Origin of the sequence: Gordonia caeni, assembly GCF_039537105.1 — a bacterium.
In the GTDB taxonomy this organism is placed as follows: Bacteria; Actinomycetota; Actinomycetes; order Mycobacteriales; family Mycobacteriaceae; genus Gordonia; species Gordonia caeni.
On the sequence record NZ_BAAAZW010000002.1, the window covers coordinates 289,568 to 344,582 of the forward strand.

Here is a 55,015-nt window from a genome sequence, read left to right on the forward strand (position 1 = left end):
GGTACGGCTTCGCCCACGACGGCGTGTGGTGGCTGATCGATGCGGGGGCGCCGCCGCGCCTTCCGCGAGGTCTCGGCTGGCTCGCGCGCTTCGCTGCCGAAGACCACTTCCCCCAGCCGGGGACACCGGGGGAGACCCTGCGCAGCCGGCTCGAGGAGTCGCTGCGCGCAGCCGGAGAGCCGGTTCCGGGCGGCCGCGTGACCGCCCTGCTGGCCCCGCGGGTCGCCGGCTACGTCTTCAACCCGCTCAGCGTCTTCTGGTGCCACGCCCCGGACGGCTCCCTCGGCTGCGTGGTCGCCGAGGTGCACAACACCTACGGCGGCCGGCACTGCTATGTGCTCCATCCCGACCCGGCGGGCCGGGCGACGGCGGCCAAAGAGTTCTACGTGTCGCCGTTCCACGACGTCATCGGCGACTACCGGTTGCGCGTGCCCGAGCCCGGTCCGGACGGCCGCGTGGCGATCGCCGTGACCCTCGACCGCCCCGGCGCCGAGCCGTTCACCGCGACGCTGGTCGGCCGCAGCCGGCCCGCGACGTTGCCCGCCGTACTGCGGGCGCAGGTCCGTGCCCCGCTGGCCCCCTGGCTCGTCGCCCTGCGGATCCGCCTGCACGGCATCGGCCTCTGGGCCCGCGGCCTGCCCGTGGTTCCCCGCCCCGCCACTCGTCCCGCCACTCACCCCCGAAAGGCCGACCGATGACCCTCGACACCACCGAACTCGACACCACCGACCTCGACACCGCCGAACCCCAGACCCGCGCGGGCGTGGACCCCCAGCGCTGGCCCGATGTGGCCGCGGTGCCGTCGTCGTCGGCGGCACGCCTGCGGGGCGCGGTGGCGCATGCCCTCTTCCGGCGCGCCACGGCGGACCTGCCGATCGCGATTCACCGGCCCGGTCGCGGCACGGCCGCCGCCGGCGGCGACGGCGAGCGCCCGCGCATGATCATCACCGACCCGACGGCCCTCGCGCGCCGGATCGGGACGTCCGGACTGATCGGCTTCGGCGAGTCGTACATGGCGGGCGAGTGGCACGCCGACGATCTGGTCGGAGTGCTCGAGCCCTTCGCCGCCCGGATCGCCCGGCTGGTCCCGCCGTCGCTGCAGCGCCTGCGGGCACTGGTGCTGCCCGGCCATCCCGACGACGAGGAGAACTCGGTCGGCAACACCCGGTCCAACATCGCGCGGCACTACGACCTCTCCAACGACCTGTTCGCCGTGTTCCTCGACGAGACCCTCACCTACTCGAGCGGCCTGTTCGCCTCCGACCGGCACGCGGCGCAGGCGAGCTTCGCCGACCTGGCCGATGCGCAGCGGGTCAAGATCGACCGGCTGCTGGACCAGGCGGGGGTGGGGCCGGGGACCCGGCTGCTGGAGATCGGCACCGGATGGGGCGAACTCTGCCTGCGCGCCGCCGCACGAGGCGCACAGGTCCACTCGATCACGCTGTCGAGTGAGCAGCGCGAGCTGGCGTGGCGGCGCGTGTGCGCCGCCGGACTCGGGGAGCGGGTGCGGATCGATCTCCTGGACTACCGCGAGGTGCGCGGGCGGTACGACGCCGTCGTCTCGGTCGAGATGATCGAGGCCGTCGGGCGCGAGTACTGGGAGACCTACTTCCAGACGATCGACCGTCTTTTGGTGCCGGGCGGACGGGCGGCGATCCAGGCGATCACCATGCCGCACGAGCGCATGCTGGCCTCGGCGGGCACCTACACCTGGGTGCACAAGTACATCTTCCCCGGCGGTCAGCTGCCGTCGGTCCAGGCGCTGCGGGCCGCGGCGCAGCGCGACACCGGCCTGCGGGTGCACGACGAGCTCTCCTTCGGCCGGCACTACGCCGCCACGCTCGCGCTGTGGCGGCAGCGGTTCGCCGCGAATCGGCGGCGGGTGGCCGACCTCGGCTTCGACGGGACCTTCATGCGGATGTGGGACCTGTACCTGGCCTACTCGGAGGCGGGGTTCCGGTCCGGGTACCTGGACGTGCGGCAGCTGACGTTCGGTAAGCAGGTGCGACCATGACCGGCGTGAGCGGGGTCGTGCTGATCGCGGCCGCCGCGACGCTGTGGATCGTCGTGCTGCAGGGGGTCGCCTTCGCCGTCGGCCACCGGATCGGGCGCTACAACGTCGTCGACGTCTCGTGGGGCCTCGGGCTGGCCGGGATCGCGGTACTCGCCCTGGTGCTCGGCGGCGGAGATCCGGTCCGGCGGGTGGTCCTCGCACTGGTCGTCGGCGTGTGGGGTCTCCGGCTCAGCTGGCACATGGCCGGTAAGACGCGCGGCCGCGGCGAGGATCCCCGCTACCGGGACTATCTCGGCCCGCAGCCGGGACTGCTCACCGTGGGCGGCAAGGTCTTCGGGCTCCAGGGGCTGTCGCAGCTGTGGGTCGGGCTGCCGCTGATCGTCGCCGCCGTGGAAGGCGGTCCGTCCGGATGGACGTGGGCGGTGTTCGCGCTGGGACTGGCCGGTTGTCTGACCGGAATGGTCTTCGAGGCGGTCGGCGACGCACAACTGCGGTCCTATCGGCGTGACCCCGGGCGCGGGCCGGTCCTCGACACCGGCCTGTGGGCGTGGACGCGGCATCCGAACTACTTCGGCGACGCCTGCGTCTGGTGGGGCGTGTGGCTGATGGCCGCCACGGGCGGTTACGCGGCGCTGACCGTGCTGTCCCCGATCGCGATGACCTATTTCCTGGTGTACGCGACGGGGGCGCGCCGGCTCGAGCGAATGATGGCGCAGCGCCCGGGCTACCGCGAGTACCAACGCCGGACCTCCTACTTCGTCCCGCGCCCGCCCCGGCGCGCCTGAGCGGCGACCGAGGAGGCCAGACCGGTGCCCGGAGCTTTGCGGACGCGCCGGCGTCCGCCGATTACGCTGGAGATCGATGCGATCGAGAATCCGGCGCTGATGCCGACACGCGACACCGAGCCGGCGGAGCTGGCTGCGCTGCTCGAACGAATCGCGCGCTCGGACGCCGCCGCGTACGCCGAGTTCTACGACCGGACCGGCGCGCGGGTCTTCGGCATGGTGCTGCGGGTGCTCCGCGATCGCGGCTACAGCGAGGAGACGACGCAGGAGGTGTACCTCCAGGTCTGGCGCGAGGCCGCCGCCTACCGGCGCACGGAGGGATCGCCGATCGCCTGGCTGATCGCCATCGCGCACCGGCGGGCCGTCGACCGGGTGCGCGCGGAGACCGCGGCCACCCGGCGAGACCTCACCTACGGCGCCCGACAGGTCACCGCGCTGATCGACGAGGTGGGCGAGGAGGTCGCCGACCGCGAGGCCGCCGGACTGGTGCGCCGGTGCCTCGGCAGGCTCACCGAACGGCAGGCCGAGGCCGTCGGGCTGGCGTACTACGAAGGTCTCACCTACAGCGAGGTCGCCGACCGGCTCGCGGTGGCGCTGCCCACGGTGAAGAGCCGTATCCGGGACGGATTGAAGCGGTTGAGGGGGTGTTTGGACGGTGGCTGACGATATCGACGGCGCCGGCGAGGCCGCCGACCTGCTCGCGATGGCGCCCCTGATGGCGATCGACGCCCTGCCCGAGGTCGATCGGCGGCGCGTGCTGCGGTTGCTCGCGGCGACCGACGACCACACCCGCGACGAGTTCGCCGCCGAGGTCGCCGCGGCGCGCGAATCCATGGCGCAGCTCAGCGACCTCACGGCGACCCCGCCGCCGGCCGGACTGCGGGACACGGTCCTCCGGCACGCCGAGCAGGACGACGCGCAGGGCGCCGCCCGGGACGGCGGATCGACGGGGCGGTCACGCTGGCGCTGGGCCGCCGCGGCGGCCGCGGTCGCCGTCGTGGTGGGGATCGGCGGCGGGCTGGTCGGCTACGCCGTCTCGGACCGGCCGGGCGAACCGGGGCAGAGCACCTCGGACAAGGTCTTCGCCGCACCCGACGTGCGCACGGTCAGCGGCCCGGTCGCCACCGGGCAGGCCTCGGTGACCTATTCGTCCACCGAACGGGCCGGGGTGCTGGTGATGAACGACGTCCCGCCGCCCGAGCAGGGGACCGTGTATCAGCTGTGGCTGGTCGGCCCCGACGGTCCACGGCTGGGTGGAGTGATGACGCCGAACGACGTGGGAACGTCCACCACGGCGGTCGTCGACGACCTCGGCGACGCCACGAGTGTCGCGTTCACCGTCGGTGACGCGGACGAGCCGGAGCGGATGATCTCCGAGCCGATCGCCGAGCTGCCGCTCCGGCCGTGAATCGGCCCACCGGACCGGGCCGGCGCCGACCTGGATTTCGGCCTTGTCAAGCATTTTGACCTGTCGAAATCAGGGCTGTAGAGTGGGTCGTCGGTGTCCAGCCTGCTGGGTGCCGCCCGCCCAAAATCGGACGCAGTCTGCGGGTGGGGGAGAAGTCGTCACCGTGTCGTACCTGCTACGACACGCCCGACCTCGGGTGAACGATAACCCACTGACCAGGATGAATGTTCTGGTGGGGCGAGTTGCGGAAGTTGCTCGACACCGCCGTGTGCGGAAACGAGTGGCCTGCCCGGAGCACAAACCGCGACAGACAACAAGATCGGCGAGCGCCGGTCATGAGGAGAAAGAACTCAGTGCCAACTATTAATCAGCTGGTCCGCAAGGGCCGCAAGAACAAGGCTTCGATCAAGAAGACCGCAGCCCTGAAGGGCAGCCCGCAGCGCCGCGGCGTGTGCACCCGCGTGTACACCACCACCCCGAAGAAGCCGAACTCTGCCCTGCGGAAGGTCGCCCGTGTGCGCCTGACCAGTGGCATCGAGGTCACCGCTTACATCCCGGGTGAGGGCCACAACCTGCAGGAGCACTCGATGGTGCTCGTGCGCGGCGGCCGTGTGAAGGACCTTCCCGGTGTCCGCTACCGCATCATCCGCGGCTCCCTCGACACCCAGGGTGTCAAGGACCGCAAGCAGGCTCGCAGCCGTTACGGCGCCAAGAAGGGGAACTAAGTCATGCCACGTAAAGGACCCGCTCCCAAGCGCCCGCTGATCCAGGACCCGGTCTACGGTTCCACCCTGGTCACCCAGCTGGTGAACAAGATTCTGCTGGACGGCAAGAAGTCGACCGCCGAGCGCATCGTCTACCAGGCCCTCGAGAACACCCGTGAGAAGACCGGTACCGATCCGGTGATCACGCTCAAGCGTGCCCTGGACAACGTCAAGCCCACCCTCGAGGTGAAGAGCCGTCGCGTCGGTGGCGCCACCTACCAGGTGCCGATCGAGGTCAAGCCCGGCCGCGCCAACACTCTGGCGCTGCGCTGGCTGGTCACCTTCAGCCGGCAGCGCCGCGAGAAGACCATGGTCGAGCGGCTGGCCAACGAGGTGCTCGACGCCTCCAACGGCCTCGGTGCTTCGGTGAAGCGCCGCGAGGACACCCACAAGATGGCCGAAGCCAACCGGGCGTTCGCGCACTACCGCTGGTGACCGCCCTGCGCGGGGCTGATCGGCCGATCGGCCCCGCGCAGCGGTCCACCGGCCGGCGACGGGGACCCCGCCGACCGGCTCCACAGTCTTGAATCCGCAGACTTTTGAATCCGCAGACTCCCCGAAGGGAATCACATGGCACAGGAAGTGCTGAACGACCTCACGAAGGTCCGCAACATCGGCATCATGGCGCACATCGATGCCGGTAAGACCACCACCACCGAGCGCATCCTCTACTACACGGGTGTGAACTACAAGATCGGTGAGACCCACGACGGTGCATCGACCACCGACTGGATGGAGCAGGAGAAGGAGCGTGGTATCACCATCACCTCCGCCGCCGTGACCTGCTTCTGGGACGACAACCAGATCAACGTCATCGACACCCCCGGTCACGTCGACTTCACCGTGGAGGTCGAGCGCGCCCTCCGCGTGCTCGACGGCGCGGTCGCCGTCTTCGACGGCAAGGAAGGCGTCGAGCCCCAGTCCGAGCAGGTCTGGCGCCAGGCCACCAAGTACGACGTCCCCCGCATCTGCTTCGTCAACAAGATGGACAAGATGGGCGCGGACTTCTACTACACCGTGCAGACGATCATCGACCGTCTCGGTGCCAAGCCGCTGGTGATGCAGCTCCCGATCGGTGCCGAGGATGCCTTCGACGGCGTCGTCGACCTGGTCGAGATGCGGGCCCTGCTGTGGCCGGGCGTCGTCGACATCGGTGCCGAGCCGCAGATCACCGAGATCCCGGCCGACCTGCAGGAGCGCGCCGCGGAGTACCGCGAGAAGCTGCTGGAGACGGTCGCCGAGTCGGACGAGGCCCTCATGGAGAAGTACTTCTCCGGCGAGGAGCTCACGATCGAGGAGATCAAGGGTGCGATTCGCAAGATGACCATCAACTCCGAGATCTACCCGGTGCTGTGCGGCACGGCGTTCAAGAACAAGGGCATCCAGCCCATGCTCGACGCCGTGATCGACTACCTGCCGAACCCGCTGGACATCGGTGAGATCGAGGGCCACGCCCCGAACAACGAGGAAGAGGTCCTCACCCGCAAGCCGAGCAAGGACGAGCCGTTCTCGGCGCTGGCGTTCAAGATCGCGGCGCACCCGTTCTTCGGCAAGCTGACCTTCGTCCGCGTCTACTCGGGCAAGGTCGATCCGGGCACCCAGGTCCTCAATGCGACCAAGGGCAAGAAGGAGCGCATCGGCAAGCTCTTCCAGATGCACGCCAACAAGGAGAACCCGGTCGACAACGCGGTGGCCGGCCACATCTACGCGATGATCGGCCTCAAGGACACCACGACCGGCGACACCCTCTGTGACTCGCAGAACCCGATCGTCCTGGAGTCGATGAGCTTCCCGGCCCCGGTCATCGAGGTCTCCATCGAGCCGAAGACCAAGTCGGACCAGGAGAAGCTGGGCACCGCGATCCAGAAGCTCGCCGAAGAGGATCCGACGTTCTCGGTGAACCTCGACGACGAGACCGGCCAGACCGTCATCGGCGGCATGGGCGAGCTCCACCTCGACATCCTGGTCGATCGCATGAAGCGTGAGTTCAAGGTCGAGGCGAACGTGGGCAAGCCGCAGGTGGCTTACCGCGAGACGATCCGCAAGACCGTCGAGAAGCACGAGTTCACCCACAAGAAGCAGACGGGTGGCTCGGGCCAGTTCGCCAAGGTCATCATCAAGCTTGAGCCGCTGGTCGACCCCGAAGAAGAGGGCGCGACCTACGAGTTCAAAAACGCCGTCACCGGCGGTCGTGTCCCGCGCGAGTACATCCCCTCGGTGGATGCCGGTGCGCAGGACGCGATGCAGTACGGCGTCTTGGCCGGCTACCCGCTGGTCAACCTGAAGGTCACTCTGCTCGACGGTCAGTACCACGACGTCGACTCCTCGGAGATGGCCTTCAAGATCGCTGGTTCGCAGGCTCTGAAGGAGTCTGCGCGCATGGCCAGCCCGGTCATTCTGGAGCCGATCATGGCCGTCGAGGTCACGACTCCGGAGGACTACATGGGTGACGTCATCGGCGACCTGAACTCCCGCCGTGGCCAGATCCAGGCCATGGAGGAGCGCAGCGGTGCACGCGTCGTGAAGGCCGCGGTGCCGCTGTCGGAGATGTTCGGCTACATCGGAGACCTTCGGTCGAAGACTCAGGGCCGGGCAAACTACTCCATGGTTTTCGACTCGTACGCTGAGGTTCCGGCGAACGTGGCGAAGGAGATCATCGCTAAGGCGACGGGCGAGTAGACCACTACTCCCCGCCCGCCTGTGCGGCACGCGCTCCGGCGCAATAAACTGTAAATCCACCTCTGCCGGGAACGCCCCGGCAGACCTGAGTCCAGGAGGACACAAGTGGCGAAGGCGAAGTTCGAGCGGACCAAGCCGCACGTGAACATCGGCACCATCGGTCACGTCGACCACGGCAAGACCACCACGACGGCGGCCATTACCAAGGTGCTGGCTGACCAGTACCCCGACCTGAACGAGAGCTTCGCTTTCGATCAGATCGACAAGGCGCCGGAGGAGAAGGCTCGTGGTATCACGATCAACATCTCCCACGTCGAGTACCAGACCGAGAAGCGTCACTACGCCCACGTCGACGCTCCTGGTCACGCTGACTACATCAAGAACATGATCACCGGTGCCGCCCAGATGGACGGCGCGATCCTGGTGGTTGCTGCTACCGATGGCCCGATGCCGCAGACCCGCGAGCACGTGCTGCTGGCTCGCCAGGTCGGTGTGCCTTACATCCTGGTCGCACTCAACAAGGCCGACATGGTCGACGATGAGGAGATCATGGAGCTCGTCGAGATGGAGGTCCGCGAACTGCTGGCCGCCCAGGAGTTCGACGAGGACGCCCCGGTCGTGCCGATCTCGGCTCTGAAGGCGCTCGAGGGCGACCCGAAGTGGGTCGAGTCGGTGCAGAAGCTGATGGCTGCTGTCGACGAGTCGGTGCCGGACCCGGTCCGCGAGACCGACAAGCCGTTCCTGATGCCCGTCGAGGACGTCTTCACGATCACCGGCCGCGGCACCGTGGTCACCGGTCGTGTGGAGCGTGGCGAGATCAACGTCAACGCCGAGGTCGAGATCGTCGGTATCCGCGAGGGGTCGACCAAGACCATCGTCACCGGCATCGAGATGTTCCACAAGCTGCTCGATTCGGCTCAGGCCGGCGACAACGCCGGTCTGCTGCTGCGCGGCCTCAAGCGTGAGGACGTGGAGCGCGGCCAGGTCGTGGTGAAGCCGGGTACCACCACCCCGCACACCGAGTTCGAGGGCCAGGCGTACATCCTGTCGAAGGACGAGGGTGGCCGTCACACCCCGTTCTTCAACAACTACCGTCCGCAGTTCTACTTCCGCACCACGGACGTGACCGGCGTCGTGACCCTCCCCGAGGGCACCGAGATGGTCATGCCGGGCGACAACACGGAGATGACCGTCAAGCTCATCCAGCCGGTCGCCATGGACGAGGGCCTGCGCTTCGCTATCCGCGAGGGTGGCCGCACCGTTGGTGCCGGCCGCGTCACCAAGATCATCAAGTGATCTGTTTCGACTAGCTCCTTGAGTGGCACCGCTGCTCCTTGAGTTCGTCGAAAGTCAGAAGGCCCGCTCCGGTCCGCCGGGGCGGGCCTTCTGCATCGCTCTGTGCGTCCCGCGGCGATTAGAGTGGTGCGCGTGAAAGTGATCCGGCGCGGGCGAGAGCACCCAGACCTGGCGGTGACAGCGGTCAACATCGTGCGCACGTCCGACGTTCCGCCGGTGCTGCTGGTCCACGGAATGGGCGGCGACCACACGTCGTGGAAGCGCGTGATCCGCACGCTCGGCGGCGCGGGACGGTCGGTGATCGCCGTCGACCTGCGCGGGCACGGCCGCAGTCAGCACGCCGAGCGATACGCTCTCGACGATTTCGCCGGAGATCTGTCCGCGGTACTCGACGAGCTCGCCGTGCCGCGGGTGGACGTGGTCGCGCATTCGCTCGGGGCGCACTCGGCGCTGCGAATGGCGATGGCGCAGCCCGAGCGGGTGCGCCGGATGGTCCTGGAGGAGCCGCCGCCGATGCCGGAGAACGACGACGATCTGGCCGAGCGGATCGTGCCGGCGTTCACCGGCCTGGGTGACCGCTTCCGTGGCATCCGCGCGCTGGTGACCAACCCGCTACCGTACGTCCGGTACGACCGCGCGCTGCCCGACGAGGTGGCAGGCCAGTTCGATCGCACGGAGTGCGAGTGGTGGACTCGGCTCTCCGGGCTGACCGCCCCGGCCGTCGTCGTCTCCGGTGGGGACCGTAGCTTCCTGCCGCCGCGGCACCTGCGGCGCGTGGCGCAGGCGCTGCCGAACGGGGAGTTCGTCACCATCGACTCGAGTCACAGCGTGCACCGCGACCGGCCCACTGAGTTCGACCAGGTGCTGCACCGCCACCTGAACAGCTGACCGCACGGAGCGGATCGGCGCGCGGTGACCGGCCGACAGGTCTAGGTTCTGTAGCCATGAGCGAGTTCCCCGCGCAGGCCTACGGCGTCCACTCCGAAGTGGGACGGCTGCGGAAGGTCCTGGTCTGCTCGCCCGGCCTGGCACACGAACGACTCACCCCGTCGAACGCGGCGAATCTGCTGTTCGACGACGTGCTGTGGGTGCGCAGCGCCCGGCGTGATCATGCCGACTTCGTCGCGAAGCTGACGGCGTTCGGGGTCGAGGTGGTGGAACTGCATGAGCTGCTGGCAGAGACGATGGCGCTGCCGGAGGCTCGCGCCTGGTTGCTCGATCGCAAGATCGTCGCCAATGAGGTGGGGGTCGGTCTGGTCCCGGCGACCCGGGACTATCTGGATCAGCTGGTCCCGGACGAGCTGGCCGAACTGTTGATCGGCGGCATGTCGGCACGCGACCTGCCGACGGAGCTGCGGCCCGGCTATCTGGCGCTGGCGCAAGACTCCTGGGGCGGCAACGAGTACCTGATGCCGCCGCTGCCGAACACGCTCTACACCCGCGACACCACCTGCTGGATCTACGGTGGGGTGACGCTGAATCCGCTGTACTGGCCGGCCCGGCACGACGAGACGCTGCTGATGAAGGCCGTCTACTCGTTTCATCCCGACTTCGTGGGGTCGCGCGTGTGGTGGGGCGATCCGGAACGGCAGTGGGGGTCGGCCACTCTCGAGGGCGGCGACGTCCTGGTTGCCGGGAACGGCGTGGTCCTGATCGGGATGAGCGAGCGGACCTCCCGGCAGGCCATCACCCAGGTGGCGCTGAGGTTGTTCGAATCCGGTCAGGCCCGCCGCGTGATCGTCGCCGGACTGCCCAAGCTGCGGTCGGCGATGCACTTGGACACCGTGTTCACCTTCGCCGACCGCGACCTGGTGACCGTGTATCCGAAGATCGTCGACCAGATCCGCCCGTTCACCCTGCTGCCCTCGGAGGCGGCTCCCGGGCTGGTGGTGATCGAGGAACCGGGCCACTTCGTCGACGTGGTGCGCGCGGCGCTGGGCCTGGACCGGCTGCGCGTGGTGGAGGCCGGCGGCAGCGAGTACGCCTCGGAGCGTCAGCAATGGGACAGCGGCAACAATCTGGTCGCCGTATCCCCGGGGGTCGTGTTCGCCTACGACCGCAACACCCACACCAATGCGCTGCTGCGTGAGCAGGGCGTCGAGGTGATCGAGATCGTAGGCGCCGAACTGGGCCGCGGACGCGGCGGCGGACACTGCATGACCTGCCCGATCAGCAGGGACCCGCTGCCGGACTGACGAGCGATCCGACTCCGGCACACCCACTTCGGATGTGCGCATACTGCCGAATGTGCATATCCGAAGTCGGTGCGCTGCCGGCCGAAGTCGGTGTGCGGAATCGGGGTCAGGCCGGACGGTTGTAGAGCTTTCGCGGATCGCCGCCGGTGCGGACCCACCCCTCGAAGGCCCACGGCACGTACAGCACCCGCAGCGGAAGCCGGTTGACCAGTGGGTTGACCGTCCGCATGAAGCCTGCGAACCGGTCGAAGCGACGCTGCTTCTTCGGGGTCCAGTCGAGGTCGCACACTTCGCGCATCTCGGGTGGCAGGGTGCCGATGACTACGGTGCGCAGCGCGGCGTTCAAGGGCGCCGACAGCACGCGCCACAGCGGTTGCGGTATCTGTCGGGGGCCGGGCAGCCCCTTCCGCAGGTAGCCGGTGGCGTAGAGGATGGTCCGGGTCGGGACGAACTTGTCGCACATCGACTGCCAGTACTCGCAGAACTCGTCGTAGGTCTGCGGTTGGCTGCGGGCGCTGACGCCGTAGAGCTGGTACCAGATCTTGCTCTCCTCGAAGATCTGGACCTTCTCGTCGTACGACAGTCGCCGGATGAACGTGTCGGTGATGTACAGGACCTGGTCGACGAAGGTGGCGTGCGCCCAGTAGAAGAGCTCCGGGTTGAGAGCGTGATAGCGCGAGCCGTCGGAGATGGTGCCTTTGATGTCGCGGTGGAAGTCGCGCACCCGGTGTCCCCAGGCGTACGGGTCGTCGGAGTAGATCGTGCGCATCACCGGGGGACCGGTGCGGCGGGCGCGGCCCAAGAAGTCGGTGAAGATGATCGAATGGTCTTCGACGCCCTGCGCCAGCTGCTCGATGCAGTTCTCGGTGCCGGCCAGGCGCTGGAACCCCAGGACCATGCGGCTGTCGCCGGCGAACTTCCAGAGCAGCGAGTCGGTGCCGAGCCGCAACTCGAGCGCGTCGATGTCGATCTCGTCGACGATGCTCGGTTCGGCTTCGCGCACACCGGTGGAGAAGTCGGTCGTCATGGGCACAGAGTAGCGCGTAGTTGGAACAAAGTGAAACATTTGTGTCAAAGCGGATCGTCGTCTTGGTCCGCTCGCGTTGCTCCGGCGCGGTGAACCGGACTCGGTAGGCTCGGTGCATGGTCTACCAGCCCGGCGCCAACAATCCCTTCGCGATCCCCAGCAAGCACGGCGAGATGCCGACCTTCGTGGTCCGGTCGAGCAAACCGCAGTTGCCGCCGGTCGATGTGATCCTGGAACACGCACAGGTGGTCGCGCTGCCGATGCGCACCCGCTTCCGTGGAATCACGATCCGCGAGGCGATGATCTTCCGCGGTCTCAAGGGCTGGGGCGAGTTCGCGCCGTTCGTCGAGTACGACGACGTCGAAGCCGCCAACTGGCTCGCCGCCGGAGTGGAGGCCGCCTGGCAGGGGCCGCCGCCGGCGGTGCGCGACACCGTCCCGGTCAACGCGACCGTCCCCGCCGTGCCGGCCGATCAGGTCGGCGAGATCCTCGCCCGCTTCCCGGGGGCCACCACCGCCAAGGTGAAGGTGGCCGAGCCGGGGCAGAGTCTGGACGACGACGTCCAGCGCGTCGCCGCCGTGCGCGAGGTGATCCCGACCGTGCGGATCGACGCCAACGGCGCCTGGGACGTGCCGACCGCCATCGAGGCGATCGCCGCGATCGGTGACGTGGAATACGTGGAGCAGCCGTGCGCCACCATCAAGGAGCTCGCGGCCGTGCGCCGCGTGGTCGGCGTCCCGATCGCCGCCGACGAGTCCATCCGAAAGGCCGAGGACCCGCTGCTGGTGGCACAGGCCGACGCTGCCGACATCGCGGTCCTGAAGGTGGCGCCGCTCGGCGGCATGCGCAAGGTCCTCGCCCTCAACACCGCACTCAAGCTCGACGTCGTGATCTCCAGTGCCCTCGACACCGCGGTGGGGATGGCCGCGTCGGTATCGGCGGCCGCGGCCCTGCCGATGCTCGACCACGCCTGCGGCCTGGGCACCGGCGTCCTCTTCGAGCGCGACGTGGCCCCGTCGTTCGTGCCTCGTCACGGCAGCGTGCGTCCGCGGCTGATTCAGCCCGACGACGAACTGCCGCTGGCCTCGCCCGAGCGCACCGCCTGGTGGGAGGACCGGCTGCGCCGCTGCCACGCCATCTTGATGACGCGCTGAGACTCGTTCACTTCGAAGGCGGTCCGTCATGAACGCGGTCGACGACATCACGGCCAACGACGTCCTGGCGTTCCTGGTGGAACTGCTGGTCTTCGTCTCGCTCGGCGTCTGGGCGTGGCGGCAGGGCGAATCGGCCCTCGGCCGCTGCGCCTGGGTGGTGCTGGCGGTCGGCGTCGCGGCCCTGCTGTGGGGGCTGTTCGTGGCGCCGAACGCTCCGGTGCACGTCCTGGCTCTGGAAGTGATCCTGCGCTTGGCGATTCTGACGGCGGGGGTGGCGGCGTTCGCCACGCTGGTGCGGCCGGCGATCTGGATACCGGTCGCGGCGATCGTCGTGGTCAACACGGTCCTGCTCTACGTCGGCCCCTTTCATCGCTGATCCGCTGTCGCGCAGGGACTAGAAACAAAAGGATAAATCTGTTCCAATGGTGGTGAGCCGCTTCACACGCGGTCTACCGACCTCAGGAGTAGTCATGGCCACGCCCGTGTTCGCGCAGCCGGAATCCGGCAGTGATCTGCGCGCAGTCCCCGTCAGCCAGCGCAACGGAGTGCTCGAAGTGCTGTCGATGCGCCGTGACCCGTTCGAGTTCGCCGACCGCCGCCGCGAACAGTACGGGGAGATCTTCGCGATGAACGCCCTCGGCGCGCGGATGGTGACCGCGCGCGGCGCCGCCGCGGCGAGCGAGATCCTGATGAACAAGGATCGCGCCTTCGCGAATGCGCCGGCGTGGAGCTACTTCATCGGCCCCTTCTTCAATCGCGGCATCATGCTGCTCGACTTCGACGAGCACCGCCACCACCGGCACATCATGCAGCAGGCCTTCGCGCCCAAGAAGTTGCACGGCTACTTCGAAGAGATGCAGCCGGTCATCATCGACCGGGTCGCGAAGTTCCCCACCGGACAGGTGAAGCTGTTCGAGCAGTTCAAGGAACTGACGCTCGACGTCGCTCTCGAGATCTTCCTCGGCATGGAACTGTCGAAGGACGAGGCCGACCGGCTCAACAAGGCCTTCATCGAAACCGTGCGTGCGGGCGTGGCCCTGGTACGCAAGCCTGTGCCCGGCGGCCGATGGTGGAAGGGAATCCGCTCGCGCAAGATCCTCGAGGAGTTCTTCTACGAGCACATCGACGCCAAGCGTGCCACGGAGACCCCGGACCTGTTCTCGGTGCTGTGCCACGCCGAAAGCGACGACGGTGACACCTTCACCGACGAGGACGTGGTCAACCACATGATCTTCGTGCTGATGGCCGCGCACGACACCTCCACCATCACCATGACGCAGATGGCCTACCGCATGGCCGAGCACCCCAAGTGGCAGGCGGCCGCGCGAGCCCAGTCTATGGATCTGGGGCCCACCCTGACCTACGACGACCTCGGGGAGATGACGGTCCTGGACTCGGTGATGAAGGAATCGCTGCGCATGTGCCCGCCGGTGCCGGCGCAGCCGCGCATGGCCATCAAGGACACGCAGGTCCTGGGGCACTACATCCCCGAAGGCACCATGGTGGTGATCCCGCAGATGGCCAACCACCGCGATCCGGCCTACTTCACCGATCCGGACACCTTCGACCCCGACCGGTTCTCGCCCGAACGCGCCGAGGACAAGGGGCACCGGATGGCCTGGATGCCGTTCGGGGGAGGCGTGCACAAGTGCATCGGCCTGTACTTCGGGCAGATGGAGATCAAGACGATCATGCACAACCTGCTCCGCGACTACGAATGGTTCGTGCCCGCGGGCTACCGTCTTCCCATGGACTACAGTGCACTTCCGGTACCCAAGGACAAGCTGCCGGTGACCTTGGTGCGACGCTGATGGCGGGTATGCGCAAGACCCGCGTCACCACGTCACCGGAGCAGCAGGAGACGGCGATCCTCGACGCCGCGGCGATCGAATTCACCGATGTCGGTGTGCGCCAAGCGAACATGGATGCCATCGCGCGGGCCGCGGGCGTCAGCCGTTCGACGCTGTACCGGCGGTTCCCCAGCAAGGAGAACCTGCTGATCGCACTGGCCAACGAGGCCTTCGAGCGTGGGATGACCGAACTGGAAGGGGCGGTGGCGGGTCTGGAGCCCGCTGCCGCGGTGGTCGAGGCCTTCGCACACGGCGCCGCCATGATCGACGCCGACCCGCTGTTGCACCGCATGGTGATCGACGACGCCGAGATCCGGACGCTCACCGCCTCGATGAGCGCCATGTTCATCGACATGGTCACCGATCGCGTCGCCGGTTCGCTGCGGACCGCGGGGGCGACGATGCCCGACGAAGAGTTGCGCCGCGCCGTGGAGATCCATGTGCGCCTGGTGATCTCCTACCTGGAGCTGCCGAGCTCGGATGAAGCTCAGCGCACCCCCGAGGCGGTGCGCTCTCTGGCCGCCACCTTCCTGGCGCCGATGGTCTACTGACGCCGTTCTGTTCTGCTCGTTCCTGGTCCACTGAGGAGTCCACCCATGCAGTCGTCCGTCACCGCGCTGGCGCGCCGCCGCGCCGACCGCCGTCTGGTGCAGATCCGAGCGGCGCTGACCGGCAAGGTGGTCGCGATCACCGGCGGTGCCCGCGGCATCGGATTCGAGACCGCGACCCAGCTGCTGGCCGCGGGCGCCCGCGTGGCGATCGGCGACATCGACGCCGAGGCGGTCGGCAAGGCCGCCGCCGATCTGGGTGTGGAAGGCATCGAGCTCGACGTCACCGACACGGCATCGTTCGAGGCCTTCCTGGACGAGGTGGAACGGCGCATCGGTCCGGTCGACGTGCTGATCAACAACGCCGGCATCATGCCGGTGGGGCCGTTCCTGGACTACAGCGAGGCGCTGATCCGGCGGACGGTCGGCATCGACCTGGTGGGCGTCATGCTCGGCAGCCAGGCCGCGGCCCGCCGGATGGTCGGCGGCCGCGGCGGCCAGATCGTCAACATCGCCTCGGTGGCCGGGCGGCTGCCCAATCCCGGGCTGACCGTCTACAACGGCGCCAAAGCGGGCGTCATCGAATTCTCCGAAGCCCTCGACGCCGAACTGGCCCCGCACGGGATCCGGGTCTCCACGGTGCTGCCGACCTTCACCGAGACCGGACTGGTCGACGGGCTGCAGACCAATGCGCTGGTCTCCACCGTGCAACCGGAGCAGGTGGCCGCCGAGGTGGTGGGGGTGATCGCCCGCCCGCGGGTGCGGGTGGCCGCCCCGCGCTCGATGGGCTGGGTCGCCGTCAACACCGTTCTGCCGCACCGGCTCAAACAGAGGTTGCGGCACCTGACCAAGACCGACACCATCTTCTTGAACCCCGACTCGGCGGCCCGCGCCGACTACGACGCCCGGATCGGGCGCTGACGAAGACGCCCGGCGGCGGCCCGCGAGAGTTTTCCCGCCCGGGCCACTAGGGTCTACTCGTGGCCAGCAGAGCGGATCAGGCGGTGCGGCGGTGGCGCATCGCCCGTGCCGCCCGCGATCGGGCCCGCGACGACCTGACCGACGCCGAGGTGAGCGCCGGTGTGACCCAGCGGCTTTCCATCAGCGCGCGGACGGTCCTCGCGGTGACGGCCGTCCTGGTCCTGGTCGGTGCGGGGGTGGTGGTGTGGCAGGCGGTCGAGCGCACCCCGGCCTACTCCGATCAGCAGCTGGTCGATGCCGCGAGCGAGCGAGTGGAGCTGCTGCTGACCGCTGATGCGGGTGACGACGGTCGTGCCCGCGCGATCCTGGCCGGAGCGACCGGGGAGTTCTATGACTCCTTCGCCCAGTCTGCGGAGGCCTACACCCGGTTCGTCGAGGAGCAGGGCAGCACCGGCGACGCCCGGATCGACGGTGCGGCACTGGCCAGCCGCGACGGCGACCGTGGAGTGGTCCTGATCGCGGCGCGGATGTCGGTGAACGCCGGCGCCGTCGAAGGCCGGAACCGGCAGCTGCGGCTGCGGGTGGTCACCGAACCCGAAGACGGCGTCCTGAAACTGTCGGGGGTGACCTTCCTGCCATGACCCAGACCACCAAGAGCTCTGCGCCCACCCGCCGACGGCGCCTCGCCCGCCGCCTGGAACGTCCGATGAGTCCGCGCGGTGCGACGGCCCGACTCATCGGGACTGCCGCGCTGGTGGCGGTGGCACTGACCTGCCTGGCGCTCGCCCAGGCGTGGCGTGCACCGATCACCGCCCGCGTGGCCACCGCCGCACAGCTGGAGGCCGACGCGGGCCGGATGATCGCCGAAGTATTCTCCGCCGAGGCCGCCACGTGGCAGGCCGACCGCGAGCACGCGCGCTCCCTGGTGACCGGGTCCCTCGCGTCGTCGGCGGCCACCGGCCTGTCCGCACCGGCGCCGGCGGGGGTGCGGGCGGTGCGCTGGGAACCGGTGTCCGTCGGAGTGACCGCCGCCCAAGAGGATTCCGGAACCGCGCTGGTGGTGGCGAACGTCGTCGTCACGCACGAGGACCGCGAACCCGACGCCGACACCAAGACCGTCACCGCCGACTTCGTGCGCGAGGACGGACGCTGGCTGCTGAGCACCCTGGACGAGCTGCAATGACCTCACCCGACCAGGAGCAGAAGCGGCTGACCGCGGCCCGCGAGCGGTATCGGGCCGCCGTCCGCGAGGAGCGTCTGGCCCGGATCGACGCGGCGCCGGGGCTGCGGAAGCAGGCCCGCCGCCGGCGTGCGGGCGTGCGCCTGGCAGTGGTGGCGGCCGTGCTGGTCGCCGCGATCGTGGCTGGTCTCGCGGCATGGTCGTTGGCCGCCCGAGCGGCCGACCAGCGGGCGATCGACGACGACGAGGCGGCCCGCACGGGGGCGGCCGCCGCCGTCACCAGCATGCTGTCGGCCGACCCCGCCGACCCGGGCGCCTACCTGGACCGGGTGCTGGCGCTCAGCACGGGCGCCCAGCGGGACCGGCTGTCCGCGGCGCGCGCGGAGCTGCGCACGGCGGTCGCCGGATTCGGTGCACCCAGCACCGGGCAGGTGATCTCGGCGGGTACCCAGCCGCGCGAAGGCGAGGCGATCCCGGTGCTGGTGGTGGCGCAGGCCAGTGCCCCCGAGCTGGTCGGCGGTGCGCCCGGTACCGACCGAGTCACGGTGCGGGTGCTGATGATCCCCTCCGGGGAGCGCTGGCTGGTGCAGGACACGGAGCGGGTCTCGTGACCGGCTCGCGCCGGCGGCTCCGGGTGCCCGCGGACCGGCGTTTCGTCCGGGGGTGGGCGGTGCTCGTGGCGATCGCGGTGGTGGTCGCCGTGGTCGCCGGAACCTTCGCGCTGCGGGGAGGGGGCCAGCAACGCGAGAGCGACCGGATCGCGGTGGAGGAGGCGACTGCGGCGGCGGTAGGCGAGTTGATGACCTTCGCGCCGACCGACGAGGCCGCCGATCGTGCCGCCGTGGCCGAACGGCTCTCCGGTGCGCTGGCCGCCGACTATCTGGGCCGCGGACCGGACGTGGTCTTCACGGGAGCGACGGCCTCGAAGATCACCATGACCGGGACCGTGCTCGACGTGGGCGTGGCCGAGATGACCGACGGCCGGGCCCGGACCCTGGTCTTCGTCGACCAACTGATCTCGGTCGGCGACCAGGGCGGCGCCCCCGAGCGGGTCGGCGTCTCCCGCTGGGCGACGATGACGAAGGTCGACGGCCGGTGGCTGCTGGCGCACCTGGAGCCCGTGTCGCCTCAGTGAGCTCGCGGCCGTGGGTCGTAGGATCGTGGGATGACGGTAGATCGCATCGCGAAGGCCCTGTCCGGACTCCTGCTGACGATGGGTGTGCTGCATTTCGTGGCACCCAAGCCGTTCGATGCACTCATTCCGGAGGAGCTTCCCGGTGACCCCCGGCAGCTGACCTACGCCTCCGGGGTGGCCGAGCTCGGCATCGGCGCCGCCCTGCTTCCGGCGAAGACGCGTCGTCCCGCGGCGGCGCTGGCCGCCGCACTGTTCGTCGCGGTGTTCCCGGCCAACGTCAACGCCATCCGCGTCTGGGCGGACAAGAGCGATCTGCTCAAGACGGTCGCCTGGGCGCGGCTGCCGCTGCAGATCCCGCTGATCGTGGCCGCGGTGATCGTGTACCGCAAGAGCCCTCGCCCGGGGAGTTGCTGCGACGACTGATCGGTCGCCGGCTGGAGTGGCCGGTCAGACGTCGTCGCTGGCGACGGGGCCGCCTTCGCTCTCCCAGTTCTCGATCATGCGGACGCCGGTGCGGCTGAACTTGCGGCGCACGCCGACTCCGCCGAGCGGGTCCTCGGTGATGAAGACGGCGCCGTAGTGCACCAGTGAATCGGCGACCCGCTGGATCTGGTCGCGATCGAGGGTGTCGCCACCCTTCTCGTACTGCCGGAGATCCTGGGTCTCGACGCCCGCGTGCCGGGCGACGGTGCGCGCCGACACCTTGATCAGGTGTCGTGCGGCTCGTGCCAGGGATCCGTCCATGTGTAGTTCGATGTCGGCCATGCCGGAATCCTCTCATGGTCCCCGGAGGCTGTCACAGGGAGCGGTAGTGGGCGCGCTCGGCAGCAGTCAGATGTTCGGCGGCATAGCTCAGCGCGGTGCGCCCCATGTCGCCGGCGTGGGAATCCAGATAGTCGAGCAGCAGCGCGCGGTCCACGCGTTGGCCCTGTTCCCGCAGCATCCAGCCGAAGGCCTTCTGGATCAGGTCGCGCCGGTCGGCGATCACCAGCGGCGCCACGTCCAGGAGCGCCTGCGGCAGACCGGCTTTGATGAAGGCGAAGGTGCCGACGATGCCGATGCGGCGCTGCCACAGGTCGTCGGCGGCCGCCCAGTCGAGCAGCTCCCGGTGGTCGCCGGCCGCCACCAGCCAGACGCCGAGGATCGGGTCGGCCGAGACGTCCACCAGATCCCAGTTGTTCACGCGCCCGGCGCGCGCGGACTCCCGGTACAGCTGAACCCAGGCTGCTCGCTCGTCGTCGCCGGCACGGTCGGCGTTGAGCGTCAGCACCAGCAGGGCGAGCAGGCGGACCTCGTGGATCTCATGCTCCAGCAGGGTGCGCACCGTGGGTGGGTCGAGTCCGCGGAGGCGTTTGCTCACCGACCGCAGCACCGGCACGCGCACCCCGGCGAAGACGTCGCCTTCGCCGTACTCGCCGGGGCCGGTCTTGAAGAAGCGCCGCTGCCCGGCGGCCCGCTCGGCGTCGCCGAGTGCCCGGACCGCAGCCGCGATGTCCCCAGCCCGCGAGGCCGGGGACAGGTGTGCGGCAGCGTGATTCACGTCAAGAGGTCGGCGATCGGGGTCTCGATCAGCAGGTGCGGGCGCGTCTTCATCAGTTTGCCCACGCGGCCGGCGCCGACCACGCCGGTCAGGATGCCGTCGCGACTGTAGTAGGCGAGGAACTTGCGTCCGTCGTCGTCGACCACGTGCACCTCGTCGCCGGCCCGCGGGGAGCCGAGTAGCTGAACCTTGAGGTCGTACTGATCGCTCCAGAAGTACGGCACCGTCGGGGCGGGCAGTGGATGCTCTGCGATCTGGGCGGCGACCAGCACCGCCTGCTCGACGGTGTGGTTCCAATGCTCGACGCGGCGCCGGTTCCCCTGTGCGTCAGCCCAATTCGCTGCGTCGCCGACCGCGTAGACGTCAGGTGCACCGGTGCGTCCGCGCTCGTCGCAGGCGATGCCGCCGCCCTCGGGGCGGTCGGCGATCTCGATGCCCGAACCCTCCAGATAGGCCAGGTCGGGATAGCCGCCGATGCCGACCACCACCAGATCGGCCGGCAGCACGGTGCGGTCGTCCAGTTCGACCCCGGAGACGCGGCCGTCGCCGCCGAGCAGTCGGGTGACGCCGGTTCCGGTGCGGATCGCCGCGCCCGCCTCCTTGTGCAGCCGCCCGACGAAGCCGCCGATCTCCTCGCCCAGCGCGGCGGCGAGGGGCGCCGGCGCCGGCTCGATCACGGTCACGTCCACGCCCCGGGTGGTGAGGCTGGCGGCGGCCTCGCAGCCGATGAACCCCGCGCCGATCACCACCGCGCGCTGCGCAGCGCCGATCTCGTCGCGCAGGGCGACGGCATCGTCGTAGGTGCGGATCATGTGGACGCCGGCGAGGTCGGCGCCGTCACCGGGGAACGGCCGTGGCGCCAGACCGGTGGCGAGCACCAGCGTGCCGTAGGGCACCTCGGTGCGCTGCCCGCCGTGCTCGGTGACGACGTGGTGCGCCGCCGGGTCCACCGCGACCACGCGGGTGTCCAGCCGCAGCTCGATGCCGGACTCGGCATAGAAGTCGGGCGCCTTGAGGTCGGTGCGTCCGTCGTCGGCGGTGAGCACCGATTTCGACAGCGGCGGGCGATCGTAGGGCGGATGCGACTCCGCCGAGAGGATCGTGATGGGCGCGGTGAATCCGTTGCCGCGCAGGTTCTCTGCCAGGCGGGAGGCGCCGAGCCCACCGCCGGCGATCACCACTGAGTCGGTCATGAGGCTCCTTCGCCGGAAAGTCAGAATTCCACTTTGAGACTGTCGCTGGTCGGTCTGGCCTGACAACCGAGGATGTAGCCGTCGGCGATGTCGTCGGGATCGAGGGCTCCGGAGTTCTCCATCTCGACGGTGCCCTCGGTCAGGGTGCACGCGCACGAGCCGCATTCGCCTTCCTGGCAGGAGTACGGGGCATCCAGGCCGGCGCCCAGCATCACGTCGACCAGCGTGCGCGAGCGCGGCCAGGCCAGCACGTGGGTGTCGCCGTCCAGTTCCACCTCCACCTCGGCGGCCGCGGCGGCTTCCTCTGCGCTGACCTCTTCGAGTTCGACGTCCTCGAAGGGGTCGCCGGACAGGGAGTTGTAGACCTCGGTGTGCACCTCGTGATGGTCGAACTTGGCTTTCGCCAGGCCCTCGTGCACCGCGTCCATGAACGGACCGGGGCCGCAGATGTAGGCGGAGTGGGTGCCCGCCATCGGCTTGAAGAAGGTGGCCAGGGCTTTGGCGGTGGGGCGTCCCTGCAGCGACTCGAGCCAGTGCACCACGGTCAGGCGTCCGGGGTTGGCGGCCTGCAACTCGCGGAGCTCGGCGGCGAAGATGACGTCCTGTTCGCCGCGGTTGGCGTAGAAGAAGGTGATCGGCCCGGTACCGGCGGCCAGGGCCGTCTTCAGGATCGACATCACCGGCGTCACACCGGATCCGGCGGCGATCAGCAGCAGCGGCGCGTGGATGTTGGCCGGGGTGAAGACCCCCGACGGGGGCAGCGACTCGATCTGTGAGCCGGCCGCGAGGTTGTCGCAGATCCAGTTGGAGCCGTAGCCGTCGGCGGTGCGCTTGACGGTCACCTTCAGCAGTTCGTCGCGGCCCGGCGCGGACGACAGCGAATAGCAGCGGGCCACCGAGCCGGTCTGCTCGCTCGGGATCCGCAGGGTCAGGAACTGGCCGGACAGGTAATCGCTGAACTTGTCCGAGTGCGCCTCGGGGACTTCGAAGACGATGCTGCGTGCATCGGGGGTCTCGTCGATCACCTCGGCGACCGTGAGGATCGCACTGCGGGAGGAGTGCGGTGTCAGTTCCGTCATCGATGAGCTCTCTATGGAATCGGTCCCGGACCTCGGCGCCGGGACAAAACTAGAACAGGTTCTACCGAGGATAACAGTGCCTCGCGGGACTGCACAGCCCCTCGGGGGCTCAGCGTAGGGGAACGTCGGCGGACGTCCCGGGCAATCCCGCCGAGAGGACGGCGCACCCTTCGTCGAGGAGAGTCAGCAGGTCGGACGCGGGGTCGCTCAGCCACTGCTCGTAGGCGGCCAGGGAGACGCCGAGGAGCTGCCAGGCGATGGACTGGGGCAGGTGTGCGCCGGGTTCGCGACCCAGCCGCTGCGCCACGTGGGCGGCGACGATCTGACGCCACTCGTGGTACATCAGCATCGAATGCGCTTGGAGGGCGGGTACTTCCAGCAGCAACTGCATGCGGCGCCGGTGGTGTTCGTGTTCCACCTCGGGTACCTCGTTGAAGGCGATCAGGGCGCGGCGCAGGCCCTCGTCCAGCGGCAGGTCGCCCGGCGTCGCAGCGAGCCAGTCGCGCATCTTGCCCAGATGGCCGTCGAAGTCGCCCCACGGGATCGCGTTCTTGGACGGGAAGTAGCGGAACAGGGTGCGGCGCGCGATACCGGCGGCCGCGGCGACGTCGTCGACGCTGGTCTCGTCGAAACCGCGCTCGGTGAACAGGTCGATCGCGAGAGTGCTCAGTTCGGCCCGCGTGGTCGATTGCGGCCGTCCGGCTCGTGTCATCGTGTTCGCCCCTCGGTTCTTCGCGGTCTTCGTGATCACCCTTGAATTTGCACCCGGTGCCATTATAGTGTGCTGTGAACCACAAGAAAGCACCGAAGGAGGTTGGTTCACATGGCCGATCAGGACACTCAGGAACTCGTCACCGAATCGCTGGTGGAGGAAGTCTCCATCGACGGGATGTGCGGCGTCTACTGATGACCACCGCGTCGACCAGTGCTGCCGGCGACCTCGCGGTCGCCGGCAGCACGTCCTTCGAACTCGCGCGCCCCTGGCGGATGAACCCGTCGGTGGCCCTGCGGCCCGAACCCTTCGGGGCGCTGCTCTACCACTTCGGGACACGCAAGCTGTCCTTCCTCAAGAACCTCGTCGTCGTCGGCCTGGTGCAGTCGCTGGCCGATCAGCCCAGCGCGGAGGCGGCGCTGACCGCCGCCGGCATCGCCGACGCCGACCGTCCGATGTACGTCCAGGCGCTGACCGCGCTGGCCGATTCCGGGATGATCATTCCCGGCGAGGAGTCCATGACATGACCAGCGTTGAGACCCGCACCGCAGACCTGCCCGGGACCACCCCGCACCTCGACCTCCCGGTCGTGACGCCGGCGGCGCCGCCCAAGGTGGGCCGCCTGGTGGACCAGTTCGAGCGCGGTCTGGACGCGCCGATCTGCCTCACCTGGGAGCTCACCTACGCCTGCAACCTCGCCTGCGTGCACTGCCTGTCGAGTTCGGGCAAGCGTGACCCGCGCGAGCTGAACACCGAGCAGTGCAAGGCGATCATCGACGAGCTGCAGCGCATGCAGGTCTTCTACGTGAACATCGGTGGCGGCGAGCCCACGGTGCGCCCGGACTTCTGGGAACTGGTCGACTACGCCGTCGATCATCAGGTGGGCGTCAAGTTCTCCACCAACGGTCTGCGCATCAACCCCGAGGTGGCACAGCGACTGGCCGCGACCGACTACGTGGACGTGCAGATCTCGCTCGACGGCGCCACCGCGGAGGTCAACGACGCGGTGCGCGGCCCGGGCTCCTTCGACATGGCCGTGCGCGCGCTGGAGAACCTGCAGAACGCGGGCTTCACCGACGCGAAGATCAGCGTCGTGGTGACGCGGCAGAACGCCACCCAGCTCGACGAGTTCAAGGCGCTCGCCGACCGCTTCGGCGCCACGCTGCGGATCACTCGGCTGCGTCCCTCGGGTCGCGGCGCCGACGTCTGGGACGATCTGCATCCGCTGCCCGAGCAGCAGCGCGACCTGTACGAGTGGCTCGTCGCCCACGGCGAGAACGTGCTGACCGGCGACTCCTTCTTCCACCTGTCGGCCTTCGGCGGCGACGGCGGCGGCGGCCTGCCCGGCCTCAACCTGTGCGGCGCCGGGCGCGTGGTCTGCCTGATCGATCCGGTCGGCGACGTCTACGCCTGCCCGTTCGCCATCCACGAGAACTTCCTGGCCGGGAACATCCTCACCGACGGCGGCTTCAGCGAGATCTGGCAGCGGTCGGACCTGTTCACGCAACTGCGCGAACCGCAGAGCGCCGGCGCCTGCACCCAGTGCGCGCACTTCGACGCGTGCCGGGGAGGCTGTATGGCCGCCAAGTTCTTCACCGGTCTGCCGCTCGACGGTCCCGACCCCGAGTGCGTGCAGGGCTACGGCGAGCAGCTTCTCGCCGGCGAACGCACCAAGCCGACCGCGAACAAGGATCACTCGCGCGGGGTGCCGCTCACGCTGATGACCCGCCCGCCGTCGCGCGACTGCGATGAGAACCCGCTCGCCGGCTTCATGCCGACCACCGCCACGGGCTGTTCGTCGTCGTCCTGCGGAACGCACTGACACCCACCCGATCGACCCACACGCATCACCTACAGGAGTACCCGCATGTCTAAATTCGCCGAGCTCATGGAGAAGAACCCGTGGCGCCGCAACCCGTGGTTCGAGACCGTCGGGGAGGCTCAGCGGCGTGCCAAGAAGCGGCTGCCGAAGACGGTGTACTCGTCGCTGGTGGCCGGAACGCAAGCCGGCATCACCGTGACCGACAACGTCGACGCCTTCACCGAGATCGGCTTCGCCCCGCACGTGATCGGCGCTACGCCCGAGCGCAATCTCACCACAACGGTGATGGGACAAGAGATCTCGTTCCCGGTGATGATCTCGCCGACCGGCGTGCAGGCAGTGAATCCGGACGGTGAGGTGGCCGTGGCCCGCGCCGCTGCGGCCCGCGGCACCGCGATGGGCCTGTCCAGCTTCGCCTCCAAGCCGGTCGAGGAAGTGACCGCAGTCAACGACAAGGTCTTCTTCCAGATCTACTGGCTCGGCAGCCGCGAGGAGATCCTGGCCCGCGCCGAGCGTGCTCGCGAAGCCGGCTGCAAGGGCCTGATCGTCACCACCGACTGGGTGTTCAACGTGGGCCGTGACTGGGGCAGCCCGGAGATCCCGGAGACCGTCGACGTGCGCGCGGTGGCCAAGCTGGCGCCGGAGATGATCACCAAGCCGAGCTACGCGCTGAGCTGGTTCCGCGACGGCAAGCTGGACATCCCGGACCTGGGGGCGCCGAACATCGCGCATAAGGGGGAACCCGCTCCCACCTTCTTCGACGTCTACGGCCAGTGGATGAACACCCCGCCGCCCACCTGGGAAGACCTGAAGTGGCTGCGCGAGCAGTGGGGCGGGGAGTTCATGGTCAAGGGCATCACGCGCATGGACGACGCCAAGCGTGCCGTCGACATCGGCGCCACCGCGATCTCGGTGTCCAACCACGGCGGCAACAACCTGGACGGCACCCCGGCCACCATCCGGGTGCTCGGCCCGATCGCCGACGCCGTCGGCAAGGATCTCGACGTGCTGCTCGACGGCGGCATCCGCCGCGGCAGCGACGTCACCAAGGCGCTCGCTCTGGGGGCCAAGGCCGTGATGATCGGCCGCGCCTACCTGTGGGGTCTGGCCGCCAACGGCCAGACCGGCGTGGAGAACGTCCTCGACCTGCTCCGCATGGGCCTCGACTCGTCGATGATGGGTCTGGGCAAGGCAGACGTCGCCGACCTGGACCGCTCGGATCTGATCCTCCCGGAGGGCTTCGAGCGCACCTTCGGCGACGACTGACGCGCGCGAAGAAGCGCCGACGGGCCCGACGTCCTCCCGGTGAGGATCGTCGGACCCGTCGGCGTCCGGGGGCGGATCAGGCGGTGGCCAGCGCCGTCGTCGGGGCGACGGCGACCGCGCGCCGGCTCGGCGGCAGCGACGCGATCACGACCAGCAGGGCCGTGGCGATCACGATTCCGACCAGCGCCGGCCACGGCAGTCCGAGGTGGAACCCGTCGGTGATGCCGCCGATCAGCGACTGACTACCGACCGACCCGAAGATCAGGCCGAGCAGCAGGCCGACCAGCGAGGCCGCGCCCGACAGGGCGAGCGACTCGAGCGTGATCATCGAGCGGATCTGGCGTCCGGTGAACCCCATCGCCCGCAGCATGCCGATCTCGCGGGTCCGGGAGATCACCGTCAGCGACATCGTGGAAACGAATCCCACGCCCGCGATCACGGCGGAGATCGCGATCAGAGCGATCAGGACGGCCGAGATCGCCGACAGGATGCGTTCGGTCTCGGCGGCGTCCTGGGGGCTCATTCCCTCCCACGAGTGGACCGAGGCTCCGAGTGCACTCATCCCGGCCGCGATGGTGGTGATCAGGGTGACGCCGATGAGCAGACCGACGGTCGAGCGCGCGGTGCGTGCCGGATCGCTGATCGCGTTCTTGCGGGCGACGAGTGCGCTGGGACCGTCGCCGCCCAACCGGCCCACGGCGGCGACCACCGTCGGGAGGAACAGACGCGCGCCGATCAGCACCCCGATCCCGACGGTCGCCGAGCCGAGGAACGCGACGCCGAAGCCGGCGAGGCTGGCCCGCTCGCCCAGGACGCACGCGATGGCCAGAAGCAGTCCGCCGAGGAGGATCGCGGTGCCGGCGACGGCGCCGCGGATACCCGTCCGGACCGGTGCCGAACCCTGCAGGGCACTGGCGCCGAGAGGTCTGCGGGCACCGATCGCGGTAGCGGCCAGCGCGGTCGCCACCACCGCGACGGCGGCCGCGATCGACCCGGTCGGCAGCACCGCGTAGGACGACGCCGGAAGAACGTCGCGGGCCCCGAGCACGGCGCGGACCGCGGCGAGGAGCGCGATGCCGATGACCACGCCTGCCACGGTGCCGATCGTCGCGACCTGGGCCACGGCGCGGAGCAGGCCGGCGCGCAGCTGACGGCTGTCCGCGCCGATCAGCCGCAGCAGCGTGAGCTGTTGCGTCCGGCTCGCGATGACGGTGTCGACGCCGTTGGAGATCACCACCGCCGAGACGAACAGCGCGATCATGATGAAGACGGACGCGACCACGCCCAGCAGGATTCCGGCGGAGCCGTCCTCCACGTCGGCCAGTGCCGTCATGATGTCGCTCGCCCCGAACAGGACGGTCCCGTAGGCGGCGGCCAAGGCGCTCACCACGCCGATGGTGGAGACCTCACGCAGCCGGCCGACGATCAAGCGAGAGCTCGTGGCCTTCATGCCGCCACCTCCATGCCGATCAGGAGGTCGGAGATCTGGTGCGGGTCGAGGCGGCCGTACTCTCCGGCGATCCGTCCGTCGGCGAGGATCACGGTCCGGTCGGCATACGACGCGGCCACCGGATCGTGCGTGACCATCGCGATGGCCTGTCCGTACTCGCGGGCGGTGGTGGTCAGCAGACTGAGGACCTCGCGGCTGGTCCGGGTGTCCAGGGCGCCGGTGGGCTCGTCGGCCAGGATGATGGTCGGACGCCCGGCCAGCGCGCGGGCGATCGCCACCCGCTGCTGCTGGCCGCCGGACAGCTCGCCGGGCTTGTGGTCGAGGCGGTCGTGCAGGCCGAGCACCCGGACGAGGTGGGCGATCCAGGCCCGCGTCTCGGTGTCCATCGGACGGCCCGCGAGGACGAAGGGCAGTTTGATGTTCTCGTCCGCGGTGAGTGTCGGCACCAGGTTGAACGACTGGAAGACGAACCCGATGTGGTGGCGGCGCAGCACGGTACGCGCGGTGTCGTTGAGTCCGGAGACCGCGGTGCCGCCGACGGCGACCAGACCGGACGACACCTCGTCGAGTCCGGAGATCACATTCATCAGCGTCGATTTGCCGGACCCGGACGGGCCCATGATCGCAGTGAACTCGCGGCGATGGAGGTCGAGACTGACGTCGCGCAGCGCGTGGATGGGATTGGCGGTGTCGCCGTAGACGCGGGAGACGTTCCGTACGGTCACGGCGGGCTGGGGGATCGGTGTGCTTTTCATGGTTCCCACGCTATTTCCGCAGAACAGAGCGCACATCGGCCACGATGCTGAAATCTTCTCGTCCCCGGGGGTGACCCGCCGTCATCCTCGGGATGTACGCGGTCCGGCTGAGCGGCCCGGCGCCGACGAGGTCAGACGAGGCCGTTCTCGTAGGCGTAGACCACCAGCTGGACGCGGTCGCGCAGGTCCAGTTTGGCCAGGATCCGGGAGATGTGGGTCTTGACGGTCGCTTCGGACAGGACCTCGGCATCGGCGATCTCCGCATTGGACAGCCCGGCGGCCGCGCGGACCAGGATCTCCCGTTCACGGGGCGTCAGGCGCTCGAACTCCGGGCCGGGTGACGACTGCCGTGCCCGATGGCGCTCGAACAGCTGCCGGGTCGCCGAGGCGGCTACCACCTGATTGCCGGCGGCCACCGCGCGGATCGAGGCGAGCAGGAACTCCGGTTGCGCGTCCTTCAGGACGAAGCCGCTGGCCCCGGCTTCGATCGCGGAGGCGGCGGCCTCGTCGACGTCGAATGTGGTCAGCACCAACACCTTCGGACTGCGGTCGCCGTGCGCGGCGATCAGGCCTGCGGTCGCGGTGATCCCGTCGACACCGGGCATCCGCACGTCCATGAGGATCACATCCGGCGCGGCGTCGCGGACCATGTCGAGCAGGTCGTGCGCGCTCGACTCCTGGGCCACCACCTCGATGTCGGACTGGCTTGCGAGGATCATCGCGATCCCACCCCGGAAGAGGGGCTGATCGTCGACCAGAGCCACCCGGATCATGATGTGACACCTTTCGCGGGTGGGGCGGTGAACTCCAGTGTCCAGCCGTCGGCCGTTGCCCTGCTGCGGATCTCGCCGCCGACTGCGGAGGCGCGTTCGGACATGCCCAGGATTCCATGCCCGGCACCGATCGCGGTGGACGGCAGGGTGTTCACGGTGTTGTGAACGGTCACCACGGCGCCGTTCCGCCAGTCGTGCACCACGGTCACCGGCTCGCTCAGATCGCCGTGCTTGAGGGCGTTGGTCAGTGCCTCGGTGAGGACGCGATGTGCGGTCTGGACGGTCGCCGGATCGGCGGTCTCGGGATCGCCGAGCTCCTCGACCACCAGCCGCATGCCCGCCGCCCGCATGCGATCGAAGAGCTGCGCGCGGTCGACGGCGGTCGCCTGGGCGGCGGTGTCGCCGCTCCGCAGTTCGTGCAGCACGCCGCGGACTTCGCCGAGTGCGTCCCGCGCGGTTCCGGCGATCACGCCGAGCGCCTCATCGGCGGCATCGGGGGACGACGCCAGTGCGAAGCGCGCCCCTTCGGCCTGCGCGATCACCACGGCGAGCGAATGCGCCACCACGTCGTGCATGTCGCGCGCCAGCCGCGACCGCTCGGCCTGCTCGTCGTACAGCTCCAGCAGTCGCCGTCGTTCCAGTTCGGCGATGGTCTCGGCGACCTCCGCCTGCTCGACGTTGCGGCGCTGATAGCGGATGAAACCGAAGGCCCAGCCACCGAGGACGACGACGCTCGCGCCGGCGAGGCCGAGGACGAGGCCGAACAGCCAGGATCCGCCCTCGGGGTATGCGCTGGGCATCACGGCCCCGGCCACGAGCACCCCGACGATTCCGACGGCGAGGGAACCGCGCCGTACCCGCCGGTCGGGATGACTGCCGGCGACCGCGAACAGCGGTGCGTAGCCGAGTGACCCGAAGAGCGCCACTTCCAGGAAGATCACCTGCACCGCCGCGGTTCCCAGGGCGAGGACGATCATCACCGTGGGGGCGACGCTGCGCACGGCGATGGCCAGGGCGATGACGGCGGTGACGATCGCGGTGAACGCCGAATCGCTCGACTGGATCGGAAGGCCGATGAGCGCGAACACCCCGGCCATCAGGAGGTCGAAGGCCACGGTGCTGCGGGGCGTATGCGGGCGGGCGAGCGGATCGTGCACGAGTCTCACCCTGCCACGGTCGGCTCAGACTTTGGAGTGGCCCATGTCGATCTGGAACTCGGCGCCGGTGACCGACTTGGCGGTGGTGAGGTAGAAGACCGCGTCGGTGAGGTCGTCGAGGGAGGCGACGGGGTAGTGGCCCAGCAGGGAGGGGAAGTGCATCCCCCAGGTCTCGAAGGCCTTCAGGGCTTCGGTGTCACCGATGCCCATCGGCGTGTTCACCGCGTACGGGTGGACGGTGTTGACGCGGATCCGGTTGGGGCCCAGTTCTTTCGCGGCGGTCTGCGCCAGACCGCGCAATCCGAACTTGGATGCCGAGTACGAGGCCTGCGCGGGCATCGCCTTCAGCCCGGCCACCGACGACATGATGGTGATGGAGCCGCCCTCGGCGTTCTTGAGCAGGTGCGGGATGGTGGCCTTGAGGGTTTTCCAGGTGCCCACCAGGTTCACGTCCACCACATCGGTGAACTGGTCTTCGGTCAGCTCCCAGGTGAGTCCCCACGTCAGGATTCCGGCGTTGGCGACGACGTGGTCCAGGCGCCCGAACCGCTCGACCCCCTCGGTGACCAGTTCCTGCTGGAGGGCGAGGTCGCGGATGTCGCCCTGGCGGGCCAGGATCTGGCCGCCCTCGGCCTCGACCAGGGCGATGGTCTCGGCCAGGTCGTCGGCGGTGGCCGGGGGATAGGTCGCGTGGTCGGCGACCGGGCCGGCCACGTCGATACCGATGATCGACGCGCCCTCCCGCGCGAACCGGACCGCGTGATTGCGACCCTGCCCGCGTGCGATTCCGCTGATGTAGACGACCTGACCGTCGAACTGCCCCATGACACCCTCTTTCCGCTGTTCCGCGAACTGTAACACGTTCTAGTTAGCGGTCTGCGAGTGATCCTCGTGCCGGGCGTCTTCGTCCGCTCAGTGGGCGTTCGACGCGCCGATCAGTCGTTCCAGATCGCCGCCGGATCGGTCGCGGTGCGGGCCGGCGGCTCGGGGGTCTCGGTGCTCGAGCGGGTGAAGCGCGGGGCCACCTGCGCCTGCACCACGCCGTCGATCTCCACCAGGGAGCCACGCGCCGCCAGGTGCGGATCGGCGGGAGCCTCGGTGAAGTCCAGAATCGGGGAGACGCAGGCGTCGGTGCCGTCGAAGATCGCCGCCCACTCGTCGCGGGTCTTGGTCTGGAAGACCTCGACGAACCGCTCCTTGAGCTCGGGCCACCGCGCCGCATCGAGCTGGTGTGGAAGCGACTCGGGATCGAGCTCGAGGCCGCCCAGCAGCTGTGCGTAGAACTGCGGCTCGATGGCTCCCACGGCCATCCACTTGCCGTCGGAGGTCTCGTAGACCTCGTAGAACGGCGCGCCGGTGTCGAGCAGGTTCACCCCGCGCTTGTCCTGCCAGAGTCCGGTGCCGCGGAAGGACCACATCATCTGGCCCAGGACCGAGGCGCCGTCGACCATCGCGGCGTCGATCACCTCGCCCTTGCCGGAGACGCTGCGCTCGACCAGTGCGGCCAGGATGCCGACCACCAGGAACATCGAACCACCGCCGAAGTCGCCCACCAGATTCAAAGGCGGAGTGGGCTTTTCGTCGGGGCGGCCGATCGCGTGCAGCATGCCGGTCAGTGAGATGTAGTTCATGTCGTGGCCGGCGAGTTCGGCGCGCGGGCCGTCCTGGCCCCACCCGGTCATCCGGCCGTAGATCAGTCCGGGATTCACCGCCTGCAGGTCGTCGGGGCCGAAGCCGAGCCGTTCCATGACACCCGGGCGGAAGCCCTCGACCACGACGTCCGCCTTGGCGATCAGGTTCAGGATGGTCTCGCGGTCGGCGGGGTTCTTCAGGTTGGCCTCGACCACCCGCCGCCCGCGCAACAGGACGTCGGCGTTGCGGCCCTCCTCGGGCAGCTCGCCGGGCCGCTGCACCCGGATCACGTCGGCGCCGAGGTCGGCGAGCAGCATCGCGGCGTGCGGGCCGGGACCGATGCCGGCGAATTCGATGACGCGAACGGACGCGAGAGGGCCCGAACGGCCTGAGGGCTGGTGGCTGGACGTCGTCACTGGAGTACCTCCGGATCGAGAGAAAGGTGGTGTCACCTCACCGTTGAGTTCAGCATTACACAGCTGTGATCGAGGCAACTCGAGTGGTGGCTGGTTCTGCAGGGACACGGCGGGGTGCATTGGTCTCGAATCATGCCCTCGGAGGGTTCACCCGGGCGTCGCCCATCGGTAGAGTCTGCGCAATGAACATGGTGCCGCGACTCGCTTCAGCGGTGTGGCCCGAACTCGGGGAGAGTGCGCTGACAGTGGTGGTGCCCGTCGGATCCGTGGAGCAGCACGGTCCGCACCTGCCGCTCGACACCGACTCGAGGATCGGCGAGGAAGTGGCACGCCGTGCCGTGGCCGCGCTCGCGGAGGATCCGGGCGTGCCCCGGTGCCTGTTGGCGCCGACCGTGGAGTACGGAGCCTCCGGCGAACACGAGGGCTTCCCCGGGACCGTCTCGATCGGCACCGAGGCGCTGCGATCGCTGTTGCTGGAACTCGGACGCAGTGCGGGCCGCTGGGCGGACCGGCTGGTTCTGGTCAACGCGCACGGCGGCAACGCCGAGGCGGTGGTCGGTGCGGTGCGTACCCTGCGTGCCGAGAGCCGCGACGCCGCTTGGTTCCCGTGCGCCTTCCCGGACGCCGATGCCCACGCCGGGCACACCGAAACCTCTGTGCTGCTAGAGATCTCGCCGGAACGGGTGCGCATGGACCGGGCCGAGGCCGGCAACACCGCGCCCATCGCCGAGTTGCTCGGCGACCTGCGGGCCACCGGCGTCGCCGGGGTCAGCGCCAACGGTGTGCTCGGTGATCCGACCGGTGCCGACAGCGTCTCCGGCGCCGGTGCGCTGGCCGAGGCGACCGCGGCGCTGATCGCCGCGATCGATCAGTGGAACGTCGACTCCACCGGACGTCTGCGGTGACCCGGCCGGCCGAGGTCGGGCTGCCCGACGGATTCCAGGTGCAGATCGACCAGCGCTGTGTGCGAAACGGGGACCTGCGGTGCCTCGTCGGCGGTTCGCCGACCCGGGTCCTCAAGCTTTCTGAAGCCGCCCTCGGCATGACCTCGGCGGATGGCCGGATCGCCGTGCACGACGCGGCCACCCGATCACTGGCACGCACCCTCCTGGACTCCGGAATAGGCCTGCCGCGGCCGATGCGTGGGCCCGGAGTGGATTCGGTGACCATCGTGATTCCGGTGTGCGACAACCAATCCGGCGTCGACACCCTCGTGCGCGCGGTGCCGGGGCGACGGGTGATCGTGGTCGACGACGGCTCGGCCGAACCCATCCGTGCCGACGGCGACGGCGTCACGGTGATCCGCTTCGACGACAACCGCGGGCCGGCCGCCGCCCGCAATGCGGGACTGGCCGCCGCCGAGACCGACCTCGTGGCCTTCCTCGACTCGGACACCGTGCCCACCGGGGACTGGCTGACCATGCTGCTCGCGCACTTCTCGGATCCGACCGTCGCGATCGTGGCACCCCGCGTCGTCGGGCGGCGCGAGCAGACCGGCTCGATGGTCGCGCGGTACGCGAACGCGCACTCGTCCCTGGACATGGGGCCGACGGAGGGACCGGTGGCGCCTGGGACGGCGCTGGCCTACGTCCCCAGCGCGGCGATGGTGGTCCGCCGCGACGGCTTCCTCGGCTTCGACGAATCGCTGCGCGTGGCCGAAGACGTCGACCTGTGCTGGCGCACCGATGCGAGCGGCTGGCGCGTGTATTACGACCCGATCGCCCAGGTGCGCCACGACCACCGCGAGTCGCTCGGCAGGCTCCTCGATCGGCGCCGCTACTACGGCACCGGCGCGGCAGAGCTGGCCGGCCGGCACGGGCCGGTCGCGGCCCCGGTGATGTCGACGGTCCCGGTGGCGGTCGCGGTGATCGGCCTGCTGACCCGCACCCGGCTCGGTCTGCTGATCGCGGCGATCCTCGCCCTGCACTCGATCTACCGGACTCGTGCACTGCTCACCGGGATCCCGGGCCGCGAGCTGATCGCCACCCGATCCACCGGCCGCGCCCTGGGCTGGGGGCTCCTGCAGGCCTGCCAGGCGCTGCTGCGGCACTACTGGCCGATCACGCTGGCGGTGGCACTGTTCTGGCCACGGTTCCGGAGTCTGGTGCTGCAACTGGCGGTGGCCGAGGGGGCCGCCGAGTGGATCCGGCACCAGGTGCTCCAGACGCGTTCGCCGGCCCTGGGCCCGGTCGGGTTCGTCTGCATGCGGCGGCTCGACGACCTGGCCTACGGCACCGGCCTGTGGCAGGGCGTTCTCAGTGCGGCCAGCCCAGGGGCGCTGCGCCCGGTGCTGAAGACCTGACCGGCGTGACTCCCGGATGGCCCTCCTCGGCTGACGTGGTGGTGGTGGGCGCGGGCACCGCGGGATGCATCGTGGCGCACCGCCTGGCCGCCTCCGGTGACCGGTCGGTGCTGCTGCTGGAGGCGGGGCCGGGCACCGTCCCGGCGGCGGCGACCACCGCCCTGACGCGGCTGCCGACCGGTGATCGGGCGCGATCGGTGCACTTCGACGAGCGCTGGGGCCGCCCGGTGGTGCGGGGCCGAGGGCTCGGCGGGTCGGCGAGCATCAACGGCGGCTACTTCATGCGTCCCCACCCCGGCGACCTGACCGGCTGGCCCGCGTGGTGGACACCGGACCGGGTCGGTCGCGGCTACGCAGCGCTCGACGGCGGCGCCGCAGGCGGCGGCGCGATGCACGTCTCGGCTTTCGGCGACGACGAGCTCGGCGACGTCGCCCGCATCTTCGAGGACTACTGGGCGGGCACCTGGGGCCCCGCGGACACCGGCGCGTGGGCGCACCCGGGACTGTTGCGGGTGCGCAGCAACCGGCGCGGCGGGCACCGGTTCACCGCCGCGGACGGCTTCCTGTCACCGCCGCCGCCGCCGTTGACGGTGGCCGGTGAGGCGACGGTGGACGAGATCCTCCACGATGAGGGCCGGGTGCGGGGTGTGCGCGTGGGCCACCGGCGCGTGGCCGCCGGGGAAGTGATCGTCTGCGCGGGCACCGTCGGGTCCGCGCTCCTGCTGCGACGCAGCGGCCTGTGGCACCGGATCGGGGTCCGGGCGCTGCCGCTGCACGAGCACCCCGAGCGACTGGTCCGCTTCGCCCCGCGTCGGGAGGTGCATGCACCGGCGCTGCTGCAGTCGGTGGTCCACACCGACGACGGTCTCGAGATCCGCTGTTACGGAGCAGATTTCGCGGCGTTCATCGCGGGATTGACGCCCAGCGGGGTGCCGATCGGGGTGGCCGACCTGGCGCACCCGGCCGCGGGCACGATCGATGCCGAGGGTGGGCTCGATCTGGGAACACCGGGCGCCGAGTCGCTCGCCCGCATGGACGCCGCCGCCGATCAGGTGGTGCAGATGCTGTCCGCCCCGGCGTTCGCCGGCCTGGTGGAGCCCGGCTCGGTCGCGGTGGATCCGGTACTCGGCATGTCGCAGCACGCCACGGGCACCTTGCCGCTGGGCGCCGCCGTCGATCATCTCGGCGGGGTGCCGTCGGTCGAGGGGCTGCGGGTGGTGGACGGCTCGGTGCTGCCCGGTCCGCTGCGCTCTGGACCCCATGCGACCATCGCGATGGTCGCATGGGTGATCGGCGGGGAGCTGGCCCGGACGGCCGGCTGAGCGCCGTTGGAGAACCGGGTGCGCCGGCCGATCAGAACAGGGTGCGCCAGTAGTACCAGAACCGCTCGCCCGCGGCGATGATGACGATCAGATACCAGGCGGCGAGCACGATCCACGAGGCATCGCGCAGCAGGCGTCCGGTCGGGCCGTCACCGAGCGCCGGAGACAGGCTGAGTACCAGGATGATCGGCGTCACCGTCCACACCACCATGCAGTACGGGCACAGGGCGCCGATCCGGTAGATGCTCTGGAACGCCAGGTAGTTGATGAAGACGAAACCGAGGGCCGCCACCGCGGTCTGGCCGATCCAGTACCAGCGCGGCAGCTGGGCCCGCCCGACCGACAGGACCGCGGTCACCAGGATCACCGCGAAGGCGGCGAGCCCCAGCAGCGGATTCGGGAAGCCGAAGAACTCGGCCTGCTGGGTGGTCATCACCGACGAGCACGACACGACCGGGCTGAAGTTGCACGACGCCTGATAATCGGGATTCTTGAGCAGTTCGATGCGCTCGATGGACAGGGCCGCCGACCCGGCCATCCCGAGGATGCCGCAGATCAGCATCACCCACGAGCTGACGATGCCGACCGGCCGCAGCGCCGTCAGCACGTTGCCGGAGGGTACTCGGTCTCCCGGATCGGACTGCGGCGCTGCCGCTTCCGGCACGGTGACGACTGTGGTGTCGCTATCGGGGCTGTCGGTATCGGGGCGGTCGGCACCGGGGCTGTCGGCGCCGGGAGCCTCGCTGCCGGTCACCTCGCTGTCGGGGCCGGAGGCCCCGGTGCCGCTGGTCACTTAGCGGCCTCGACGGCGGCGTTCACCTGAGCCTGCAGCGAGGCGGCGTCCTGCAGCTGCACCACTTCACCGTTGATCCGGACGCTCGGGGTGCCCTGGAAGCCCTCCTCGCTCATGGCCTTCTGCGAGTTCTCGGTGATCCAGAGGTCGTAGTCCATGTTGTCCACGCAGCTCTTGATGTCGTCCACGCCGGCATCCTCGGCGAGCTTGATCAGCTCCGAGTCGGGCAGGCCTGCGCCGCCCTCGGCGGGCTGGTTGGCGAACAGCAGGTTGTGGTACTCGAGCCACTTTCCGAAGTCGCCGTCCTTACCGGTCTTCTCGGCCACACACATCGCGGCGTTGGCCGCACGCGTGGAGTACCGGGTCGACGACGCCTGGTCGAGCATGTTGATCGTCACGTAGTCCACCGCGACGTCCGGGTTGTCGTGGTAGGCGGCCAGCGCCGGGCCCATGGTCTGCTCGAAGGTCTTGCACGCCGGGCACTGGAAGTCCTCGGTGACGGTGATCACGACCGGCGGGTTGGTGCCGGCGGGAGCGCCGGTGAGCCGGATGGCGCCGTTGTCGGTGGTGACCGTCGGGGTCTCGGTGCCGCCGCCGCTGCTGTTGGTGCTGCTGGAGCCGTCGCCGCGGCTGACGGCCCAGATGATCACCACTGCGGCGATCACGACCAGCGCCATCACGGCGGCGATCGTGATCAGAATGGAGCGGCGGCGTTCGGCGGCGCGGGGATCGATCACCCGGTTGGAACTCACGTCAATAGTCCTTCGTCACGTGTGCGCCCCGCGCGGTCGGCGGGGAAGGTCGGGGACAACCCTACTGGCAATTCCTGAGAGGAATACAGGGTCTACGGCCCTGGTTCGGGCGGGACTGCCGCGGCCCGGGTGGCGCCGCCCGGGCGCGGGTTCACGCCGGGGTCACCCAGGTGGTGATGTCGGCGTGCACCACTTCGGTGCCGGCTGTGTCGCAGACGCGGACCGAGATCACCACGTCGGTGCCCTCGGTCAGGGCGTCGAAGTCGATCGGCTCGGCCGGTTCGGCGTGCGCGGTCAGCCGCGTCGTCGCCTTGGCCAGGTATTGGACGTTCATCGCCTTCGGGATCCAGCGATGGGTCGGCGGCGTCGTCGCCTCCATCAGCATGCCCATCGCGGCCTCGGCCAGGTTGCAGGCGGCGATCGCGTGGAAAGTGCCCAAGTGGTTGTGCACACCGAACCACTTCGGCGCCACCACCCGGCAGTAGCCGGGCCGCATCTCCTGCACCAGAGGCAGTACGGTCCCGAAATAGGGGACCCGGGCCACCATGCCCAGTGAGAACAGTGCGTTCCCGAGACGATTGGCCGGCAGCCGCTTGCGAAGCGCGTACGTGGGCGATTCAGGGGTCATAGGGACGAATCGTAGGGCACGGCGCGGGTCAGTCGGGTTTCCGCCGGAAGGCCGCCCGCACGGCCTCGCGGTTGACGGCGGCGACGGCGGCCAGGTCGATGTCGGCGGGGCACACCTGCGCGCATTCGCCGAACGTGGAGCAGGGGCCGAAGTCGTGGTCGAGTTGGCCGGTGATGGCGCGGGCCCGCAGTCCCCGCTCCTGCCGTCCGTAGCTCAGTCGGTCCAGATGCAACAGTTTGGCGCCGGCGAACAGGTGGGCGGCGCCGTTCGGGCAGGCCGCTACGCACGCCCCGCAGCCGATGCAGCCGGCGAAGTCGAGGGCGTTCTCGGCCACCTCGTGCGGAATCAGCATGGCGTCGGCATCGGTGGCCTGACCGGTCTTCACATCGACGTAGCCGCCGGCCTCGATCACCCGGTCCAGCGCCGCCCGGTCGACGGCGAGGTCGCAGACGACGGGGAAGGCGTTGGCGCGCAGCGGCTCCAGCCGCAGACGGGTGGGATCGGGGAGCTGGTTCACGTGCTGCATGCACGACGGCGTGTTCGGCACCGGACCGTGCGGACGCCCGTCGACCGTCACCCCGCACGCGCCGCAGATGCCTTCGCGGCAGTCCGAGTCGAAGGCGATCGCCGGTTCGCCGGCCGCCACCAGCTGCTCGTTGAGCAGATCGAGCACCTCCAGCAGGGACATCTCCGGGGTGACCCCGGTGACGCGGTAGGTCGCGAAGGCGCCGGCGGTTTCGCCGGTGGCCTGCCGCCAGGCTTCGATGGTGATCTCCACGGGCCCGTCTCCTATCGGTAGTTCCGGGTCTGCAGGCCGACCGCGTCGAACGTCAGCGGCTCGCGGTGCCGCACGGCGCTCCCGTCGGGCCGGGTCTCCCAAGCCGAGGCGAAACACCAGTCGTCGTCGTTGCGCAGGGCCTCTCCGTCGGGGCTCTGATGCTCGGTGCGGAAGTGCGCGCCACACGACTCGTCGCGGTCCAGGGCGTCCAGGCACATCAGGTGCGCCAGCTCCAGGAAGTCGGCGACGCGCCCGGCCCGCTCGAGTTCCTGATTGAACTCCCCGGTGCCGCCGGTCACCCGCAGGTCCGACCAGAAGCGGACGCTCAGGTCGTCGATCTCGCGCAGTGCGGTGGTCAGCGACTCGGCGCTGCGAGCCACCCCGCAGCCGCGGTAGAGGATCTCGCCGAGCTCGCGGTGGAAGACGGCCGGGCCGGTGGCCCCGCCGATCCCGGTGAGGGCGTCGATGCGGCTGCGGACGTCGGCGGCGGCGTCGACCACCGCCGGATGGTCGGCGGGCAGCACCGGCTCGCCGAGCAGGCCGGCCAGATAGTTCGGCACCGAGTAGGGGAGGGTGAACCAGCCGTCGACGCACGCCGACAGCAGCGAGTTGGCGCCCAGCCGGTTGGCGCCGTGATAGCCCCAGCCGGCCTCGCCGCCGACGAACAAGCCGGGAACCGAGGTCATCTGGTCGTAGTCGGACCAGAGGCCGCCCATGGTGAAGTGCGCCGCCGGGGCGATCCGCATGGGCTGGCGGTACGGGTCCTCGCCGGTCGCATCGCGATACATCTCGAACAGGTTGCCGTAGCGCTCGGCGATGGTGGCCCGGCCCAGTCGCTCGAGGGCATCGGCGAAGTCGAGGTAGACGCTGTTGCGCAGCGGCCCCACCCCGTGCCCGCTCTCGATCTGCTCGCGCGCGGCCCGCGAGGCGACGTCGCGCGGGGTCAGGTTGCCGTAGGTCGGGTACTTGCGCTCCAGGTAGTAGTCGCGCTCGCCCTCGGGGATCGCGCCCGGAGGGCGGTCGTCGCCGGCGCGGGCGGGCACCCAGATCCGGCCGTCGTTGCGCAGGGACTCGCTCATCAGCGTGGTCTTGGACTGCCACGGTGCGCTCACCGGCAGTGCGGTGGGGTGGAACTGCACCAGCGACGGGCCCGCCAGGTAGGCCCCGCGCCGGTGGGCGCGCCAGGCGGCGGTGGCATTGGAGTTGCGTGCCAGCGTCGACTGGTAGAAGACGGTGCCGTAGCCGCCGGTGGCCAGCACCACCGCGTGTGCGGTCTGCGCGCTGATCTCGCCGGTCACCAGATCGCGCACCACGATGCCCTGCGCGCGGCCGTCGGCGACGATCAGATCGAGCATCTCGTGGCGGGTGTACAGGCTGACGTTGCCGGCCGAGACCTGGCGCAGCAGCGACTGGGAGGCCGCGATCTGCAGCTGCTGTCCGGTCTGGCCGCGCGTGTAATAGGTGCGGGAGACCTGCACGCCGCCGAAGCTGCGGGTGGCCAGCGGGCCGCCGTACTCACGGGCGAACGGCGCACCGAGGGCATTCAGGTGGTCGATCACGTGCACCGATTCCTCGGCCAGGCGGAAGGCGTCGGCCTCGCGGCCGCGGAAGTCGCCGCCTTTGACCGTGTCGGTGACGAACCGTCGGATCGAGTCGTTGTCGACCGTGCGGCCGCGGGCGGCGTTGATACCGCCCTGCGCGGCGACGCTGTGCGCGCGGCGCGGCGCGTCGTGGAAGGTGAAGGCGTGGACCCGGTAGCCGAGTTCGCCGAGGGCCGCGGCGCACCCGGCCCCCGCCAGACCGGTGCCGACGACGATCACCGAGAACTTGCGCCGGTTCAGCGGCCCGACCACGCGGTAGGAGTCGCGGCGGCGTTGCCAGGCGGTGGCCGGGTCGCCGGCCGGCGCGTGCGAGGCGAGGTCGTCGCCCACCTGGCGCAACTGCTCGGAGTCTGCGGTCATGTCAGCTCACCCATCCGGCGAGGACGGCGATCGGAATGCTGATGTCGCCGACCATCACCACGACCGCGAACACCAGGGCCACCAGCGCCCACACCTGCCGGGTGCGGCGGCCGGTGACGCCGAAGTCGGTGGCCAGCGTCCACAGCCCGTGCACCAGATGCAGGGCCAGCATCAGCATCACCGCGATGTAGAACAGGGCCATCGGCCAGCGCTGGAAGCTCTCCACCAGGTTGGCGTAGGCGTGCGAGGTGTCCTGCGTGGGGGCGGTGAAACCGCTCGGGGCGATCGGTCGGGTGCCCGTCGTCAGATCCAGGACGTGCACGACGATGAAGACCAGCAGGACCAGCCCGGTGTACGGCATCAGGGTGGCCGGCACCCGCCGCCAGCCCATGCCGGTGCGGCGGAAGGCGCCTTTGGCGCGCCGCGCGCGGACGATCAGCACGAGCGAGGCGCCGACGTGGGCGGCCAGGGCGAGCAGCAGCACCGCCCGGAAGATCCACAGCGCCCCCTCGTAGGGCAGCAGCGGCTCGGCCAGCGTGCGCAGCCAGTGCGCGTAGTCGTCGAAGTGCTCGGCCCCGGTGTAGACCTTCAGGTTCCCGATCATGTGCACCAGGACGTACAGCGCGAACACGGTGCCGCTGACCGCCATGGTCACCTTGAGGGTGACGGTCGACGGCCGCGGCGCCCGCCCGTCCGGCATCGGGGTGACCGGATCCGGTCGCGGTACCGCGACCGGTGCGGTGATCGATCCCATGGGCGCTCCTGGCTGAACGTGGCGCGGGGGCTGGCCGCGGCTACGCGCAGGACATTAGTCCAGAACCTGCGCGGCCGCGCGCGAACGCTGCCCGCGCCGGCTCAGTCGAGAGGGCCGGTCGGCAGCAGGCGGCGCACCAGTTTGCCGGTCGGATTGCGGGGGAGGTCTTCGACGAAGACCACGTCGCGCGGGACCTTGTACCGCGCCAGGTGCGCTTTCACGTGCGCGCGCAGATCGTCGGGATCGGGGGTGGCGCCCTCGGTCGGCACCACGAAGGCGCGCAGGCGGGTGCCGTACTCGACGTCGTCCACGCCGATCACCGCGATGTCGGCGACGTCGGGGTGCTCGGCGAGCATGTTCTCCACCTCGAGCGGGTACACGTTCTCGCCGCCGGAGACGATCATGTCGTCGTCGCGGCCGGCGATGAACCAGAGGCCGTCCCGGTCGACGTAAGCCATGTCGCCGGTGGACATGTAGCCGTCGATGATCTCCTTGTTGCGGCCGTCGGAGTAGCCCTCGAACGGGGCGCCGTTGCGGACGAACAGCCGACCGCTGGTGTTGGTGGCGCTCACCCGGGTGCCGTCGTCGTCGAACAGGGCCAGGTAGCTGCTGATCGGCGGCTTGCCGACGGTGCCGGGGGCTTTGCGCAACTCCTGCGGCTGAGCGATCGCGGCGATGGCCACCTCGGTGGAGCCGTACAGGTTGTAGAGGACGTCGCCGAAAGTGTCCTGGAACTCCTCGCACAGCGTCGGCGAGAGGGCGGAGCCGGCCACGACGACGGTCTTGAGCGACGAGGTGTCGTACTTGCCGATCACTTCGGGGCCGAGAGCGAGGATTCGGTGCAACATGGTCGGCACCGCGACCAGCATCTCAGCCTTGTGCCGGTCGATAGCGGCGAGCGTCTTCTCCGCGTCGAAGCGGCGCAGCGTCACCGTCTCGTTGCCCAGCGCCGTGCCGACCGCCCAGGTGGCGAAGCCGGTGGAGTGGAACAGCGGCGAGACGATCACCATCGACTTCTGCTTCGGCAGCGGAATCCGGTCGAGCAGCAGGGCGCTGGTGAACGGCGAGAACTTGGAGCGCTGTGCCCCCTTGGGCAGTCCGGTGGTGCCGCTGGTCAGGATGATCATGCCGCCCCAGGTCTTGGGTCGTGGGGGCAGGGACGTCCGACCGGTCGAGACGACGTCGTCGAGGGTGCGTGCCCCGGGGTGCAGCGGCCGCTCGCCGTCGACCCAGGTGACGATGCGAGGCATCTCGGGCAGGCCGTCGGCGAGGTCGGAGAACTCCTCGTCGTACAGGATCGCCTGAAGGCCTTCGCGCTCGGCGACCTCGGCGAACTGGGTCGCGCCGAAACCGGTGTTCATCAGTGCCAGCCGGATGCCGGAGCGGCCGACCGCGCACTGGGCCAACGGAATGGCACGGTGGTCGCGGGCGATGATGCCGATGACCGAGCCCGGCCCCAGGCCCGCCCCCAGAAGGGTGTTGGCCAGGGCGTTGGCCTGATCGCTGAACTCACGCCAGGTGAGCGTGCCGCGCTCGTCGGAGACGGCCGGCAGATCCGGGATGTCCTCGGCGTTGTGGCCGATGACCGTGGCCATCGGGCCGATCACCTTGCTGCTCTTGACCGTGTCGATCACGCGGCCCGGCCGTTTCAGATCGGTGACCCCCGCCTCCCGAAGCACGCGGCTCGCGCCGAGGGCGTCCTTGAGTTGTTCGAGCTTGTAACTCAGCTTCGGCATGGAGTGCATTCCCCTGACTCGCGGCATGCTCGCCGCCCTAGATGTCCGATTTAAGGTGTGTCGCCGGTCACAGTACTTGGGTCGAGCGGCTTGTGCCATCCCTGCGTTCATCTGGGGCCGAACAACTGATAACAAAGGTTATCCGATAGTGGCGGTCCGTGTCCGGACTGCGGCGACAACGTCGCGCATGTGATGGTGGTGGGATGAGCGCACCGAGCCCCGATCAGGTGAGAGTCTTCGAGCGGGTGCACGCGGATCTGCCGCGGCAGGCGCCGGGGTCGACGGCCACCACCGAGTTGCTGCTCGCATCGCCGGAGCCTCGCTGCCGCCGGCGCCGCGGATCCTCGACATCGGGTGCGGACCGGGCGCCTCGAGTGTTCCGCTGGCGCAGTTCACCGGTGGTTCGGTGCTCGCGGTCGACGTGCATCGCCCGTTCCTCGACGCCGTCCAGGTACGGGCGCGCGAGGCCGGTGTCGCCGATCGGGTCTCCGTGCGGGAAGCGCGGATGGAGGACCTGCCCGTCGAGCCCGCCACCGTCGACCTGATCTGGGCCGAGGGGTCGGCGTACCTGATGGGGTTCGACGACGCGCTCGTCGCCTGGCGCGGGCTGCTCGCGCCGGAGGGCGTGGCGGTACTGACCGAGGCGGAGTACGTGACGGACGAACCGTCCACCGGTGCCCGTACCTTCTGGGAGGCGGCGTATCCGGCCATGCGGACCACCGCGGAGAACGTCGCCGCGTGTCAGCGCGCCGGCTGGGAAGTACTCGGCACCTATCTGCTGCCCAGCTCCGACTGGCTCGAGTACTACGGGCCGATGCGGCTGCGCGTGGAAGAGCTCCGCGCCGAAGGGGTCGACGAGGGGCTGCTCGCGCCGATCGTGGAGGAGATCCGGGTTCGGCAGCTGTACGGGCGCGACTACGGCTACACCGGATACGTGCTCCGTCCCCGGCGGCGACCGGCGGGCGGAGAGTACGGCGTGGGATGACGGCTGCTGACGGACCGATTTGTGGTCCGTGCCCGACGTCGTGCATACTTGTCGGGTTGCCTCTGATGAGGCGATGAACCCCTCCGGACCGCGAAACGCGGAGCCGGGCGTGTAACGCGTGCTCTTTTAGAGTCACGGTCACGACACGCCCGACCGCGGGTGCCGGAGGAAGCGTACAACGACGAAAAGAACAGCGTCGATCGCGTCCATGTCAAGGACGTTGGTCATGTGTGGCTCCGTTGCCGCCCGCCCTCACGGCGGGTGTGAGTCCACGCGGTGTTCTGCTCGGCGAGAGACATACAGACGGAAGAGGACACAGCGTGGCGGGACAGAAGATCCGCATCAGGCTCAAGGCCTACGACCACGAGGCGATCGACGCTTCTGCGCGCAAGATCGTGGAGACCGTGACCCGCACGGGTGCACGCGTGGTCGGCCCGGTGCCGTTGCCCACCGAAAAGAACGTGTACTGCGTCATCCGTTCGCCGCACAAGTACAAGGACAGCCGCGAACACTTCGAGATGCGCACGCACAAGCGACTCATCGACATCCTCGACCCGACGCCGAAGACGGTCGACGCGCTGATGCGCATCGACCTGCCGGCCAGCGTCGACGTCAATATTCAGTGACGGGGGACTAGACAATGAGCAACCAGACTGCAAAGAAGGGCCTGCTGGGCACCAAGCTCGGCATGACCCAGGTCTTCGACGAGAACAACCGGGTCGTCCCGGTGACCGTCGTCGCGACCGGCGGAAACGTCATCACCCAGCTCCGCACCGACGAGCGCGACGGCTACTCGGCCGTGCAGCTCGCCTACGGCGCTATCGACCCGCGCAAGGTGAACAAGCCGGTCACCGGCCAGTTCTCCAAGGCCGGCGTCACGCCGCGCCGCCACCTCGCTGAGATCCGCGTTGCGGACGTCTCGGAGTTCGAGGTCGGCCAGGAGCTCGGCGCCGACCTGTTCGCCGACGGTGTCAAGGTCGACGTGACCGGCACCTCGAAGGGCAAGGGCTTCGCCGGCGTCATGAAGCGTCACGGCTTCGCGGGCGCCAACGCGACCCACGGTGCGCATCGCGTGCACCGTTCGCCCGGTTCCATCGGTGGCTGCGCCACCCCGGGCCGTGTGTTCAAGGGCATGCGGATGGCCGGCCGGATGGGTAACGACAAGGTGACCACTCAGAACCTCACCGTCTTCAAGGTGGATCCCGAGGCCGGTCTCCTGCTGATCAAGGGCGCGATCCCCGGCCGCAAGGGCGGCATCGTGGTGGTTCGCGACGCTGTGAAGGGTGGCGACAAGTGAGCACCGAAACTCAGGCCAAGCTGACGCTGGACGTCCGCACTCCGGCTGGAAGCACCGACGGCACCGTCGATCTGCCTGCCGAGCTGTTCGACGTGACGGCCAACATCGCGCTGATGCACCAGGTGGTCGTGGCCCAGCAGGCCGCCGGCCGCCAGGGAACGCACTCGACCAAGACCCGTGGCGAGGTCCGCGGCGGTGGCGCCAAGCCGTACCGCCAGAAGGGCACCGGCCGCGCCCGTCAGGGTTCGACCCGCTCGCCGCAGTTCGTCGGCGGCGGTGTGGTCCACGGCCCGCAGCCGCGCGACTACACGCAGAAGGTCAACAAGAAGATGAAGACCGCCGCCCTGCGCGGTGCTCTCTCGGACCGGGCGCGCAACGAGCGCATCCACGTGGTCACCGAGTTGGTCGAGGGCCAGGCGCCGTCGACCAAGTCGGCCCGCAAGTTCATCGCCGATCTCAGCGATCGCCGCAAGTTCCTGGTGGTTCTCAGCCGCGAGGACGAGGCAGCGCGCAAGAGCATCGCGAACCTGCAGAACGTGCACGCGATCGCTCCGGATCAGCTGAACACCTACGACGTTCTCGACTCCGATGACATCGTGTTCAGCGTCGAGACGCTGAACGCCTTCATCGAGGCGAACACCAAGAAGGAGGCCTGAGGATGACCACGCACGCTGATCCGCGCGACATCATTCTGGCGCCGGTGATCTCGGAGAAGGCCTACGGCCTGCTGGAAGAAAACCAGTACACGTTCCTGGTCCACCCGGATGCCAACAAGACCCAGATCAAGATCGCTGTCGAGAAGATCTTCGACGTCAAGGTCACCAGCGTCAATACCGCCAACCGCGAGGGCAAGCGCAAGCGCACTCGTTACGGCTACGGCAAGCGCAAGGACACCAAGCGCGCCATCGTGACGCTGCGTGAAGGCAGCAATCCCATCGAGATCTTCGGGGGCCCGGTCGCCTGACCGGTGCGCTCTGAGAGAGGGACTACAGACTCATGGCTATTCGTAAGTACAAGCCGACGACTCCGGGCCGCCGTGGCTCGAGCGGATCGGACTTCGCCGAGGTCACTCGTGACCACCCGGAGAAGTCGCTGATCCGCCCGCTGCACAGCACCGGTGGTCGCAACGCGCACGGCCGGATCACCACCCGGCACCGTGGTGGCGGGCACAAGCGCGCCTACCGCCTGATCGACTTCCGTCGCAACGACAAGGACGGCATCAACGCGAAGGTCGCTCACATCGAGTACGACCCGAACCGCACCGCGCGGATCGCGCTGCTGCACTACTTCGACGGTGAGAAGCGGTACATCATCGCCCCCAAGGGCCTGAAGCAGGGTGATGTGGTCGAGTCCGGCCCCAACGCCGACATCAAGACCGGCAACAACCTGCCGCTGCGCAACATCCCGACCGGTACCCAGATCCACAACGTGGAGCTGCGTCCGGGCGGCGGCGCCAAGATGGGCCGGTCCGCCGGCGCTTCGATCCAGCTCCTCGGCAAGGAGGGCCCGTACGCGAGCCTTCGTATGCCGTCGGGCGAGATCCGCCGTGTCGACGTGCGCTGCCGCGCCACCGTCGGCGAGGTGGGCAACGCCGAGCAGTCGAACATCAACTGGGGCAAGGCCGGCCGCATGCGGTGGAAGGGCAAGCGCCCCACCGTTCGTGGTGTCGTGATGAACCCGGTCGACCACCCGCACGGCGGTGGCGAGGGCAAGACCTCCGGTGGTCGTCACCCGGTCAGCCCGTGGGGTCAGCCTGAGGGCCGCACCCGTAAGAACAAGGCCAGCGACCAGATGATCGTCCGTCGTCGTCGTTCCGGCAAGAACAAGCGATAACTAGGAGGAGGTAAGAAAATGCCACGTAGCCTGAAGAAAGGCCCGTTCGTCGACGACCACCTCCTGAAGAAGGTGGATGCGCAGAACGAGAAGGGCACCAAGCAGGTCATCAAGACCTGGTCCCGCCGCTCGACCATCACCCCGGACTTCATCGGTCACACGTTCGCCGTCCACGACGGCCGCAAGCATGTGCCGGTGTTCATCTCGGACAACATGGTCGGTCACAAGCTGGGCGAGTTCGCACCCACCCGCACCTTCAAGGGTCACATCAAGGATGACCGGAAAGCGAAGCGCCGGTAAACCATGACTACGCAGACTGAAAACCCCGTGCAGAGCGCGCGTGCGACCGCCAAGTTCGTGCGCGTCACGCCGATGAAGGCGCGTCGTGTGATCGATTTGATCCGCGGCAAGAACGTCGACGAGGCACTGGACATCCTGCGGTTCGCACCGCAGGCCGCCAGTGAGCCCGTCTCCAAGGTGCTCGCCAGCGCCGTCGCCAACGCCGAGAACAATCTCGGCCTGGACCGTCGCACCCTGGTGATCACCGAGGCGTTCGCAGATGAGGGCCCGACCATGAAGCGGTTCCAGCCGCGTGCTCAGGGTCGTGCCTTCCGGATCCGCAAGCGCACCAGCCACATCACCGTGGTGGTGTCGAGCGTCGGCGAGGTCGGCGATCGTAAGCGCTCGCGTCAGCAGAAGAAGAAGGGAGCCTGACAGTGGGCCAGAAGATCAACCCGCATGGCTTCCGCCTCGGTATCACGACTGACTGGAATACCCGGTGGTACGCCGACAAGCAGTACGCCGAGTACGTCAAGGAAGACGTCGCGATCCGCAAGCTGCTGAACACCGGACTCGAGCGCGCCGGCATCTCGGGTGTCGACATCGAGCGCACCCGTGACCGGGTCCGCGTCGACATCCACACCGCGCGTCCGGGCATCGTGATCGGCCGCCGCGGCGCCGAAGCCGACCGCATTCGCGGCGAACTGGAGAAGCTCACCGGCAAGCAGGTGCAGCTGAACATCCTCGAGGTGAAGAACCCCGAAGCGGATGCGCAGCTCGTGGCCCAGGGTGTCGCCGAGCAGCTGAGCAACCGTGTGGCGTTCCGCCGCGCGATGCGCAAGGCCATCCAGTCCGCCATGCGTCAGCCGGGCGTCAAGGGCATCCGTGTCCAGTGCTCGGGCCGTCTCGGCGGCGCCGAGATGAGCCGCAAGGAGTTCTACCGCGAGGGACGCGTGCCGCTGCATACGCTGCGCGCCGACATCGACTACGGCTTCTTCGAGGCGAAGACCACCTTCGGCCGTATCGGCGTGAAGGTCTGGATCTACAAGGGCGACATCGTCGGTGGACGTCGCGAGCAGGCTGCGGTCGCTCCGGCAGCCGAGGACCGTCGTTCCCGTCGGCCGAGCCGCCCGCGTCGCAGCGGTGCGTCCGGCACCACCGGAACCAGCACCGAGGCCGGCCGCGCTGCGGCCACCGCGGAAGCCACCGCGCCTGCTCCCGAGCAGGCCGAGAACCAGGAGGGCTGAGGCATGTTGATCCCTCGTCGGGTCAAGCACCGGAAGCAGCACCACCCGAGCCTGAAGGGCCAGGCGAAGGGCGGGACCAAGGTCACCTTCGGCGACTACGGAATCCAGGCGCTCGAGAGCGCCTACATCACCAACCGTCAGATCGAGTCCGCTCGTATCGCGATCAACCGCCACATCAAGCGTGGCGGCAAGGTCTGGATCAACATCTTCCCGGACCGCCCGATCACGAAGAAGCCCGCCGAGACCCGCATGGGTTCCGGTAAGGGTTCGCCCGAGTGGTGGGTCGCCCCGGTGAAGCCGGGTCGCGTCCTGTTCGAGATGAGCTACCCCAATGAGGAGACCGCTCGCGAGGCCCTGCGTCGCGCGCAGCACAAGCTCCCCATGAAGACCCGGATCGTGACCAGAGAGGAGCAGTTCTGATGGCACTCGGAATCGCTGCTGGTGAGCTTCGTGAGCTCGCCGACACCGACCTGGTCGATCGCCTGAAGGAGGCGAAGGAAGAGCTCTTCAACCTTCGTTTCCAGATGGCCACCGGCCAGCTCGACAACAACCGCCGCCTGCGGACCGTGCGTCGCGAGATCGCACGTATCTACACCGTCATGCGCGAGCGTGAGCTGGGCCTCGCGTCCGGTCCGGAAGGTGACGACGCATGAGTGAGGACCAGAACGTGAACGTCGAAGATCGCAACCGCCGCAAGGAGCGGATCGGTTACGTCGTCAGTGACAAGATGGACAAGACCATCGTGGTGGAGCTCGAGGATCGCGTGAAGCACCCGCTTTACGGCAAGATCATCCGCACCACCAGCAAGGTTAAGGCGCACGACGAAGAGCAGGTGGCCGGCGTCGGCGACCGCGTTCGTCTGATGGAGACCCGACCCACGTCGGCGACCAAGCGCTGGCGTCTGACGGAGGTGCTGGAGAAGGCCAAGTAGGCCCGCTCCCAGCCTTCCGCTGAGCATCCGATCGGCCCGATTCCCCGCTGGGGAGTCGGGCCGATCGCTGTCGTAGGCGGGTGTTCACAGATCTTGGCCGGGGGTGCCGGGAGTTCCCGGGCCTCCGGGGGAGGTGCCTGCGCCGCCGAGGCCGGAGCTGCCGCCGGAGCCGCCCGGGTTTCCGTCGCCGCCGTTTCCACCGTTGCCGCCGTCGCCGCCTAAGCTGGGGCCGCCGCTGCTATCAGCATTGCCGCCATTGCCGCCGGCACCGCCGTCGCCACCCGGTCCCCCGCCGATTCCGTCACCGCCGTTACCGCCATGACCACCGTCTCCGCCCAGGGTGGGGAGGTTCGGATGATTGGCGACTCCGCCGTTGCCCCCGTCTCCGCCGTTTCCTCCGGCAGCCCCCCTGCCGCCGTGTCCGCCGTTCCCTCCGTGTCTAGGAGCTATTGAGTTCGTGCTCCAGGAGACGTCGCAGCCGTTGCCGCCGCTTCCTCCGTTTCCGTCCGCTCCCCGCGTTCCGGCATTACCGAAGAGCCCGCCGTTGCCCCCGGCGGCGCCGACTCCGCCGTTGCCGCCGTTGCCGCCGTTGCCGGCCGATATCGCGCTCAGTCCGGCTCCCCCGCGTCCGCCGTTACCGCCGTCGCCTCCAGTGCCTCCGTTTCCGCCATTGCCGACCAGGAAACCGCCGCGGCCTCCGGCGCCTCCGGTGGCGCCGTTGCCACCGTTGCCCCAGATCAGCCCGGCGTCGCCGCCGTCAGGACTGGACTCGGTGCCGTCGGCGCCGTCGCCGATGAGCAGGAGACCGAAGGTGGCCAGGCGCCAGTCGCCGGTGCCGGGGCTGTCGCCAGGTACGTGGCTGATGGTGATGATGATCAGGTCGAGGGTGAAGCCGTCGGTGTCGGTCGCGCGCAGCAGTGTCGGGACGGCGGTGGGAGCCGCGGTCGGCGTGGTGTTTGCGGCGGGTGTAGCCAGGGTGGTCAGGCTGGGCAGGGAGGTGGGGGCCATCCGGCTACTACTCGGTGGGGTGGTCGTATCGGCGGTATCGGTGCCGACGGTGTCGGTCAGGGATCGTCCGGTGGTGGCCAACAGCGTGGCGTCGACCCGGGCTGCCAGGTTGCGCAGTCCGGCGGTGGCGTCGGAGCGCTGCGCCGCAGCGGCGAGCAGACGCAGGGCCTGCAGGGTGTTGACAGGTGTTGATCCGGTGGTGTGGTGCCGGGTGGGACCGGCCGCCTGCAGTTGAGTCGTCAGGGCCGCCAGCCCGTATCCGGCACTCTGCTGCTGGGTGGCGGCGTGGACTGTCGAGGAGACGGGTGCGGCCAGGACGGTGCCGGTGAGGACGGCTGTCGAGGCGAAGACGATGCCGCAGCGGGTGCGGGTGGTGCTGGTGGTCATGGCCGGTGTCGCTCCGTGAGGTGGGAGTCGGCTGATCGAGACGACAACCCGGGAGTCACAGGCTGGTGTGGCCGCGCTTTCGTGGCATGAGTCGGCACCCTGGTGAATATGTGGCAAGGACGCTACGGCAAACAGTGCCGCCATGGGGCGAATTCAGTAAACGCGCTGTCACACGATCCTGTTGCCGGCGCTCTTGCATCGATGCGTCGACCGCGTTTATTCGGGCGTGTTTCGCGAAATTATCGCAGAGTTCGGCTGCCCGAATCGTCGGCTAATTCGCAGGACAAAGCGGCAGAATTCTCTAAAACCAAAGACCGGTCCGCTTCCGGCGTAATTCTGGAAATCTGTGTTATCTAATGGGCGGAGACGCAAAGGGTGTCGACCACCCATCGAATCCGACATTTCGGTAGCCCTTGTCAACGGTTGCATCGGTGCGAACCAGCGCTGAGACCACAGCGGGATCCGCGCCGATGATCCGGGTCGGCTCGACTCCTCGAGGCGACATTCACGCCGTGGCAGACCGGTGCTCGACGACGGTCGGCGCGGCGATGCTCCAGGGTGATCGTTGACCGCCGAAGGGGCCAGGCGTCGACAGCAGTCTCCGTGCTGGGTGCAGATCTGCATTTCACCGGGCATTGGGGCGTCGCGGTGACGCTCGCTGGCGCGGCGCGACGGGTGGCGGGAGATCCGCGGTGTTCGTCGGCCAGGAGTTGCGCGGGGGTGCCGGCCGTCGATCCGATCGGCCGAGTGGCGGTGCGGGAGCTGGACGAAGGGGTCGCGAAGCGGCTCCCGCGGGGCCGGGATCGGTTGGGCTGAGTTTGAATAATTGCAGGTCAATTGGAAATACGCATTAGTAGCCCAGTGGTCGATGGCGGCATCCATTTTGTGAGGGTTTAGAAGGATACGTAACCTGCATTCAGTCTCAGTTTCCTGGTCTCTGCAACAGATTTGTCGGTGGCGACGATAACCTGGGTAACGGGAGTGTCTCTTGTCACCTGCGGGCGCAATAGTGAGGCGCTCCCGAAGACCTAACAGCCCAGGTGAGAAGGAATTTATGGCGGCCCTTGACGGCGCCCTCGGCGATGGCGGAGTGCGGTCCGGCTCTTCTGCCGTCTCCGGTAACGGGGTCCGCCGAGCGATCGATCCCCTGCAGGACACCATGCCCTGGGTACCGGAGGACGATCCGACGCTGCAGCAGTTGCGTGACTGGCGACGCGAACTCAACGCCGAGGCCGACGGGTCGGGTTCTTCATGGTCGACGGATACCGTGGCTCGGCACGTCGGCGAGTCGGGAGAGGTCGCGGTCCGACCCGCTGTGAAGCCGGCCGCAGAAACGGGCCCCGGGCCTGGAGGACAGACAGCACGGCCACAGCCCCTGCACGCGGATTTCCCGCCATCGGCACCGCCGCGCCGGCGCCGGCACGGCCGGCGCGAGGGCGACCAGGTGCCCGGTACCGGGGCCTGGGCCATCCCCGGATTGGCGTGGCCCCGTCAGCCCGAGCCGGTCATCGACGAGCCGGCCCGTCCGGTGCCGCCACGGCCGTTGCCGGCGGGGCGGCATGTCGGTTGGGATGTCACGCGCGCCGAACCCGCGCCGCCGCTGAGCCCGGACGAGCTGGCGAAAGCGCAGGCGAGCACCGTCGCGTTCCCCGCGCTGGACCTGGTGCCCGTCGGGGAGAACGTCGACCTGGAGATCGCCATCGAGGCCAAGGGCCTGCGCAAGGTCTTCAACGACCAGGTCGCTGTCGACGGCGTGAGCTTCTCGGTGCCGAAGGGCCGGATCATCGCGATCCTCGGCCCCAACGGCGCGGGTAAGACGACCACGGTCAACATGCTCTGCACGCTGCTCAAGCCGGACGGCGGCAGTGCGACGGTCAACGGCTTCGATGTGGAGAAGAACGCAGCCGACGTCCGCCGGTCGGTGATGCTCACCGGCCAGTTCGCCGCCCTGGACGAGGGATTGACCGGCCGCGAGAACCTGGTGATGTTCGGACGGCTGCTCGGACTGTCGAAGGCCGCGGCGAAGCGCCGCGCTGCCGAGCTGCTGGCCACGTTCGGTCTCGAAGCCGCCGCCAACCGGAAGGTCGGCCAGTACTCGGGCGGCATGCGGCGCCGCATAGACATCGCATGCGGGCTGGTCACCCAGCCCACCGTCGTCTTCCTCGACGAGCCCACCACCGGGCTCGACCCGCGCAGCCGGCAGGAGGTGTGGGCACTGGTAGAGAAGCTGCGGTCACAGGGCGTTACGGTGCTGCTCACCACGCAGTATCTGGAAGAGGCGGACGTCCTGTCGGACCGGATCGTGGTGATCGACCACGGAAAGGTGATCGCCGAGGGGACTTCCGACGAGCTCAAGAGCGCGACCGGTGCGGCGTACTGCGAGGTGACCCCGGTGCATCCGGCGTACTTGCCGCGGCTGCGCGGTGCGCTCAAGGATCTGCTGGGCCCCACCGCCGCCGATGTCGACACCCCCGACGGGACCCTGTCGGTGCCCGCACCGGACGGACCGGCGACGCTCTCGCTGGTGCTCAAGCGCACCGAGCGTGCCGAGGTCCCGCTCGCTGACATCGCCCTGCGCCGCCCGTCGCTCGACGAGGTGTTCCTGGCTCTGACCGACCCCGATGCCGCGCGGACCGTGGCCCCGGAGGGCAGCGAGGCGACGACATGACCGCCGTCGTCGACGTCGTGCCCGCCGCGCCCGAGGCTCCTGCGGCGCGGATCAGTGCGCTGCAACAGTGGTGGGTGCTCACCTGCCGCGGTCTTTTGAAGGTGTTCCGGAACGGCGAGTTCATCTTCGCCTTCCTTTCCCCGGCACTGCTGGCTGTGTGCTTCTTCTTGCCGCTGCGCAAGGTGGTGGCCGAGGTGACCGACGGCGGGATCGACTACGCCCAGTTCCTGATGCCGATCATCATGCTTCAGTCGATGGCCTTCGTGGCGTCGGCGTCGGCCATGCGCTCGGCCCTCGACGGCCAGGAAGGCGTCCACACCCGATTCCGCGTGATGCCGATGCCCGCTGTCGTGCCCTTCCTGGCGCGCACGGCGACCAACGTGGTCCTGCTGCTGGTCGCGCTGATCTGCGGCGTGGCCGCGTGCCTGATCATGGGCTGGCGGCCGTTGCCCCTCGACGAGGACGGCGGCGGCGTCACCGGTGCCCTGATCGCCATCGCGATCGTCGGTGTCTTCGGACTGATCTTCGCGCTCCTATCCGACGCATTGGGCCTGGTCGCCAAGACCCCCACCGCCACCAGCCAGCTCGTCGCCTTCCCCACGC

The 55,015-nt window shown here is 69.1% G+C and carries 62 protein-coding genes (2 of these 62 cut by a window edge); 42 read left to right on the plus strand and 20 right to left on the minus strand.

Annotated elements, in window-relative coordinates; all coding sequences use genetic code 11:
- From ABD732_RS04085 to ABD732_RS04135, 11 genes are all read left to right on the plus strand, one after another.
- Nucleotides 1-698 carry the 3' portion of a DUF1365 domain-containing protein gene (locus ABD732_RS04085; RefSeq protein WP_344780859.1) on the plus strand. 64 nt of this gene lie to the left of the window's left edge, so only the last 698 of its 762 coding nucleotides appear in the window; its start codon lies beyond the left edge, outside the window; its stop codon occupies nt 696-698.
- Nucleotides 695-2,014 carry a class I SAM-dependent methyltransferase gene (locus ABD732_RS04090; protein WP_344780861.1) on the plus strand — a complete coding sequence of 440 codons (1,320 nt, stop codon included), beginning with the start codon at nt 695-697 and terminating at the stop codon, nt 2,012-2,014. The genes ABD732_RS04085 and ABD732_RS04090 overlap by 4 nt, the downstream gene beginning before the upstream one ends.
- The gene (locus ABD732_RS04095; protein WP_344780863.1) at nt 2,011-2,799 is read left to right on the plus strand and encodes a DUF1295 domain-containing protein; all 789 of its coding nucleotides are present in this window, start codon (nt 2,011-2,013) and stop codon (nt 2,797-2,799) included. Before ABD732_RS04090 ends, ABD732_RS04095 begins: the two co-directional genes overlap by 4 nt.
- 99 nt (nt 2,800-2,898) lie before the next feature.
- Nucleotides 2,899-3,462, plus strand: a complete 564-nt coding sequence (sigK, locus tag ABD732_RS04100) for an ECF RNA polymerase sigma factor SigK (RefSeq protein ID WP_344781268.1) — start codon at nt 2,899-2,901, stop codon at nt 3,460-3,462.
- Nucleotides 3,455-4,207 (plus strand): anti-sigma factor, encoded by a 753-nt coding sequence (locus ABD732_RS04105; RefSeq protein ID WP_344780865.1) that lies wholly within the window; start codon nt 3,455-3,457, stop codon nt 4,205-4,207. Before sigK ends, ABD732_RS04105 begins: the two co-directional genes overlap by 8 nt.
- A gap of 353 nt (nt 4,208-4,560) precedes the next feature.
- Nucleotides 4,561-4,932 (plus strand): 30S ribosomal protein S12, encoded by a 372-nt coding sequence (gene rpsL, locus ABD732_RS04110; RefSeq protein ID WP_344780867.1) that lies wholly within the window; start codon nt 4,561-4,563, stop codon nt 4,930-4,932.
- Nucleotides 4,933-4,935: 3 nt separating this feature from the next.
- On the plus strand, nt 4,936-5,406 hold the full coding sequence (gene rpsG / locus ABD732_RS04115; protein WP_344780869.1) for a 30S ribosomal protein S7: 471 nt from the start codon (nt 4,936-4,938) through the stop codon (nt 5,404-5,406).
- A gap of 135 nt (nt 5,407-5,541) precedes the next feature.
- Nucleotides 5,542-7,650: an elongation factor G gene (gene fusA, locus ABD732_RS04120; RefSeq protein ID WP_344780871.1), complete on the plus strand. Its 2,109-nt coding sequence runs from the start codon at nt 5,542-5,544 to the stop codon at nt 7,648-7,650.
- A gap of 105 nt (nt 7,651-7,755) precedes the next feature.
- Nucleotides 7,756-8,946, plus strand: coding sequence for an elongation factor Tu (tuf, locus tag ABD732_RS04125; protein ID WP_344780872.1), 1,191 nt, complete (start codon nt 7,756-7,758; stop codon nt 8,944-8,946).
- 132 nt (nt 8,947-9,078) lie between these two features.
- The gene (locus ABD732_RS04130) at nt 9,079-9,834 is read left to right on the plus strand and encodes an alpha/beta fold hydrolase (protein ID WP_344780874.1); all 756 of its coding nucleotides are present in this window, start codon (nt 9,079-9,081) and stop codon (nt 9,832-9,834) included.
- A gap of 56 nt (nt 9,835-9,890) precedes the next feature.
- The gene (locus ABD732_RS04135) at nt 9,891-11,141 is read left to right on the plus strand and encodes an arginine deiminase (protein ID WP_344780876.1); all 1,251 of its coding nucleotides are present in this window, start codon (nt 9,891-9,893) and stop codon (nt 11,139-11,141) included.
- Nucleotides 11,142-11,247: 106 nt separating this feature from the next.
- Here ABD732_RS04135 and ABD732_RS04140 read toward each other — a convergent pair whose 3' ends face one another.
- A complete protein-coding gene (locus tag ABD732_RS04140; RefSeq protein ID WP_344780877.1) occupies nt 11,248-12,168 on the minus strand; it encodes an oxygenase MpaB family protein in 921 nt (306 codons plus the stop codon).
- 116 nt (nt 12,169-12,284) lie between these two features.
- Between ABD732_RS04140 and ABD732_RS04145 the strand changes: the two genes are divergently transcribed.
- The 10 genes from ABD732_RS04145 (at nt 12,285) to ABD732_RS04190 (ending at nt 19,379) form a co-directional block, all read left to right on the plus strand.
- Complete coding sequence (locus ABD732_RS04145) at nt 12,285-13,322, plus strand: o-succinylbenzoate synthase (RefSeq protein WP_344780879.1); 1,038 nt, start codon at nt 12,285-12,287, stop codon at nt 13,320-13,322.
- Nucleotides 13,323-13,350: 28 nt separating this feature from the next.
- A complete protein-coding gene (locus tag ABD732_RS04150) occupies nt 13,351-13,698 on the plus strand; it encodes a YrdB family protein (RefSeq protein ID WP_344780881.1) in 348 nt (115 codons plus the stop codon).
- A 94-nt stretch (nt 13,699-13,792) separates the two neighbouring features.
- The gene (locus ABD732_RS04155; protein WP_344780883.1) at nt 13,793-15,133 is read left to right on the plus strand and encodes a cytochrome P450; all 1,341 of its coding nucleotides are present in this window, start codon (nt 13,793-13,795) and stop codon (nt 15,131-15,133) included.
- A complete protein-coding gene (locus ABD732_RS04160) occupies nt 15,133-15,723 on the plus strand; it encodes a TetR/AcrR family transcriptional regulator (protein ID WP_344780885.1) in 591 nt (196 codons plus the stop codon). Before ABD732_RS04155 ends, ABD732_RS04160 begins: the two co-directional genes overlap by 1 nt.
- A gap of 45 nt (nt 15,724-15,768) precedes the next feature.
- On the plus strand, nt 15,769-16,641 hold the full coding sequence (locus ABD732_RS04165) for an SDR family oxidoreductase (protein WP_344780887.1): 873 nt from the start codon (nt 15,769-15,771) through the stop codon (nt 16,639-16,641).
- 59 nt (nt 16,642-16,700) lie between these two features.
- Nucleotides 16,701-17,282 carry a hypothetical protein gene (locus ABD732_RS04170; RefSeq protein WP_344780889.1) on the plus strand — a complete coding sequence of 194 codons (582 nt, stop codon included), beginning with the start codon at nt 16,701-16,703 and terminating at the stop codon, nt 17,280-17,282.
- Complete coding sequence (locus ABD732_RS04175; protein WP_344780891.1) at nt 17,279-17,824, plus strand: hypothetical protein; 546 nt, start codon at nt 17,279-17,281, stop codon at nt 17,822-17,824. Before ABD732_RS04170 ends, ABD732_RS04175 begins: the two co-directional genes overlap by 4 nt.
- A complete protein-coding gene (locus ABD732_RS04180; RefSeq protein WP_344780893.1) occupies nt 17,821-18,432 on the plus strand; it encodes a hypothetical protein in 612 nt (203 codons plus the stop codon). The genes ABD732_RS04175 and ABD732_RS04180 overlap by 4 nt, the downstream gene beginning before the upstream one ends.
- On the plus strand, nt 18,429-18,956 hold the full coding sequence (locus ABD732_RS04185) for a hypothetical protein (protein WP_344780895.1): 528 nt from the start codon (nt 18,429-18,431) through the stop codon (nt 18,954-18,956). Before ABD732_RS04180 ends, ABD732_RS04185 begins: the two co-directional genes overlap by 4 nt.
- Before the next feature lie 30 nt (nt 18,957-18,986).
- Nucleotides 18,987-19,379 carry a DoxX family protein gene (locus ABD732_RS04190; RefSeq protein ID WP_344780896.1) on the plus strand — a complete coding sequence of 131 codons (393 nt, stop codon included), beginning with the start codon at nt 18,987-18,989 and terminating at the stop codon, nt 19,377-19,379.
- 24 nt (nt 19,380-19,403) lie between these two features.
- On the opposite strand, the gene ABD732_RS04195 is transcribed toward ABD732_RS04190, so the two are convergent.
- The 5 genes from ABD732_RS04195 to mftR all read right to left on the minus strand — a co-directional run bounded on the left by ABD732_RS04195 (nt 19,404) and on the right by mftR (nt 23,480).
- Entirely contained in the window at nt 19,404-19,721 is a 318-nt protein-coding gene (locus ABD732_RS04195; RefSeq protein WP_344780898.1) for an XRE family transcriptional regulator, read from the minus strand.
- A gap of 31 nt (nt 19,722-19,752) precedes the next feature.
- Nucleotides 19,753-20,496 (minus strand): DNA alkylation repair protein, encoded by a 744-nt coding sequence (locus ABD732_RS04200; protein WP_344780900.1) that lies wholly within the window; start codon nt 20,494-20,496, stop codon nt 19,753-19,755.
- Nucleotides 20,493-21,689 (minus strand): NAD(P)/FAD-dependent oxidoreductase, encoded by a 1,197-nt coding sequence (locus ABD732_RS04205; protein WP_344780902.1) that lies wholly within the window; start codon nt 21,687-21,689, stop codon nt 20,493-20,495. Before ABD732_RS04205 ends, ABD732_RS04200 begins: the two co-directional genes overlap by 4 nt.
- A 20-nt stretch (nt 21,690-21,709) precedes the next feature.
- Entirely contained in the window at nt 21,710-22,768 is a 1,059-nt protein-coding gene (locus tag ABD732_RS04210; protein ID WP_344780904.1) for a 2Fe-2S iron-sulfur cluster-binding protein, read from the minus strand.
- A gap of 109 nt (nt 22,769-22,877) precedes the next feature.
- Nucleotides 22,878-23,480, minus strand: coding sequence for a mycofactocin system transcriptional regulator (gene mftR, locus ABD732_RS04215; RefSeq protein WP_344780906.1), 603 nt, complete (start codon nt 23,478-23,480; stop codon nt 22,878-22,880).
- Nucleotides 23,481-23,591: 111 nt separating this feature from the next.
- Between mftR and mftA the strand changes: the two genes are divergently transcribed.
- From mftA to mftD, 4 genes are read left to right on the plus strand one after another with little or no spacing between them, the layout of a single operon-like run.
- Complete coding sequence (mftA, locus tag ABD732_RS04220) at nt 23,592-23,675, plus strand: mycofactocin precursor MftA (protein ID WP_344781270.1); 84 nt, start codon at nt 23,592-23,594, stop codon at nt 23,673-23,675.
- Nucleotides 23,675-24,007: a mycofactocin biosynthesis chaperone MftB gene (gene mftB / locus ABD732_RS04225; RefSeq protein WP_344780908.1), complete on the plus strand. Its 333-nt coding sequence runs from the start codon at nt 23,675-23,677 to the stop codon at nt 24,005-24,007. Before mftA ends, mftB begins: the two co-directional genes overlap by 1 nt.
- Entirely contained in the window at nt 24,004-25,302 is a 1,299-nt protein-coding gene (mftC, locus tag ABD732_RS04230; RefSeq protein WP_344780910.1) for a mycofactocin radical SAM maturase, read from the plus strand. Before mftB ends, mftC begins: the two co-directional genes overlap by 4 nt.
- A gap of 45 nt (nt 25,303-25,347) precedes the next feature.
- Nucleotides 25,348-26,568, plus strand: coding sequence for a pre-mycofactocin synthase MftD (gene mftD, locus ABD732_RS04235; protein WP_344780912.1), 1,221 nt, complete (start codon nt 25,348-25,350; stop codon nt 26,566-26,568).
- A gap of 76 nt (nt 26,569-26,644) precedes the next feature.
- Here the strand turns inward: mftD and ABD732_RS04240 are convergent, their stop codons facing one another.
- From ABD732_RS04240 to ABD732_RS04265, 6 genes are all read right to left on the minus strand, one after another.
- Nucleotides 26,645-28,018 (minus strand): ABC transporter permease, encoded by a 1,374-nt coding sequence (locus ABD732_RS04240; RefSeq protein ID WP_344780914.1) that lies wholly within the window; start codon nt 28,016-28,018, stop codon nt 26,645-26,647.
- A complete protein-coding gene (locus tag ABD732_RS04245) occupies nt 28,015-28,773 on the minus strand; it encodes an ABC transporter ATP-binding protein (RefSeq protein ID WP_344780917.1) in 759 nt (252 codons plus the stop codon). Before ABD732_RS04245 ends, ABD732_RS04240 begins: the two co-directional genes overlap by 4 nt.
- A 131-nt stretch (nt 28,774-28,904) precedes the next feature.
- Complete coding sequence (locus tag ABD732_RS04250; RefSeq protein WP_344780919.1) at nt 28,905-29,546, minus strand: response regulator transcription factor; 642 nt, start codon at nt 29,544-29,546, stop codon at nt 28,905-28,907.
- Nucleotides 29,543-30,703 carry a sensor histidine kinase gene (locus ABD732_RS04255; RefSeq protein ID WP_344780922.1) on the minus strand — a complete coding sequence of 387 codons (1,161 nt, stop codon included), beginning with the start codon at nt 30,701-30,703 and terminating at the stop codon, nt 29,543-29,545. The genes ABD732_RS04250 and ABD732_RS04255 overlap by 4 nt, the downstream gene beginning before the upstream one ends.
- Before the next feature lie 24 nt (nt 30,704-30,727).
- Nucleotides 30,728-31,528: a mycofactocin-coupled SDR family oxidoreductase gene (locus ABD732_RS04260; protein WP_344780924.1), complete on the minus strand. Its 801-nt coding sequence runs from the start codon at nt 31,526-31,528 to the stop codon at nt 30,728-30,730.
- A gap of 110 nt (nt 31,529-31,638) precedes the next feature.
- A complete protein-coding gene (locus ABD732_RS04265; RefSeq protein WP_344780926.1) occupies nt 31,639-32,751 on the minus strand; it encodes a CaiB/BaiF CoA transferase family protein in 1,113 nt (370 codons plus the stop codon).
- Nucleotides 32,752-32,933: 182 nt separating this feature from the next.
- Here ABD732_RS04265 and mftE point away from each other — a divergent pair, with 182 nt between their 5' ends.
- From mftE to mftG, 3 genes are read left to right on the plus strand one after another with little or no spacing between them, the layout of a single operon-like run.
- Nucleotides 32,934-33,656 carry a mycofactocin biosynthesis peptidyl-dipeptidase MftE gene (gene mftE, locus ABD732_RS04270; RefSeq protein WP_344780928.1) on the plus strand — a complete coding sequence of 241 codons (723 nt, stop codon included), beginning with the start codon at nt 32,934-32,936 and terminating at the stop codon, nt 33,654-33,656.
- Nucleotides 33,623-35,053: a mycofactocin biosynthesis glycosyltransferase MftF gene (mftF, locus tag ABD732_RS04275; protein ID WP_425552976.1), complete on the plus strand. Its 1,431-nt coding sequence runs from the start codon at nt 33,623-33,625 to the stop codon at nt 35,051-35,053. Before mftE ends, mftF begins: the two co-directional genes overlap by 34 nt.
- Nucleotides 35,054-35,058: 5 nt before the next feature.
- On the plus strand, nt 35,059-36,375 hold the full coding sequence (gene mftG, locus ABD732_RS04280) for a mycofactocin system GMC family oxidoreductase MftG (protein ID WP_344780930.1): 1,317 nt from the start codon (nt 35,059-35,061) through the stop codon (nt 36,373-36,375).
- A 31-nt stretch (nt 36,376-36,406) separates the two neighbouring features.
- On the opposite strand, the gene ABD732_RS04285 is transcribed toward mftG, so the two are convergent.
- The 7 genes from ABD732_RS04285 to ABD732_RS04315 form a co-directional block, all read right to left on the minus strand.
- On the minus strand, nt 36,407-37,168 hold the full coding sequence (locus ABD732_RS04285; RefSeq protein ID WP_344780932.1) for a vitamin K epoxide reductase family protein: 762 nt from the start codon (nt 37,166-37,168) through the stop codon (nt 36,407-36,409).
- Nucleotides 37,165-37,920 carry a DsbA family protein gene (locus tag ABD732_RS04290; RefSeq protein WP_344780934.1) on the minus strand — a complete coding sequence of 252 codons (756 nt, stop codon included), beginning with the start codon at nt 37,918-37,920 and terminating at the stop codon, nt 37,165-37,167. The genes ABD732_RS04285 and ABD732_RS04290 overlap by 4 nt, the downstream gene beginning before the upstream one ends.
- 151 nt (nt 37,921-38,071) lie before the next feature.
- A complete protein-coding gene (locus ABD732_RS04295; protein WP_344780936.1) occupies nt 38,072-38,548 on the minus strand; it encodes a hotdog fold domain-containing protein in 477 nt (158 codons plus the stop codon).
- Between the two features lie 28 nt (nt 38,549-38,576).
- Nucleotides 38,577-39,326, minus strand: a complete 750-nt coding sequence (locus ABD732_RS04300; RefSeq protein ID WP_344780938.1) for a succinate dehydrogenase/fumarate reductase iron-sulfur subunit — start codon at nt 39,324-39,326, stop codon at nt 38,577-38,579.
- An 11-nt stretch (nt 39,327-39,337) separates the two neighbouring features.
- Nucleotides 39,338-41,287 (minus strand): fumarate reductase/succinate dehydrogenase flavoprotein subunit, encoded by a 1,950-nt coding sequence (locus tag ABD732_RS04305; RefSeq protein WP_344780940.1) that lies wholly within the window; start codon nt 41,285-41,287, stop codon nt 39,338-39,340.
- Between the two features lies 1 nt (nt 41,288).
- Nucleotides 41,289-42,041 carry a succinate dehydrogenase cytochrome b subunit gene (locus tag ABD732_RS04310; protein WP_344780942.1) on the minus strand — a complete coding sequence of 251 codons (753 nt, stop codon included), beginning with the start codon at nt 42,039-42,041 and terminating at the stop codon, nt 41,289-41,291.
- A gap of 101 nt (nt 42,042-42,142) precedes the next feature.
- The gene (locus ABD732_RS04315; RefSeq protein ID WP_344780944.1) at nt 42,143-43,777 is read right to left on the minus strand and encodes an acyl-CoA synthetase; all 1,635 of its coding nucleotides are present in this window, start codon (nt 43,775-43,777) and stop codon (nt 42,143-42,145) included.
- 382 nt (nt 43,778-44,159) lie between these two features.
- Here ABD732_RS04315 and ABD732_RS04320 point away from each other — a divergent pair, with 382 nt between their 5' ends.
- The 12 genes from ABD732_RS04320 to rpsQ all read left to right on the plus strand — a co-directional run bounded on the left by ABD732_RS04320 (nt 44,160) and on the right by rpsQ (nt 50,349).
- The gene (locus ABD732_RS04320; RefSeq protein WP_344781274.1) at nt 44,160-44,762 is read left to right on the plus strand and encodes an SAM-dependent methyltransferase; all 603 of its coding nucleotides are present in this window, start codon (nt 44,160-44,162) and stop codon (nt 44,760-44,762) included.
- Between the two features lie 320 nt (nt 44,763-45,082).
- On the plus strand, nt 45,083-45,388 hold the full coding sequence (gene rpsJ / locus ABD732_RS04325) for a 30S ribosomal protein S10 (protein ID WP_003938093.1): 306 nt from the start codon (nt 45,083-45,085) through the stop codon (nt 45,386-45,388).
- A gap of 14 nt (nt 45,389-45,402) precedes the next feature.
- Nucleotides 45,403-46,059 (plus strand): 50S ribosomal protein L3, encoded by a 657-nt coding sequence (gene rplC, locus ABD732_RS04330; RefSeq protein WP_344780946.1) that lies wholly within the window; start codon nt 45,403-45,405, stop codon nt 46,057-46,059.
- Nucleotides 46,056-46,715 carry a 50S ribosomal protein L4 gene (rplD, locus tag ABD732_RS04335; RefSeq protein WP_344780948.1) on the plus strand — a complete coding sequence of 220 codons (660 nt, stop codon included), beginning with the start codon at nt 46,056-46,058 and terminating at the stop codon, nt 46,713-46,715. Before rplC ends, rplD begins: the two co-directional genes overlap by 4 nt.
- A 2-nt stretch (nt 46,716-46,717) precedes the next feature.
- Nucleotides 46,718-47,023, plus strand: coding sequence for a 50S ribosomal protein L23 (rplW, locus tag ABD732_RS04340; RefSeq protein WP_344780950.1), 306 nt, complete (start codon nt 46,718-46,720; stop codon nt 47,021-47,023).
- A gap of 32 nt (nt 47,024-47,055) precedes the next feature.
- Nucleotides 47,056-47,892: a 50S ribosomal protein L2 gene (gene rplB, locus ABD732_RS04345; RefSeq protein ID WP_344780952.1), complete on the plus strand. Its 837-nt coding sequence runs from the start codon at nt 47,056-47,058 to the stop codon at nt 47,890-47,892.
- An 18-nt stretch (nt 47,893-47,910) separates the two neighbouring features.
- Nucleotides 47,911-48,192: a 30S ribosomal protein S19 gene (gene rpsS, locus ABD732_RS04350; RefSeq protein ID WP_344780954.1), complete on the plus strand. Its 282-nt coding sequence runs from the start codon at nt 47,911-47,913 to the stop codon at nt 48,190-48,192.
- A gap of 3 nt (nt 48,193-48,195) precedes the next feature.
- On the plus strand, nt 48,196-48,606 hold the full coding sequence (gene rplV, locus ABD732_RS04355; protein ID WP_344780956.1) for a 50S ribosomal protein L22: 411 nt from the start codon (nt 48,196-48,198) through the stop codon (nt 48,604-48,606).
- A 2-nt stretch (nt 48,607-48,608) separates the two neighbouring features.
- Nucleotides 48,609-49,418, plus strand: coding sequence for a 30S ribosomal protein S3 (gene rpsC / locus ABD732_RS04360; RefSeq protein WP_344780958.1), 810 nt, complete (start codon nt 48,609-48,611; stop codon nt 49,416-49,418).
- A 3-nt stretch (nt 49,419-49,421) separates the two neighbouring features.
- The gene (rplP, locus tag ABD732_RS04365; RefSeq protein WP_344780960.1) at nt 49,422-49,838 is read left to right on the plus strand and encodes a 50S ribosomal protein L16; all 417 of its coding nucleotides are present in this window, start codon (nt 49,422-49,424) and stop codon (nt 49,836-49,838) included.
- A complete protein-coding gene (gene rpmC, locus ABD732_RS04370) occupies nt 49,838-50,071 on the plus strand; it encodes a 50S ribosomal protein L29 (protein ID WP_344780962.1) in 234 nt (77 codons plus the stop codon). The genes rplP and rpmC overlap by 1 nt, the downstream gene beginning before the upstream one ends.
- Nucleotides 50,068-50,349, plus strand: coding sequence for a 30S ribosomal protein S17 (rpsQ, locus tag ABD732_RS04375; protein WP_344780964.1), 282 nt, complete (start codon nt 50,068-50,070; stop codon nt 50,347-50,349). Before rpmC ends, rpsQ begins: the two co-directional genes overlap by 4 nt.
- Nucleotides 50,350-50,433: 84 nt before the next feature.
- Here rpsQ and ABD732_RS04380 read toward each other — a convergent pair whose 3' ends face one another.
- Nucleotides 50,434-51,744: a hypothetical protein gene (locus tag ABD732_RS04380; RefSeq protein WP_344780966.1), complete on the minus strand. Its 1,311-nt coding sequence runs from the start codon at nt 51,742-51,744 to the stop codon at nt 50,434-50,436.
- 1,159 nt (nt 51,745-52,903) lie between these two features.
- Here ABD732_RS04380 and ABD732_RS04385 point away from each other — a divergent pair.
- Both ABD732_RS04385 and ABD732_RS04390 read left to right on the plus strand, forming a co-directional pair.
- Nucleotides 52,904-54,412 carry an ATP-binding cassette domain-containing protein gene (locus ABD732_RS04385; RefSeq protein WP_344781276.1) on the plus strand — a complete coding sequence of 503 codons (1,509 nt, stop codon included), beginning with the start codon at nt 52,904-52,906 and terminating at the stop codon, nt 54,410-54,412.
- A protein-coding gene (locus ABD732_RS04390) for an ABC transporter permease (protein ID WP_344780968.1) crosses the window boundary here: on the plus strand, nt 54,409-55,015 show its 5' portion. 230 nt of this gene lie beyond the right edge of the window; the window shows 607 of its 837 coding nt (coding positions 1-607); its start codon is at nt 54,409-54,411; its stop codon lies beyond the right edge, outside the window. The genes ABD732_RS04385 and ABD732_RS04390 overlap by 4 nt, the downstream gene beginning before the upstream one ends.

What these genes read in the sequence shown, in the direction of transcription:
- ABD732_RS04240 (WP_344780914.1), bottom strand. Translation starts at nt 28,018, where the DNA reads ATGAAGGCCACGAGCTCTCGCTTGATCGTCGGCCGGCTGCGTGAGGTC.
- ABD732_RS04310 (WP_344780942.1), bottom strand. Translation starts at nt 42,041, where the DNA reads ATGGGATCGATCACCGCACCGGTCGCGGTACCGCGACCGGATCCGGTC.
- rplC (WP_344780946.1), top strand. Translation starts at nt 45,403, where the DNA reads ATGAGCAACCAGACTGCAAAGAAGGGCCTGCTGGGCACCAAGCTCGGC.
- ABD732_RS04305 (WP_344780940.1), bottom strand. Translation starts at nt 41,287, where the DNA reads ATGACCGCAGACTCCGAGCAGTTGCGCCAGGTGGGCGACGACCTCGCC.
- ABD732_RS04150 (WP_344780881.1), top strand. Translation starts at nt 13,351, where the DNA reads ATGAACGCGGTCGACGACATCACGGCCAACGACGTCCTGGCGTTCCTG.
- ABD732_RS04165 (WP_344780887.1), top strand. Translation starts at nt 15,769, where the DNA reads ATGCAGTCGTCCGTCACCGCGCTGGCGCGCCGCCGCGCCGACCGCCGT.
- ABD732_RS04145 (WP_344780879.1), top strand. Translation starts at nt 12,285, where the DNA reads ATGGTCTACCAGCCCGGCGCCAACAATCCCTTCGCGATCCCCAGCAAG.
- ABD732_RS04315 (WP_344780944.1), bottom strand. Translation starts at nt 43,777, where the DNA reads ATGCCGAAGCTGAGTTACAAGCTCGAACAACTCAAGGACGCCCTCGGC.
- rpsS (WP_344780954.1), top strand. Translation starts at nt 47,911, where the DNA reads ATGCCACGTAGCCTGAAGAAAGGCCCGTTCGTCGACGACCACCTCCTG.
- ABD732_RS04180 (WP_344780893.1), top strand. Translation starts at nt 17,821, where the DNA reads ATGACCTCACCCGACCAGGAGCAGAAGCGGCTGACCGCGGCCCGCGAG.
- ABD732_RS04260 (WP_344780924.1), bottom strand. Translation starts at nt 31,528, where the DNA reads ATGGGGCAGTTCGACGGTCAGGTCGTCTACATCAGCGGAATCGCACGC.
- ABD732_RS04095 (WP_344780863.1), top strand. Translation starts at nt 2,011, where the DNA reads ATGACCGGCGTGAGCGGGGTCGTGCTGATCGCGGCCGCCGCGACGCTG.
- ABD732_RS04175 (WP_344780891.1), top strand. Translation starts at nt 17,279, where the DNA reads ATGACCCAGACCACCAAGAGCTCTGCGCCCACCCGCCGACGGCGCCTC.
- sigK (WP_344781268.1), top strand. Translation starts at nt 2,899, where the DNA reads ATGCCGACACGCGACACCGAGCCGGCGGAGCTGGCTGCGCTGCTCGAA.
- ABD732_RS04245 (WP_344780917.1), bottom strand. Translation starts at nt 28,773, where the DNA reads ATGAAAAGCACACCGATCCCCCAGCCCGCCGTGACCGTACGGAACGTC.
- ABD732_RS04190 (WP_344780896.1), top strand. Translation starts at nt 18,987, where the DNA reads ATGACGGTAGATCGCATCGCGAAGGCCCTGTCCGGACTCCTGCTGACG.
- rpsQ (WP_344780964.1), top strand. Translation starts at nt 50,068, where the DNA reads ATGAGTGAGGACCAGAACGTGAACGTCGAAGATCGCAACCGCCGCAAG.
- rplW (WP_344780950.1), top strand. Translation starts at nt 46,718, where the DNA reads ATGACCACGCACGCTGATCCGCGCGACATCATTCTGGCGCCGGTGATC.
- rpsG (WP_344780869.1), top strand. Translation starts at nt 4,936, where the DNA reads ATGCCACGTAAAGGACCCGCTCCCAAGCGCCCGCTGATCCAGGACCCG.
- ABD732_RS04380 (WP_344780966.1), bottom strand. Translation starts at nt 51,744, where the DNA reads ATGACCACCAGCACCACCCGCACCCGCTGCGGCATCGTCTTCGCCTCG.
- ABD732_RS04140 (WP_344780877.1), bottom strand. Translation starts at nt 12,168, where the DNA reads ATGACGACCGACTTCTCCACCGGTGTGCGCGAAGCCGAACCGAGCATC.
- fusA (WP_344780871.1), top strand. Translation starts at nt 5,542, where the DNA reads ATGGCACAGGAAGTGCTGAACGACCTCACGAAGGTCCGCAACATCGGC.
- mftE (WP_344780928.1), top strand. Translation starts at nt 32,934, where the DNA reads ATGAACATGGTGCCGCGACTCGCTTCAGCGGTGTGGCCCGAACTCGGG.
- ABD732_RS04385 (WP_344781276.1), top strand. Translation starts at nt 52,904, where the DNA reads ATGCCCTGGGTACCGGAGGACGATCCGACGCTGCAGCAGTTGCGTGAC.
- ABD732_RS04090 (WP_344780861.1), top strand. Translation starts at nt 695, where the DNA reads ATGACCCTCGACACCACCGAACTCGACACCACCGACCTCGACACCGCC.
- rplV (WP_344780956.1), top strand. Translation starts at nt 48,196, where the DNA reads ATGACTACGCAGACTGAAAACCCCGTGCAGAGCGCGCGTGCGACCGCC.
- ABD732_RS04210 (WP_344780904.1), bottom strand. Translation starts at nt 22,768, where the DNA reads ATGACGGAACTGACACCGCACTCCTCCCGCAGTGCGATCCTCACGGTC.
- mftB (WP_344780908.1), top strand. Translation starts at nt 23,675, where the DNA reads ATGACCACCGCGTCGACCAGTGCTGCCGGCGACCTCGCGGTCGCCGGC.
- ABD732_RS04160 (WP_344780885.1), top strand. Translation starts at nt 15,133, where the DNA reads ATGGCGGGTATGCGCAAGACCCGCGTCACCACGTCACCGGAGCAGCAG.
- ABD732_RS04250 (WP_344780919.1), bottom strand. Translation starts at nt 29,546, where the DNA reads ATGATCCGGGTGGCTCTGGTCGACGATCAGCCCCTCTTCCGGGGTGGG.
- ABD732_RS04155 (WP_344780883.1), top strand. Translation starts at nt 13,793, where the DNA reads ATGGCCACGCCCGTGTTCGCGCAGCCGGAATCCGGCAGTGATCTGCGC.
- ABD732_RS04135 (WP_344780876.1), top strand. Translation starts at nt 9,891, where the DNA reads ATGAGCGAGTTCCCCGCGCAGGCCTACGGCGTCCACTCCGAAGTGGGA.
- ABD732_RS04205 (WP_344780902.1), bottom strand. Translation starts at nt 21,689, where the DNA reads ATGACCGACTCAGTGGTGATCGCCGGCGGTGGGCTCGGCGCCTCCCGC.
- mftR (WP_344780906.1), bottom strand. Translation starts at nt 23,480, where the DNA reads ATGACACGAGCCGGACGGCCGCAATCGACCACGCGGGCCGAACTGAGC.
- rpmC (WP_344780962.1), top strand. Translation starts at nt 49,838, where the DNA reads ATGGCACTCGGAATCGCTGCTGGTGAGCTTCGTGAGCTCGCCGACACC.
- mftD (WP_344780912.1), top strand. Translation starts at nt 25,348, where the DNA reads ATGTCTAAATTCGCCGAGCTCATGGAGAAGAACCCGTGGCGCCGCAAC.
- mftA (WP_344781270.1), top strand. Translation starts at nt 23,592, where the DNA reads ATGGCCGATCAGGACACTCAGGAACTCGTCACCGAATCGCTGGTGGAG.
- ABD732_RS04195 (WP_344780898.1), bottom strand. Translation starts at nt 19,721, where the DNA reads ATGGCCGACATCGAACTACACATGGACGGATCCCTGGCACGAGCCGCA.
- rplB (WP_344780952.1), top strand. Translation starts at nt 47,056, where the DNA reads ATGGCTATTCGTAAGTACAAGCCGACGACTCCGGGCCGCCGTGGCTCG.
- rplP (WP_344780960.1), top strand. Translation starts at nt 49,422, where the DNA reads ATGTTGATCCCTCGTCGGGTCAAGCACCGGAAGCAGCACCACCCGAGC.
- ABD732_RS04295 (WP_344780936.1), bottom strand. Translation starts at nt 38,548, where the DNA reads ATGACCCCTGAATCGCCCACGTACGCGCTTCGCAAGCGGCTGCCGGCC.
- mftC (WP_344780910.1), top strand. Translation starts at nt 24,004, where the DNA reads ATGACCAGCGTTGAGACCCGCACCGCAGACCTGCCCGGGACCACCCCG.